Raw genomic sequence first — 55,806 nt, forward strand, 5'->3', positions numbered from 1 at the left:
CAAAGGCAAGGCCTCAGCCCCTTACGAGTTCGGCGTGAAGGCCTCCATCGTCACCAACAATCGCCGAGCTCCCGGTGGCCTGTTCGTACTGCATGCCAGGTCGCTGCCCGATAATCCCTACGACGGTCATACCCTGCGGGACGTCATCGACCGCACCGAGGCGCTCACCGGCTGTCCGATCGAGCGGGCCTATGTCGACAAGGGATATCGCGGCCACGACACGCAAAATCCCCGTCGCGTCTTCATTTCGGGCCAGAAGCGCGGCGTGTTCGGCGCCATCAAGCGCGAGCTCCGGCGCCGCTCCGCCATCGAGCCCATCATCGGACATCTGAAGGCCGAAGGTCACCTTGGCCGCTGCTATCTCAAAGGCCGCGCCGGCGACGCCGCCAACGTCGTGCTCTCAGCAGTCGGCCACAACTTCCGCCGTATCCTCGCCTGGCTCAGAGAACTCTTGTGCCTCTTCCTGATCCAGCTATCGCATACGCTTGCCTGTCCGCTCCCGCTCAATTCGGCTTCTTAACGGACGACGAACTAGAGGATCTACTGCCAAACCACTTTTTTGATCTCTTAGTTCAGGACCATCCGAGCGCAGTGATCCGAGCAGACAAAGTGGCCGACAAGGTTCATTGGGAGCTCACGCGAGATGGAAAAGCCCTACTCCGAAAAATGATACGGCAGTTTGGAACACACGCTGACCTCAGCGCGACAATTGCAGTCTTGAAGGCTTTCCATTTCTACTGCTCTATCGCTAAGCGGCAGTAGGCCCGAACAAACTATATTGTGTTTAGACCAATCCAACTCACCGATCTCATTTCTCCAAAATGAAGTTCCTTCATATTCGTCCAGACAGCCACGCGACGGAACCGACGGCCCGGCTCCGCCATACTTCTAGCCCACGCCGTTCCCCTACCCCCGAAAATCAATGCTCCGCAGCACGATCCCCGGCGGCGTGCCTTCGAACTCCGTCGCCTGATATTTGCGTCCGGTGCAGGCTTCGATGCGTTCGCGCAGGCGCGTGAACTGCTCTTCGCGCTCGCTGGGCCGGGCGCGCGGGCCGCGCTCGAGGTCGTCCATGGCGGAGGTCGAGATCGCGCAGGCGATCTCCTTCGCGCCGTCCTGCATCGAGAACTGGACGATGCCGCGGTCCTGGTCGTGGGCGATGAAGCGGCTGCTGGTGAGCGTCATGGGGTACTCCTTTTGCGTCCGCGTCGTGCCGGACTTGCGCAATTGCGCACTGGGGGCGGCGCCGGTCAGCGTTATCGAAGCAGGCTGTGGCACGAGGGTGCACAAAAACTGACTTCGGTGGTTATGGGTCCCGGCTCCGTGCGCAATTGCGCACTCGGCCAGGACGACGCCGGTGTTTGCGCGCGTTGCCTCGCCTTCAGCCGTCGCCGTTGAGCCTTGCGAAATCGTCGAACAGGGCGGCCACCAGCGCGCGGTGGCGGGTGTCCTCGGTGGGCAGGCTCGCGGCATAGAGGTTGAGCAGATGGCGGGCCTTCACGGCGGCCTCCGGCCAGGACGTGGCAGGCACCGACATCATGCGGTTTTCAAGCTCGGCCTCGCGCTCGCGCAGCTCCCTGACCTGGGCCTCGACATCGGCCAGCGCGCGGCGCAGATCGGTTGCCTTCTGGGCGGCCATGCCGCGGTGGCTGTCGAGATCGACCGGGATGTCAGTCATGTCAGGCACTCGCGTCGATACGTTGGGCATCCGCCAGGTCGACCGAGCCGATCGACAGCATCTCCGTCGCACCGCGCACGCCTTCGGAGGGCACCGTGATCATGGTGGCGACGCGGCGATAGGATGCGAAGGACAGGCCCTCGATCATCTCCTCGTCGGTGACGACCTCATAGGCGCCGGCCGGCAACTGGCGCTCGAGGCCGCGGATGTGGAATGGATGCTTGAAGGTGATGGTTTCTCGCCGCGAGCGGATGGTCATGCGCGCCTGCCTTTCGCAAAGAAGGGGCCCCAACCGACACCAGCTGGTCACGACCATGCGCTTGTTACCCGGCAATAGCCAGCATTATGTCAGCGTGGGCCGGGACTTACGGCGCAAGCGCGGTGCTCGTGCGCGGCGTTTTAGTCCTCGCAATCGGCAGGACGCGGGCGTACGCTCGACCACGTCAGCGCAGCTCACGCAATTGCCGCGCGTCGATGTTGCGCTGCATCTTTCGCGCCTCGTGTGCGCAGCGGCGATCTTCATTGGTTCGGGCGGGTGCATCTCACAGCCCCGCCCAGCGACCATTGCAGCGCCGATCTCGCACGCGGACGAACTCGAAACCCAGGAGGAGACGACGTCATGGCCAAGGGACAGCAACGCAGCAACCGCGAGACCAAGAAGCCGAAAAAGGACAAGATCAAGACCAGCGCCGCAGCGCCAAGCCGCAAGGACGCGGCCTGGCAGCCGGAGATCGGCCAGAAGAAGAAGTAGCCGGCGGGCGCCTTCCCTTCTCCCCTTGCGGGAGAAGGTGGCATAGGCGGCCTTCGGCCGCCGTTCTTGAAAACGCCGATGCTTCGCATCGGCTATGGCGCCGGATGAGGGGTCTGTCTCCGGGAGTTCTGACGCGAGAGATTCGCACGCGGAGAGAGACCCCTCACCCGTCTCGCCGCTTCGCGGCGATCCACCCTCTCCCGCAAGGGGAGAGGAGAAGAAGCGTCATCTCCCTCTCCCCGCCCTTTTCCGCTATACTCGCCCGGGTAGCATCAGCGGGAGGGGCATCCTGTGGATCACGAGCGCAACGCCGAGCACACATCCGAGCCGAAGAACCTTGTCATCTGCTGTGACGGCACCGGCAACGAGATTTCCGAAAACATCTCCAACGTCCTGAAGCTCTATCGCTGCCTGCGCAAGACCGACAAGACGCGGCCGCGGCAGATGGTGTTCTACGATCCCGGGGTCGGCACGGTGACGGAGCCGTCGACGTGGCACCGCTGGAAAGCCAACGTCAATCTGGTGCTGGGGCTCGCCACTGGCTACGGGCTCGATGACAACACGCTGTCGGCCTATTGCTTCCTGGTCGAGCATTACGCGCCGGGCGACAGGATCTACCTGTTCGGTTTTTCGCGCGGTGCCTACACGGTTCGCGTGCTGGCGGGGCTGATCCACAAGATCGGCCTGATCTCGCCGGAGCAGGCCAACCTCGCAGGCAGTGGCCTCGTCGCCTACAAGCAATATTCCGGCACCGGGCGCGGCAACGATGTCAGCGACCTCATCGATGAGGGTTTTGACGACAGCGGGCCGCTGCCGAAAAACAAGTTCGATCTCGCCGCGCAGTTCGCACGCATCACCTCGTCGCGCTGGCCGACCATCCACTTCATCGGCGTCTGGGACACGGTGGCGAGCGTGATCGTGCCGCGCGCCGACCGGGGCTATTTGCCGAGCTTCGAGGAGCTCGCCTTCACGCTGCGCAATCCCAGCGTCAACATCTTCCGCCAGGCGATCGCCATCGACGAGCGGCGCTGCATGTTCCGCCTCAAGCAGTATGAGGAGCCGCAGGAGTACTGGCGCAACCGCTTCGTGCCCGACGACAAGAAGGAGCCGCAGGACATTTTGCAGGTGTGGTTCGCCGGCGTGCATTGCGACGTCGGTGGCGGCTATCCGGAAGTCGAGAGCGGCGAGTCCAAATATCCGCTGCTCTGGATGATCGAGGAGGCGACCAAGGCGGGGCTGAACTTCAACCCGCGCACGGTGAACCAGCTCGCCTGGGGCATCCAGCGCAAGAACTCGCCGTTCCAATACGTGCCGCCGGCTTACACCGGCAAGACCGGCGAGCTGCATGATTCGATGACGGCGCCCTGGCGCGTGCTGGAATATCTGCCGAAGAGCGCCAAGTACCGGGAATGGCCGGCGCGGAAGGTGTTTCTCGGGTTCTACATCCCCGATTGCGAACCGCGCCTGATCCCCGAAGGCGCGCATGTGCATGAGAGCGTGTTGAAGCGGATGGCGGTGGAGCCGGACTATCGGCCGGTGAATTTGCCGAAGGAGTATGTGACGGTGCCGATGCCGCTGCCGCCGGGTGTGGGCATGGTGGCGGAGTCGGGGGAGATCGTGGTGGGGTGAGGGCCTTCCCTTCTCCCCCTGTGGGAGAAGGTGGCATAGGCGGTCTTCGGCCGCCGTTCTTGAAAACGCCGATGCTTCGCATCGGCTATGGCGCCGGATGAGGGGTTGTCGCCGCGAACGCGAAAGCTTCGTATGCCGTGCGAGACCCCTCACCCGTCTCGCCACTTCGTGGCGATCCACCCTCTCCCACAAGGGGAGAGGGGGAAGCCTTCCCACCCCGCTACCGCCGCTTTCTCCATTCGCCGATACTTTTCATTAAAATTCTCCGCCCCGCCTTAGCCGGATCGAATCAACTCCTGGGCATCATCTCCTGACCACCCGCGCCATCCGCGGAAATTGGAGGAGAGTGCCAATGCATCCGCGACGACATGCCCGCGTCAAACCCGCGGGCCTGGTGTCCCGCCAGGCCAAGATCATCACCGACCCGCGCGCGCCGGTGATCCCCTGCACGCTGATCGACTATTCGCCCGGAGGTGCCTGCGTCGATCTCGGCGGCCAGGTGAAGATTCCCGATCGCTTCGAGCTGCTGCATGTGAACACGAAAAAACGCTGCCGCGTGGCGTGGAAGCGCGGCACGAAGGTGGGAGTGGTGTTTTGACTCCTTCCAGCTGCTGAACAAGGCCGCGCTCCACACTCCGCTCGGCTCCCTCCCCCCTTGTGGGGGAGGGTTGGGGAGAGGGGTGGCCCAGCAAAAGGTGTTAGTTACGTGCGAAGCGATGGCAACAGAGTGTCGCTTCATTCGACAGAGCACGCCGTGTGGCTACCCCTCTCCCTAGCCCTCCCCCACAAGGGGGAGGGAACGCAGTGTACTTGCGGCGCGATCTCTCCCAACACAACAAATTCACGGTTTCCGCATCCGCGCCTTTGCGCCCGCGACGATCTGCATCGCGACGCCGGCGATCCAGCCGAACAAGGCGAACCAGCTCCAGGCGATGTGCGGATCGAGGCGGAGCACGATGATGGCGACGGAGGCGAGCGCGGTGAGCGTGGCGCAGAGCGTGCCGGCGGCGCTCAACAGTTCCGCGGCGTCGATGTCGCCGTGGGCCTCGTCGAACGGCAATTGCGGCGTGTCGATGCCGAGATAGAAGCCGACGAAGCCCAGCACCATCATCAGCAGCAGGAACCCCTCGGTGGTGAGCGCGGGGATCGCCGATCCCACATAAGCGCCGACAAACAGCCCGCACGCCGCGCCCGCCATCGCAAGGCCCACGCGCTCGATGACGTGGGCAGCTTTTCGAACACGAAATCGCATGGCGGGCCTCCGCGAGGCGTTGGACGCACGCGAGGTTAGGCCAGATTTGGGTGGGGTGGAAGCTGAGAGGGTTTACGGATGCGTGAGGCGGAACGGCACGGGACCAAAAGGTACGCGGAGCAACGACCTTGGCGTGTGTCGCATGGCTGCCTCCCCATCCTCATGGCGAGCGCAGCGAAGCAATCCAGGATCTTTCCGCGGACACAGCCTGGATTGCTTCGTCGCAAGGGCTCCTCGCAATGACGAGTTTGCGGCGCGGTCCTCGCGCCAGACTCGCCTCTCTCACCGCGCCCCGAACGTGGTCTTGCCGAACAGCGCCTTCTGGGTCGAGGGCTGCGAGCGCCAGTATTGCGGCGGGGCTTCGACCTCGCCGCCGAGTTCGGCTGCGGCGTGCCAGGCCCAGCGCGGGTCGTAGAGCAAGCCGCGGGCGAGCGCGACCATGTCGGCCTTGCCGGATGCGACGATCTCTTCGGCCTGCTTCGGCTCGGTGATCAGGCCGACGGCGATGGTGGGCAAACCGGTCTCGCGCTTGATGGCCTCTGCAAACTGCACCTGATAGCCGGGGCCGAGTGCGATCTTCTGCAGCGGCGAGACGCCGCCGGAGGAGGCATCGATCCAGTCGACGCCGCGCGCCTTCAGCGCGTTTGCGAATGCGATGGTCTGCGCCAGGTCCCAGCCGCCCTCGACCCAGTCGGTCGACGACACCCGCATGCCGACCGGCTTGTCGTGCGGGAATACGGCGCGGACCGCGTCGTAGACCTCCAGCGGGAAGCGCATGCGGTTCTCGAGCGAGCCGCCATATTCGTCGGTGCGCCTGTTCGAGATCGGCGACAGGAATTGATGCAGGAGATAGCCGTGCGCGCCGTGCAGCTCGACCGCGTCAATGCCGATGCGATCGGCGCGCTTGGCGGCATCGACGAAGGCCTCGCGGATGCGCTTGAGGCCGGCGGCATCGAGCGCCAGCGGCGCGGCCTCGCCCTCCTTGTGCGGCAGCGCCGACGGCGCCACGGTCTGCCAGCCGCCCGCGTCCTGCGGAATCAGCTGGCCGCCGTCCCAGGGCCGCGCGCTGCTGGCTTTGCGGCCGGCATGCGCGAGCTGCATTGCGACGGCGGTCGAGGAATGTTTCCGCACCGAGGTGAGGATCTGCTTCAGCGCGGCCTCGGCGGCATCGCTGTAGAGCCCGAGGCAGCCCGGCGTGATGCGGCCGATCGCCTCGACATGGGTCGCCTCGATGCAGAACATCGCGGCGCCGGACAGGCTGAGATTGTTGATGTGGGTGAAGTGCCAGTCGGTGGGGACGCCGTCCTCGGCCGATTATTGGCACATCGGCGACACCACGATGCGGTTCTTCAAAGTCAGGCCGCGCAGCTTGATCGGGGAAAACAGGGCGCTCATGCGGGGGAGTTCCGGGATGGGGGGCAGGGAGATGGAGAGAGTGTAGTGGGCGATGCGCCGATTGCCAGCCGCGCGGGGGGCATGGCGGCTCGCGGGGGATGCATTGCGGCCGCGCCGCCCTACTCCACCAGCGCGAACTGCAGCAGCAGGGTGCGCTGGAGCATCGAGAAATTGTCGTCCGACACCAATGTCAGCACGGTCTCGCCGTCAGCCGTGACGTGGGCGTCGATGCCTTCCATGTTGTCGATCTCGTGGCCGAGATCGGCCTTGAACAGCACGGGGCCGTCGACCAATGCGCCCGGCGCGATCGATTTCAGGGGGATCGCGCGGATGCGGATATCGACGCCGGTGAACCAGGAGAATTTGCGTTCGAGGATCAGGAGATCGCCCGAGGGCAGCAGCACCGCGTCGCTGATGAGCTGCTGGTCGGTGCGGCGAATGCTGAACTGGCCGGGTGTGGGGCCGCCGAGCAAAAATCCGATCAGATTGCCGTCGGCATCGAAGCCGCCCTCCGACAGCGCGATCAAGGTGCCCGCGAGCGGCTGCCCCTTTGGAACGAACACCAGCGCCTCGAGCCCCTTGTTGTAGGGCAGTTTGCGCACCGCCGGCGGGGTCGGCAGCACCTCGCCGCGCGCGCGTGTGCCGCCCTTCGCAAAATCGAACCGCATGATCTGGTTGACGCGCTCGAGCCCGACATAGACGAGGTCGCCGTCACGCGCGAGCGACTCGGTGTCGTACCACAGCCGCTTCTCCGTGATCGGCCGCCCCTCCGCATTGAGCACCGGCGCGGCCTCGACGTCGCCGAGGCCGGTCATGATCCGCCCGGAATAACGGATGCGACCGGTGAACCAGGTGCCCTGGTCGGAGATCGCGAGGAAGCGCTCGCCTTTGCTGTCGAGAAAGCGGAAGCCGGACAGGCCGCCGAAGCCGCGATGCGGCGAGGTCAGCACCAGGCCGCCGCGATAGTCCAGCGAACCGAACCGCGTGCGCGCGCGGTCGCGCGGCTCGAAATTCGGGATCGGCCGCGCGTTGACCTCGATGCCAACGGGCGCGGCGACGGCGTGCTCGATCAGCGCCGGCTTCGGCGCCGGCTGTGCCTGCGCCAGGCGAGACAGTGCGAGAGTGGAAAATCCCGCCGCCGCGTGGCCGATAAAGCTGCGGCGGGACCGATGGTTGCTCACGAATGCAGTTTGCGTCGCGGGCGGTTGGCCGGCTGCGTGGGCGCGGTGTTGGTCTCGCTGAACAGTTCGGCGAGTTTTTCGGTGATGGCGCCGCCGAGCTCTTCGGCGTCCACGATCGTCACCGCGCGGCGATAATAGCGCGTCACGTCATGGCCGATGCCGATCGCGATCAGCTCGACCGGCGAGCGGGTCTCGATCTCCTCGATGATGTGGCGCAGGTGCCGCTCGAGATAGTTGCCGGGATTGACCGACAGCGTGGAATCGTCGACCGGCGCGCCGTCCGAGATCATCATCAGGATCTTGCGCTGTTCGGGCCGGCCGAGCAGGCGCTTGTGCGCCCAGTCGAGCGCCTCGCCGTCGATGTTCTCCTTCAACAGCCCTTCGCGCATCATCAGGCCGAGGTTTTTCCGCGCACGACGCCAGGGGGCGTCCGCCGACTTGTAGATGATGTGGCGGAGATCGTTGAGGCGGCCGGGGCTGGCCGGCTTGCCGGCGGCAAGCCACGCCTCGCGCGATTGCCCGCCCTTCCAGGCGCGCGTGGTGAAGCCGAGAATCTCGACCTTGACGCCGCAACGCTCCAGCGTGCGGGCGAGGATGTCGGCGCAAGTCGCCGCGACCGTGATCGGCCGCCCGCGCATCGAGCCGGAATTGTCGAGCAGCAGCGTCACCACGGTATCGCGGAACGTCGCCTCCTTCTCGTGCATGAAGGACAGCGGGTGATAGGGATCGGTCACCACGCGCGACAGCCGCGCGGGGTCGAGAATGCCCTCTTCGAGATCGAATTCCCAGGCGCGGTTCTGCTGCGCCATCAAGCGCCTCTGCAGCCGGTTGGCGAGACGGGCGACGATGCCCTGCAGATGCGCGAGCTGCTTGTCGAGATAGGCGCGCAGCCGCTCCAGCTCGTCATGGTCGCAGAGGTCTTCGGCGGCGATGACCTCGTCGAACTTCGGCGCGAAGGCGTGATATTCCGGCCCGCGCGGCTCGTTCTTGCCGTGCGAATTCGGCCGCGTCGCCTCGCCCGGCGTCTCGTCGTCGCCGAGCTCGCCGTCGTCGAAGGTGTCGGAGGTCGAGGCCTGCGCGCTTTCCATCGCGCTCTCGCTCATCTCCTCGCTCGACGCCTGGGCCTGATCGGCGCTCATCTCCTGCGCGGCGTCGGAATCGGGCGAACCCTCGGCGCCGGACTGATCGTTGTCGCCGTCCTGGTTCTCGTCGTTCTCGTCATTGTCTTCGCTGTCGGCGCTGCGCTCGTCGCCGATCTCGAGCGCCGTCAGCAGATCATGCACGGCATCGCCGAACCTGGTCTGGTCCTCGACCACGGTATCGAGCCGGTCGAGCCGCCTGCCGATCTTGTCTTCGAGAATAGGGCGCCAGAGATCGACCATCTTCTTGGCGGCCGTCGGCGGCGCCATGCCGGTCAGGCGCTCGCGCACCAGCATTGCCAGCGCGTCGGCGAGCGGCGCGTCGGCGCGATCGGTGATCTCGTCGAACTTGCCGCGATGGAAATGGTCGTCGAGCATCGCGGTGAGGTTTTTCGCAACGCCCGCCATGCGCCGCGCGCCGATCGCCTCGACACGGGCCTGCTCCACCGCCTCGAACACGCCGCGCGCCTGCGGATTGCCCGGCATCAGCTTGCGATGCACCTTCGGATCGTGACAGGCGAGCTTGAGCGCGATGGAATCGGCGTGGCCGCGCACGATGGCGGCATCACGCCTGGTCATCTTTCGCGCGGGCTCGGGCAGCCGCGCCTTGCCCGGCGCGAGCCCGGGACGCTCGGCGGCGAAGCTGACGTCGAGCTCGGGCGCCTTGGCGATCGCCTTCAGGCAGGAGGCCACCGAGCGCTTGAACGGCTCGGTCGGGGCTTCCTTGGTGTTGCGGAATTTGGAGTTGGAGGTGGTGCTCATCTCGCCCTTACCCGTCGTCCCCGCGAAGGCCGGGACCCATAACCGCCGGCAATCATTGCGTCAGGAGAAATTAGCAGCGTCGCTTCACAGAGAGACCTCGCGGTATGGGTCCCGGCCCCCGTGCGCAATTGCGCACTCGGCCGGGACGACACACCGAGAGCGATCAGCTGAGCGCCACGTTCACCGACGATTCCGGCAGCTCCGCGTTGAAGCAGCGCTGGTAGAACTCGGCGACGAGGGGACGTTCGAGCTCGTCGCATTTGTTGAGGAAGGTGACCCGGAACGCAAAGCCGATGTCGCTGAAGATGTCGGCGTTCTCCGCCCAGGTGATCACCGTGCGCGGGCTCATCACCGTCGACAGATCGCCATTGGCGAAGGCGTTGCGGGTGAGGTCGGCGAGGCGAACCATCTTGTTGACGATGTCGCGGCCCTCCGTGGTGCGATAGTGCTTGGCCTTGGCCAGCACGATCTCCACTTCCTCGTCATGGCTGAGATAGTTCAACGTGGTGACGATCGACCAGCGGTCCATCTGACCCTGGTTGATCTGCTGGGTGCCGTGATAGAGGCCCGAGGTGTCGCCGAGGCCGACGGTGTTGGCGGTCGAGAACATGCGGAATGCCGGATGCGGCTTGATCACCTTGTTCTGGTCGAGCAGCGTCAGCCGGCCGGAGACTTCCAGCACGCGCTGGATCACGAACATCACGTCCGGGCGGCCGGCGTCGTATTCGTCGAACACCAGCGCGACGTTATGCTGGAGCGCCCAGGGCAGGATGCCGTCGCGGAATTCGGTGACCTGCTTGCCGTCGCGGACCACGATCGAGTCCTTGCCGACGAGGTCGATACGGCTGATGTGGCTGTCGAGGTTGACGCGCACGCAGGGCCAGTTCAGTCGCGCAGCGACCTGCTCGATATGGGTGGATTTGCCGGTGCCGTGATAGCCCGTGACCATGACGCGGCGGTTGTGGGCGAAGCCGGCGAGAATGGCGAGCGTGGTGGCGCGGTCGAAGCGGTAATCGGAATCGACTTCGGGGACGTGAGGATCGACTTCGGAATAGGCGGGGACTTCGAGATCGCTGTCGATCCCGAACACCTGGCGCACCGACACCTTCATGTCGGGCAAACCGGAAACTTCCTCAACTTTGGACATCGCGGCGGTCGTCATCAATCCTCCGAGGTCCCGGGCGATCCCGAGACCAGTTATTGCACGTTGGCTGCGGCTGGGTGCTGTTGCGAACCTATCAGAGACAACGGGCGGGCAGAAGCCCGCCCCCCGATCAAAGTTCCGTTGTCTTTTCATTTAGATAGGCAAGGAACGCGATTTTTGGAAGGCTGCCCTGCGAATCACGCCTGAATTTCGTGCCGAAGGCACCGTCCTGCCGACGCGGGTGGCACTTTTACCGCCGCTCATTACTTATGTAGGGTCTGAATATAGGGTCCGAACCCCAAGGCCCAATCCCACCGCAGAGACGATGTGACGTCCTTTCTCGATCCCCTCATTTCATTCGTCTCGGCCCATGCGTGGCTGGCCTATCTGACCCTGTTTCTGGCGGCCCTGCTCGAGGCGGTTCCGGTGGTGGGGTCGGTCATCCCCGGCTCGACGATCATCCTGGCGCTGAGCGCCCTGGTCCCGGGCGGCGAGCTCAAGCTGCAATGGGTGTTGCTGGCGGCGGCGCTCGGCGCAGTGCTCGGCGATGGTTCGGCCTACTGGATCGGACACCGGCAACAACGGGAGATCCTCAACACCTGGCCGCTGACCAATTATCCGCGTGTGGTCGAACAGAGCGAGAATTTCTTCCACCGCTTCGGCACCTGGGCGGTGTTCTTCGCCCGCTTCGTGCCGCCGATCCGTGCCTTCGTCCCGGTCACGGCGGGCGCGCTCGGCATGCCCCCGGCCCGCTTCTACGCCATCAACATCCCGGCGATCCTGGTCTGGGCGCCGGCGCATGTGCTGCCGGGCGTTTTGGCGGTGTCGGCCCTGCACGAATATGCCGGGCTGCCGCACCATGGGCATCCGTATAAGCATATGTGGATTTTGACCGTGGTCGGCGTGGCAATCGTCGTAGGCCTGGCGGTTTGGATCTATCGCCGCCGGAACGGCGGCGGCGTGGCGGTGGCGAAGCCGCGAGGGTGATAGCGTCGAGCGGCGCACTGCGGTTTGGGGACTTCGCAACGTGGCGGCCCTTGCCTCCAAGCCGTAACGCGTTACATTGTAACGCGTTACATGGGATCGTTTCCAATGACTGCACCCGCTGAAAGAATGAAAATGATGCGCCAGCGGAGGCGGCTGCGGGGCTTGCGCGAACTGCGCCTCGTCGTAGCTGATGCTCGCTCGCGGTCAGTTCGACGACGGGTGGCGAAGCAAGTTGCCAGCCTCGACCCCGATCGCGAGCGCAACGCGCTGCAGTGGATCGAGTCGGTCTCCGAGTTTGATGCAGATGCAACGCGGTGACGTCGTGACCGTCGCTGCAACGGGCGACTATGGCAAACCCCGCCCGGCGGTCATCGTGCAGAGCGACGCTTTCCCTGAAACTCATGCCTCCGTCGTGATCTGCCAGTTGACTTCCGAACTGGCGCACGCCCCGGATTTTCGGGTGACTATCGAGCCAACCCGCGAAAATGGATTACGACTGAGATCGCAGGCGATGGCCGACAAGCCGATCACCGTGAGACGCGAACGGATCGGACAGAAGATCGGGCGCCTCGGCAGCCAGGATATGGCGCGGATTGGGATTGCTTTGGCGTTCGTGTTAGGGCTTGCGGATTGATCAGGTACCCGAGCACGGGCTTCCGCCAGGACGACCGCAGCAGCGATCCTAGCTAGCAGCGCCTCCCCTCCGCCCCGGTGCCGGCCCGACATACCTCGCCCGGGGCCTGATCAGCTTGCCGAACTGCAACTGCTCGCTCGCATGTGCGATCCAGCCGACGCTGCGGGCCATCGCGAACAGGGCGAGCTCGCTGCCGCCAGGCAGGCGCAGCGCGTGCACGAGCACCGCGAGCGCGTAGTCGATATTGACGAGTTCGCCGGTCGCCTCCGCGATCCGCTCGGGCACCTCCTTGGTGAATTTGCGCGGTGCGCCTGCGCGAGAGAGCGCGTTGAGCAGCGATTGCGCGCGCCGATCGCCCCGCTTGTAGACGCCGTGACCGAAGCCGGCAAAGCGTTCGCCGAGCGCGACACGCTCCCGGACCATTGGCTCGACGTCACGATCGACCAGTGCCTTGACGAGCTGCGAGGCGAGCACGCCGGCACCGCCGTGCTTCGGTCCCTTCAGCGCGGCGAGGCCGGCGATGACGGAATCATAAAGATTAAGACCGGTCGAGGCTGCGCAACGCGCGGTGAAGGTGGACGCGTTCAACTCATGCTCGGCGAGCAGAACCAGCGCGCGGCGTATGAGATCGGCCGCGTGCTTGTTGTCGGGAGCCCAGGCACTGGCGATCTGCTGGTGCAGCGGCTCGGCGGACGGCTCCGTATTGAGCATGGTCGCGACCAGGAGCCGGACGATGCGCGCACCGACCATCGCACGTCCATCATGCGCGCGGGTGAAGGCGCGGGGATCGGCGCTCGATGCGAGCGCCAGCACGGCAATGGCGCGATCGATCGGCGCGGCGCGCCGCGCGGCCTGCGCGATCAGGCGCATCTCATCGGACACCGCGGGAAAATTGTCCGGCGCAAAGGGATCGACGCCGGAGACGTCCCACAGAAGCGTCGCCGTGTGCTCCAGCGTGTCGTTCTCCGCGAGATCGACGCAATTGACGCCGCGATAGATCGCGCCCTCCTCGGTGATGGTGGAGATCTCCGTGTCCATGACCGGCAGATCGGCATCGAAGCTGCGCAGGCCGCGCGGCTCCGGCGACGGCACCCGACGCTCCTTCAGCGCCCGGACGTCCTCGGCGCGATAGCGGTTCTTGCGCGAGTCGGGCGTCGGCTCGGAGCGGACCAGGCCGCGGCTGACATAGGCGTAGAGCGTGGCCGGCGAGATCGCGAGCTCGGCGGCGGCTTCCCGGGCGGAGAGGTAGAGACCTTCCGAATTTTTCATATTGATTAATGTAATCAAGATTGATCAATCTGTCGAGAGGCCTGATCTTTGGCTGGTGCAAAGGAGATTTGGGCCATGAACATCCACCTCACCAAGAGCCAGATCGGGCTGGACGGCGTTCCCGCGGCCGAAACCGTGCTGAGCCATGTCGACGGCGAGCGCGGCGAGTTGATCATCGCCGGCGAGCATGTTGGCCGACTGGCGAGCCAGTCGAGCTTTGAGGGCGTCACCGCCCGGCTCTGGAACGGCGCCAGCACGACCACGCTGAGCGAAGCCGATGTGCGCGCGAGCCTGGGCGCCGCACGCGAGCGCGCCTTCGCGCGGCTGGATGAGCTGCTGCCGGCAACGCGCGGCATGGGCATCATCGACGGATTTCGCGCGGCGGTCGCGGGAGTTCGCGCCGAGCACGGGCTCGCCCATGAGGCGACGATCGTCGGCGCATTCCCGGTGATTGCGGGCGCGCTCGTCCGCCGGGCTAGGGGTCTCGATCCCGTGGCGCCCGATCCGAACGTGAGCCAGGCTGCCGATACGCTTCGCATGCTGCACGGGCGCGCGCCCGAACCACGCGAGGTCAGGGCGCTGGACGCCTATCTCGTGACCGCCAGCGACCACGGCATGAACGCCTCGACCTTCACCGCGCGCGTGGTGGCCTCAACGCACGCAGATCTGTTTGCCGCCGTCACCGCCGGCTATTGCGCGCTGACGGGTCCGCTGCATGGCGGCGCGCCGGAGCCGGTGCTGGAAATGCTCGACGCGATCGGCTCGCGCGAGCGCATCCAGCCCTGGGTGGACGCGGCACTCGCCCGCGGCGAGCGAATGATGGGCTTCGGCCACCGCGTCTATCGCGTGCGCGATCCCCGCGCCGACGTGCTCAAGACCGCGATCGAGGCGCTGGCCTCGGACGGCGCCGACCTGCCGTTTGCCGGCGAGGTCGAGGCCTATATCCGCGCAGCCTTGCGCAAGAAGAATCCGGACCGGCCGCTGGAGACCAATGTGGAGTTCTTCACCGCGATCCTGCTCGATGCGCTGGCGATTCCGAGGCAGGCCTTCACGCCGATCTTCGCCGTGGCGCGCGCAGCCGGCTGGACGGCGCATGCGCGGGAGCAGCAGCGGACCGGGCGGCTGATCCGGCCGAGCTCGTCATATGTGGGCGCGATGCCGAAGGCGTAGGGAATGCGTAGCCCGGAGCGCGTGCTTCCCCTCTCCCCTTGCGGGAGAGGGTGGCTCGCCGCAAAGCGGCGAGACGGGTGAGGGGTTGTCTCGACACCCTCATATCTTGCAGTTGAATTCGCCGAGAGAAACCCCTCATCCGGCGCTTCGCGCCACCTTCTCCCGCAAGGGGAGAAGGGAAGAAAGCGCGCGCGAAGCCTACGCCTCGCGCACCACGGTCTTCAGATAATTATACGCCTTGATGATTTCGATCAGGCGATCCTCGGTGGAGCGGTCGCCACCGTTGGCATCGGGGTGGTGCTGCTTCACCAGCGCCTTGTACTTGGACTTGACGTCGGCGAGCGTGGACTCGGGGGCGAGGCCCATCACCTGAAGCGCCTTGCGCTCGGCGTTCATGATCTTGCGCGTCTCGGCCTTGGGCGCGGCCTGCGGGCCGGCGCGCCAGCCGGTGCGGCCGTTCAGCTCCTGGAACATGCTGAACGGATCGAAGGCGCCGTCGATCTCGGCCTCGGCGCCCTTCTTGACGCCGCCATTGGCGCCCATCTTCCAGGTCGGACGATGACCGGTCAGCGCATCTTTCTGATAGCGCGCGACAGCGTCGGCATTCATGCCGGAGAAAAAATTGTAGTTCTGGTTGTACTCGCGCACGTGGTTCAGGCAGAAGTGCCAGTACTCACGCTGATTGTCGCGACCCTTGGGCGCACGATGCGCGCCCTTGTTCTGACACCCGGTCCATTCGCAATTGACCACGGCGTCGCGCGGCTTCACCTCCGGCTGCTTGCCTTTCGGCTTGATCCGGATGGAGTCGAAGAACTTTGATGAATCGATCGGCATGGCTGACTTTGACTACGCAATGCAAAAACCTTCAAGTCTTGACATTGCAATTAGCTGAAAAGCATAGCCGAAACTATGCTGAGGCGTCCTTGAACGGCCGCTAGAGGCGGCCTATCCAATACGGAGAGCGATCTCGCACCGTAATGACCCAGATGGCCATCAGAGACACTATCAGCAACAAGTTGCAGGAAGCTTTCACGCCGGAAAGCCTGCAAGTCGTCGACGAGTCACATTTGCATGAGGGCCACGCCGGCCATCGGCCGAGCGGCGAGACGCACTTTCGGGTTTATATTGTGTCTTCCGCCTTCAAAGGGAAGAGCCGGGTCGATCGCCACCGCATGATAAATTCGGCGCTGGCCGCGGAACTCTCCGGCAGCGTGCACGCGCTGGCGATCCACGCGCAAGCGCCGGGAGAAGGCGGCAGCTAGCTCGCCGATGCGGCTGTCATGCCCGCAAAGGCGGGCATCCAGTACTCCGAGGCGGCGCGGCTAGAATCGAGCCGCTGCGGCTTACTGGATCGTCCGCCCCAGTGCGCAAGCGCGCACAAGGCGGACGATGACAGCTACCGCTTCAAAACGACGTCCCCGCCCGCCGCCGCTTGGCTTCCTCCATTTCCGTCTCGCGCGGCACCGGTGAAATACGGAGCGCGGTGATGCGGTTGCGTTCGCGGCGGAGGACGCGGAAGCGGAAGCCGTGAAAGGTGAAACTCTGGCCGCGGTCGGGGATCGAGCGCGCCTCGTGAATGACGAGGCCGGCGACCGTCGTTGCCTCTTCGTCGGGCAGGTGCCAGTCCATGGCGCGGTTGAGATCGCGGATCGGGACCGAGCCGTCGACGACGACCGAGCCGTCCGGCTGGGCGCGCACGCCCGCGACCACGACGTCATGCTCGTCGGAGATGTCGCCGACGATCTCTTCCAGAATGTCTTCCAGCGTCACGAGGCCTTCAACTTCGCCGTACTCGTCGACGACCAGGGCGAAATGAGTCTTGCGGCGGCGGAACGCCTTGAGCTGCTCGGAGACGGGCCGCATTTCCGGCACGAACCAGGGCGGCAGCGCGATGGTCGAGACGTCGATGCGCGAGGTGTCGCCGTCGGACGCGCGGATCGCGCGCAGCAGATCCTTGGCGTGGAGCACGCCGATGATGTTTTCCGGTTTCTCGCGCCACAGCGGGATGCGGGTGTATTCGGCCGCCAGCACCTCGCGCACCAGATCCTCCGGCGGCAGGTCGGCGTTGATCATCGTCATCTCGGTGCGATGGATCATGACGTCGGAGACCTGGAGCTCGCGCAGATCGAGCAGCCCGCCGAGCATGTCGCGGTCGTGCTTCTCAAACTTGCCTTCATGATGCAGCAGGTCGACCGCGCCGCGGAGGCGCTCGGTCGGCGACAGGATCGCCTGGTGCTCGCCGGCAAGGCCAAACAGGCGCATCAACAGCCGCACGATGACTTCCACGATCCGCAGCAGCGGCCCCAGCACGTACATCGTCAGCCGCATCGGGCGCGCGACCGCGAGCGCCATACGGTCGGGCGCGTTGATCGCGATGGTCTTGGGCAGCACCTCGGCGAAGATCACGACCAGTGCGGTCATCAAGCCGGTGGCATAGAGCACGCCGACGTCGCCGAACCAGGCCGTGAAAATGCTGGTGGCCAGGGCGGATGCACTGATATTGGCGATGTTGTTGCCGAGCAGCAGGGCGCCGATCAGGCGCTCGCGCATGTCGAGCAGCTGCGAAACCACGTCGGCGTCGCGATTACCCTGCTTGGAGAGCCGCAGCATGCTGGCGCGCGAGGCGCCCGTCAGTGCGGTCTCGCTCGCGGCGAAGAAGCCGGAGACCAGCAGGCAGAGAATGACGATGGTGAATCCGAGCCAATCCATGAACCACTCTGGTTTCTTGTTTTGACGCGTTACTTACGCGAACCGGTACCCACTTCGCGCGAAAACGCTGTAGCGCCGTTCAGCCTCGCGTCATGCCTTTTGCGCGAGCTTGTCCTTCAGGAAGTCGCGCACCGGAGCCGGCTCGACGTTCTTCACGGCGACGGCCCGCCCCACGGCCTCCAGCAGGATGAAGGTGAGCCTGCCGCGCTCGACCTTCTTGTCCTGCGCCATCAGCGTCATCAGCGCGTCGGCATCGGCAAGCCCCTCCTGCGCGAAGCCCGCGATGTCCTGCAAGCGCGTCGGCAAGCCGGCGTCAATGAGGTGACGCTCGACTCGCATCGCATCGGCTTCGCCGATCATGCCGAGCTTCGCCGAAAACTGCGCCGCCAGCGTCATGCCGATCGAAACGCCCTCGCCGTGAAACAGGCGGTCGGAGAAGCCGGTCGCGGCTTCTAGTGCATGGCCGAACGTGTGGCCGAGATTGAGCAGCGCACGCTCGCCGGTCTCGCGCTCGTCGCGCGAGACGACGCCGGCCTTGGCGCGGCAGGAGGTCGCGATCGCATGCTCGCGCGCCGAACCGCCTTTGGAGATGTCGGAATGGTTGTTCTCGAGCCAGGCGAAGAAGGCCTCGTCGCCGAGCACGCCGTATTTGGCGACCTCGGCATAGCCGGCGCGAAACTGCCGCGGCGACAACGTGTCGAGCACGGCGGTGTCGGCGATCACAAGCACCGGCTGGTGGAAGGCGCCGAGCAGATTCTTGCCCTGCGGCGAGTTGATGCCGGTCTTGCCGCCGACGGAGGAATCGACCTGCGCCAGCAGCGAGGTCGGCACCTGCACGAAGTCGACGCCGCGACGCAGGATCGCCGCCGCAAAGCCGGCGAGATCGCCGACCACGCCGCCGCCGAGCGCGATGACGAGATCGTTGCGCTCGATCTTGGCGGCGATCAGGGCTTCGCTGACCTTTTCGAGCCCGGCATAGGTCTTGGAGATCTCGCCTTCCTCGACGACGATGCGCGATGTCGGAACGCCGCTGGCTGCGAGGGACGCCTCGGCGGGTTCGAGCCAGTATTTCGCGACGGTGCGATCCGTCACGATCGCGGTGCGCACGCCGGGGCGCAGGCGCGCGACGCGTTCGCCGAGCGAGGCCAGCACGCCGCGGCCGATGACGATGTCATAGGCGCGATTCCCCAGCGCGACCTCGACATTGACGGGATCTGAATGTTTCAAAGGCGCGGTCATCGTGCGGCACTCGCGACGTCGGCTGGTGGCGGGGACGCCCGTTCGCCGCAAAGATGCGCGCGCAGCGTCTCGATGGTCTCCTCAACGATCTTGTCGTGCGGCACGTCGCGCGAGGCGATGGTGAGGTCGGCATGGCCGTAGACCGGCTCGCGCTCGGTGAGCAGGCGCGTCACGGTTCCTTCGGGATCGGCGGTCTGGAGCAGCGGACGGTCGGCGCGCCGGCGCACACGGCGCATGATGACGTCATGATCGGCCTTGAGCCAGATCGAGATCGCCTTCGCGGCGATGCGGGCCCGCGTCTCCTCGCGCATGAAGGCGCCGCCGCCGGTCGCCAGCACGATGGGACCGCCGTCAAGCAGACGCGCGATCACGCGGGCCTCGCCGTCGCGGAAATGCGGCTCGCCATGACGCTCGAAGATTTCCGGTATGGTCATGCCGGCCGCCGCCTCGATCTCGGTGTCGGCATCGACGAAGGGCAGCTTGAGCCGGAGAGCCATGCGGCGGCCGATGGTGGATTTGCCCACCCCCATCATGCCGACGAGCACGATCGAGCGCGTCCCCAGCGCCGACAGGATGTCGGCCTCGGGCGAGGCTTGGATCGGCAACGCGGCGTCGGGCATTTGTCTCGCTCGAATGGGTCTCGCTCGATCTGCCGCCAATGGCGGCATCCTTTGGCCACCTATACGACCCCGCAGGGGCCCTCGCCAGAGGACTCTTGCCACGAAACGGCGAACGTGTTGGATGATTTCATTGGTTAATTTGCCCGCCAAGCCCCTGACCGAGACCCTCTCCGAGATCCTGCCGATGCCCAGCCTGTTCCGCTTCCTGACGGTCGTCGCCGTGATCGCCGGCATCGTCTATGGCGTGGTCTTCGCGCTGGCGAACTTCGTCAATCCCAAGCCGCGGGAAATGACGGTGACGATCCCGCCGGATAAGTTTCTCAAGAAATAGCAGCTAGGCTGCGGGCATGCGTGCCAGATCTTCCGATAACAAGTCCTCAGACACAAAACTCACCGGCCTGTTCCTCGACATGCTCGCGGCGGAACAGGGCGCCGGCCCCAATACGCTCGACGCCTATCGCCGCGACCTCACCGACTTCTCCGAGTTTCTCGGCCGCGTCGGCCATGCATTCGCGGACGCGGAAACACAGACGCTGCGCGACTATCTCGCCGATCTCGACACGCGCGGCTTCAAGTCCACCAGCGTCGCGCGACGGCTATCGGCGATGCGGCATCTCTATCGCTTCCTCCTGAACGAACGCATCAGAACCGACGATCCCGCGGCGATCCTGTCCGGGCCGAAGCGTGGCCGCGGCCTGCCGAAGGTGCTGTCGATTGCCGATGTCGACCGCATGCTCCGCCGCGCCAAGGAATTGAGCGAGGCGGAGGATGCTTCGCTCTCGAAACGGCTGCGCGCCCTGAGACTCTATTGTCTGCTCGAGGTGCTCTACGCCACCGGCCTGCGCGTCTCCGAACTGGTGGCGCTGCCACGTACGGCCGCGAAGCGCGACGCCCGCATGATCGTGGTGCGCGGCAAGGGCAACAAGGAACGGCTGGTGCCGCTCAACGAGGCCTCGCGCCAGGCGATGGCCGATTATCTCGCGGCGACGGAGGCGGCCAAGGACAACAACAAGACCGACAAGAAGAACCGCGTGGCGGCCTCCAAATGGTTGTTCCCCTCGTTCGGCGAGAGCGGGCATCTGACGCGGCAGCATTTTGCCCGCGACTTGAAGGAGCTCGCGGTCGCTTCGGGCCTGCAGGCCCGGCTGGTCTCCCCCCACGTGCTGCGCCACGCCTTCGCCAGCCACCTGCTGCACAACGGGGCCGATTTGCGCATCGTGCAGACGCTGCTCGGCCACACCGACATCTCGACGACCCAGATCTACACCCACGTGGTCGAGGAGCGGCTGAAGAGCCTGGTCCGCGACCTGCACCCGCTGGCGGAGAAATAGTTGCTGCCGTAGCTGCAGTAGCCCGGATGAGCGAAGCGACATCCGGGATTGACGATCGGGCGACCTGCCCCGGATATCGCTTCGCTCATCCGGGCTACGGTACTGGAACGATGAAACCGCCTTGACTTCGGCCACATCTCCGCAGAAAGAGCCGGGGCCTCACGATGATTTGGCCTGCGCTCGTTGCGAGCACACAAGCCAACTCATTGACGAACCTACACTTCTTTCCGCGACATCGAATCCGCTTCGCCGCCTCGCCCCGTCCTCCCTATATTGAGTTGATGCCAGACCAGATGCGCAGCTATCTCGATTTCGAAAAGCCCGTCGCCGAGCTCGATTCCAAGCTCGATGAATTGCGGACGCTTGCGGCCTCCGGCAGCGACATCGCCGAGGAGATCGGGCGGATCGAGGACAAGGCGGCGCAGGCGATGGCCGACCTCTATCTGAACCTGACGCCGTGGCAGAAAACGCTGGTCGCGCGGCATCCGCAGCGGCCGCATTTCAACGACTTCATCAAGGGCCTGATCACCGAGTTCACCCCGCTCGCCGGCGATCGCAAGTTCGGCGAGGACGAGGCGCTGGTGGCCGGCTTCGGCCGCTTCCGCGGCGAGGCCATCTGCGTGATGGGCCAGGAAAAGGGCGATTCCACCGAGAGCCGCATCAAGCATAATTTCGGCATGGCGCGGCCCGAGGGCTATCGCAAATGCGTGCGGCTGATGGAGATGGCGGAGCGGTTCGGCCTGCCGGTGCTGTCGCTCGCCGATTCCGCCGGCGCCTATCCCGGCATCGGCGCGGAAGAGCGCGGCCAGGCCGAGGCGATCGCGCGTTCGACTGATGCCTGCATGGCGCTGACCGTGCCGAACGTCGCCATCATCACCGGCGAGGGCATGTCGGGCGGCGCCATCGCCATCACCACCGCCAACAAGGTCCTGATGCTGGAGCACGCGATCTACAGCGTGATCTCGCCCGAGGCGGCGTCCTCGATCCTCTGGCGCGACGGCTCCAAGGCGCAGGAAGCCGCCAACAACATGAAGATCACGGCCCAGGACATGCTCCGCTTCGGCGTGATCGACAGCATCCTGAAGGAGCCGGTCGGCGGCGCCCATCGCGACCCCGCCGCCATGATCGCCACCACGGGCGACGCCATTGCCAAGGCCTTTGACGAACTCCGGGGTCTGGACGGGGACGCCATCCGCAAGCATCGGCGGCAGAAATTCCTCGATATTGGCCGGAAACTGGGCTGATTCGGGCGGGCTTTGGGGCCCGTTGGACGCGTCCCCCTCCGCCGTCGTCCTGGCTTTCGCCGAGACGACGCTGAATTTGAGGCCGGCCAAACCGTCCCGGAGGCCCCCGATAACCCCGCGTTAACCCTTTTTTTGCCCAAATCAGCGATCTCAGTGCTGGTTTGGCCGAAAGGCCCAAGTTTCAGCCCAGTTTAAGTCTTCGTTGACCACGCCTTTGGGCCAACGGGCTCGTGATCCCCGTGCGGGTTGCGACCACATGACCCAGAGGTTAGAATTTTAATCAATGGCTTCAGGGCATAAGCGCTGGAGCGTGATTGCGAAAAAGCCCGTCGCGACGGGTCCCGGTCTCCGGTCGGATCATGCTTCAAGATTGGGGTTTGCGCGCGATGCCTTGGACGGTGTGGGGTCCATCTTGATTTCTCGTTCGCTTGCTCGCGCGTTTCTGGTTTCGGTGGCGCTTGCCGCCAGCTTCGTGCTGGCCGGCTGCGACACCGACCAGGTTTCGCTTGCGACCAATGCCAAGGCCAACCAGCCGGTGCCGCCAAAGCTTCTCGCCGCGATGGTCGAGAAGAACATGGATCTGCAATCACCGATCCTGGTGCGCCTGTTCAAGCAGGAGGCCGAGCTCGAGGTCTGGAAGCAGACCCGCAACGGCCAGTTCGCGCTGCTCAAGACCTATCCGATCTGTCGCTGGTCGGGCGATCTCGGCCCGAAGGTGCGCGAAGGCGATCGTCAGGCGCCGGAAGGATTCTACTCGATCAATCCGGGCCAGATGAATCCGCAATCGGCGTACTATTTGTCGTTCAACACGGGCTATCCGAACGCGTTCGACAAGGCTTTGGGCCGCAGCGGGTCGCAGCTGATGGTGCATGGCGATTGTTCGTCGCGCGGCTGCTACGCGATGACGGACGAGCAGATCGCCGAGATCTATTCGCTCGGGCGCGAGTCCTTCTTCGGCGGCCAGAAGGCGTTCCAGTTGCAGGCCTATCCGTTCAAGATGACGCCGGTGAACATGGCCAAGCACCGGAACAATCCGAACATGCCGTTCTGGAAGATGATCAAGGAAGGCTATGATCATTTCGAGGTGACGCGGCAGGAGCCGAAGGTCGATTTCTGCGAGAAGAAGTACGTGTTCGACGCGGCGAAGCCGCCCGACGCCAAGCGCGATCCGGTGTTCGACGCGTCCGCTAAGTGCCCGGCCTATGTGATCCCCGAGGAGATCGCCAGCGCCGTGCGCGAGAAGGATGCGCGCGACCAGGCGGAGTACAACAAGCTGGTTTCGCGCGGCACGCCCGTTGCGCGCATGAACACCGGCATCGACGGCGGCATGAACAAGATCTTTGCCGCGAAGATTCCGGAAGGCTCGACCGGCCTGTCGGAGGGCGCCGAAGGCACCACGCTCCAGATGTTGGCGATGGCGAAGGCGCCGGGCACCATCCCTGGACACGTCAATCCGCCGAAGCCGAATCTCGATGCAGCCGCGCCCTCGCCGCAGGAAGAGCCGGTCGTCGCCGTCAGCGCGCCCGCCGCCAGCGCCCGCGTCGCCACCGCAGCTCCGCCCGAGAAATCCGGCTTCTTCTCCAATCTCGGCCGCAAGATGGGTGTGGGCAATGCCGACGCCACGGCGACCACGCCGCCGCCGCAGGCCACGGCATCCGTCGCTCCGGCTGCAACGACGACCACGACGCCGCCCACCGCAGCGTCCCGGCTGAAGGCCGCGGTGACCCGGTTCGTACCGGGCCGCGACACGTCCAAGGACGCAGCGAAGGATGCACCGAAGCCGGCTGTTGCCGCTGCCAAACCCGCCGAAGCTGCGAAGCCCGACACCCGCCTCGCCGCAACCCGCCCGACGCTGAAGCCGTCGGTGTCGGATGGCGCGGGTGAAGCGACCCAGATCATGGGCGCCGCGCCGGTGGTGCAATCGAACTCGTTCGACAGCCGGTTTGGGGCGGTGAAGTAAAGCGGGCGCTCCGCTTAATCTCTTCGATCCATCCCAGCCTGACGCCGTCATTCCCCGCGAAGGCGGGGAATCCAGTATTCCAGAGGCACCCCTTATCGATCGAGAAGCTGCGGCGTACTGGATGCCCCGCCTTCGCGGGGCATGACAGCCGAGTTCGGTGTGAGAGCGACGCGCTTCACGCGCGCCCTACGGCGCCAGATACCGCAGCAGCTCCGGATTGCCCCTCACCTCGCCCGCTTCGCCTTGCAGCGCGACGCGGCCGCGGTCCAGCACGTAGGCGTAATCGGCGACGCGGAGCGCGAGGTCGAGGTGCTGCTCGACGATGATGACGGCGATGGTTTTCGCAAGCTCGATCAGGCGCTCGGTGATCTCCTCGATTACGCCGATCCAGACGCCTTCGGTCGGCTCGTCGAGCAGAAGAAGTTTTGGATCGCCCAGCATGGCGCGGCCGATGGCGAGCATCTTGCGCTCGCCGCCGGAAAGCGTGCCGGCGGGCTGGTCGAGGCGCTGGCCGAGCTTTGGGAAGATGGTCAGCACGTGCTCGACCGCGTCGGCTTTCCTGCTCGCGAGCGACCCGACCGCGAGATTGTCGCGCACCGACAGGCGCGCGAACACCGAATGCTCCTGCGGCACGTAGCCGATGCCGGCGCGCACCCGCTCCTGGGTCGCGCGGCGGCTGATGTCGCGGCCATCGAAGGCGACCTCGCCCTTCCACGCCGGCAGTTCGCCGACGATGGTCTTCATCAGCGTGGTCTTGCCGGCGCCGTTGCGGCCCAGCACGGCGACACCGCCGCGCCAGCGAATGCCGAGGTTGACGTCGAACAGGACCTGGCTGCGACCATAGCCGGCGTCGAGATGCTTGATGTCCAAAAATTCAGGCACGGCGCAAATAAATCTCCTGGACGGCCTTGTTGGCCTGGATCTCCGACACCGTGCCGGACGCCAGCACCTTGCCCTGGTCGAGCACGGTGAGACGATCGCAGATGTCGCGGATGAAATCGAGATCGTGCTCGACGATGACCAGCGAGCAATGCTTTTTGATCGGCTGCAGCAATTCACCGGTGACGCGGCGCTCCTCCAGGCTCATGCCGCCGGTCGGCTCGTCCAGCAGCAGAAGCTTCGGCTTGCAGGCCAGCGCCATCGCGATCTCCAGCCATTGCTGCTGGCCGTGCGACAGCGCCGCCGCCGCGTCGAAAGCGCGGTTGGCGAGGCGAAATTGCGTCAGCATGGTCATGACCTGATCGTGCAAGAGCCCGCGCGTGCGCGAGAACACGAGATCGAACAGCGAGGATTGCGCCTGCAGCGCGAGCAGAATGTTGTCGTAGAGCGTCAGCGTCGGCAGCACGGATGTGATCTGAAATTTCAAGCTCATACCGGCGCGGGCACGCTCGGTCGGCGTGAACGCGGTGATATCGGCGTTGACGAAGGAGACCTTGCCCTGTGTCGGCACCTCGGCGCCGGCGATGCACTTCATCAGCGTGCTCTTGCCGGAGCCGTTCGGGCCGATCAGGCCGTGAAACTCGTTCTCGCCGACGGTCAGCGCGGCGCCGTCGAGCGCGGTGAGCTTCCCGAAGATCTTCTTGACGCCGCTGGCTTCAAGGAGCGGCATCGCGCTTCTCCTTCCCGGTCTTCCTGGATTTGCCACCAAAGCTGCCGACCCGCTCGCGCTCGCCGAGCACGAAGCTGATCAGGCCGAGCGGCCGGAACAGAATCACCAGCAGGAGCAGCACGCCAAGGATGATCGGCCAGACCTCGCGGTAATTGTCCGAGAGCCAGAAGCTGACGCCCTCAACGATGACGGCACCGATGACGGCGCCGATCAGCGTGCCGGAGCCGCCGAACAGCACATAGAGCACCACTTGCGTCGAGACCACGACGCCGACCATGTTGGGCCAGACGAAACCTTCGTGGAAGGCATAGAGGCTGCCGGCGAGGCCGGCCACTGCGCCTCCGATCGCAAAAATGATCGCCTTCAGATGCTGCGCCTTGTAGCCGAAAAAGGCGATGCGCTGCTCGTTCTCGCGCAATCCCGCGAGCGCCAACCCGAACTGCGAGCGCACCAGAAAGCGGCAGAGGAGATAGACCACGACGAGCAGGCCAAGCACGAGATAATAGAACGGCGGCCCTTCCGAGAACTCGTAACTGCCGAGCGTCATCGAGGAGATCGAGGGGATGCCGTTCTGGCCACCGAGATAGTACCAGCCGCGCGCAAGCCGATCGGCGGCGTAGGATCCGGTCAGCGTGCCCAGCGAGACGAAGATCACGCTGGAGGGATGCCGTCCAAGCAGCAGGAAGCCGCCCAGCAGTAGCGCAAAGGTGAGCCCGATCATGGTGCCCGCGGGCAGCACCAGGAAGATGTTGGTAATGTTGAGATCGCGCGCGAGCAGCGCCACGCCATAGCCGGCCGAGCCGAAAAACAGCGCCTGGCCGAAGCTCATGATGCCGGCATAGCCCCACACCAGGTCGAATGACAGTGCGAACAGCGCGAGGATGATCACGCGCGTCGCGAACACCGTGAGGTAGTCCTGCAGCACCAGCGGGGCGAGCAGCGCCACGACGAGCACGACGCCCTCCACGATCGGCAGGATTTTCCGCACCGAACCGGCTTGCCCTGCTGATCCGTGTTCAACCATGGCAACGTTCTGCTCCCCGCCGATCTCGGCGGGGACTGCCTGCTTCGCTGCGCCCATCGCTTTCGGCATTCGACTCTAGCATTCCTTGGGATCGACGAGTCCGTCGCTGCGTCCGACGATCTCGTAGTTCCCGCCTTTGGCGACAGCGGTGTACATCTTCATCTTGCAGTGGCGCTTGCCCGGCACCATCTCGGCAGGTCCGCCGGGACCTTCGGCGATCTTGGCATGATCGAGCGCAGCGGCGACCGAGTCGCGATCGACCTTGCCGGCTTCCTTGACGGCGGCTTCCCACAGTTTCAGGCCGCGATAGGTGCCGGTGGCGGCGCTGCCGGCAGCGAACAGGAAGTTGCCCGGGAAATCCTTCTCGTAGGCCGCCTGGATTTTTGCGTCGAACGGGTTCTCCTTGGTGAGCACCTTGAAATAATCGAGACAGCTGGCGAGACCCTCGATCTCGGCCGCCTGATTGATGTTGAGCGTGTTCTCGTCATAGTAGACGCAGGCCAGCCGTCCGCCATTCTTGAGAAAGCCGGCCTCGTAGAGCTGCTTGAAGAACGGACCGACGCCGGGCGGGATGACGGTGTTGAAGACGACGTCGACTTTGTTGGAGATGATGCGGTTGACGGTCGAGGAGAAGTCGACCTGGTCAAGCGGATAGTATTCCTCGAACACGACCTCGCCGCCGTTGGCCTCGATCACCTTGCGGGCGTAGACGTTGAGTGTGTGCGGCCAGACATAGTTGGCGCTCGGCAGCGCGAACTTCTTGCCGCCGTTCTTGATCAGCCAGGGAATGAACTCGTCACACTGCTGCGCCGGCGTCGGCCCGGTACAGAACAGATAAGGCGTGCACTCCTTGCCTTCGTAGAGCTGCGGATAGATGTAGAGCGTCTTGCCGCGCGCGACGATCGGGTCCTTGATGGCGTTGCGCATCGACGAGGTGATGCCGCCCAATACCATGTCGACCTTGTCGCGCTGGATCAGCTTGCGGACGTTGCCGACCGCGACGGATTCGTTCGAGGCGGTGTCCTCGACAAAGAGCTCGAGCGGGCGGCCGAGCAGACCGCCGCCGGCGTTGATCTCCTTGATCACCATCTTGGCGACGTTGGCGTCGGCATTGCCGGCGTAGGCAATCGGCCCGGTGAGGTCGGTGGCGATGCCGACCTTGATCGGGGCTTCGGCCGCATTGGCCCAGGGCGCCGGGATCACCCAACTGCCGACGCCGGTTGCGACTGCACCGGAGGCAAAGGCGAGATTCGAAAGGAACCGGCGACGGGAGAGCTGAGAACGATCGGACATGTGACTAAACCCCTTTTCCAGCAATGAGGCCCTGCGGCCGGAATTTGATGAAGACGATGGCGAGAACGAAGACGAGGACATCGGCCACGACGGGCGCCATCACCCAGGGCAGCGCGGCGCTGAGCGTGCCGATGACGCCGGCGCCCGCGACCGGCCCGATGAAGGAGCCGACGCCGCCGACCATGACCGCGACAAAGCCCTGGATCAGGAAGCGCAGGCCGAGATCGGCGAACAGGCTGAACACCGGCACGATCAGTGCGCCGGCAAGGCCAGCAAGCGCCGCGCCGAACGCAAAGGTGGCGCCGTAGATCAGCGGCGTGGAGATTCCGGAGGCGCGGGCCAGCGAAGGATTTTCCAGGGTAGCGCGCACGCGCAGGCCGAAGCTGGTGCGCGCCAGCAGCAGATAGCAGCCGCCCATCACCAGCGCCGTGATGATGATGATGGTGAAGCGCCAGGCCGAGATGTGCATGGCACCGATATCGATCGAGCCGCCGATCGGCTCCGGCACGGTGAGATAGAAGCCGCCGATCAAGCCGCGCACGGATTCGCGGATGATCAGGCCGAGCGCATAGGTGCCGAGCATGGCGACGATGGGGGCTGCGTAGAAGCGTCGGATGATCAGCGCCTCCAGCACGAAGCCGAGCGCGCCGACAATGAATGGTGCGGCGACCATGCCGGCCCAGATCGGCAGGCCATTGGCGTAGGCAAGATAGGTGATGTAGGCCCCGAGCAGGACGAACTCGCCCTGCGCGAAGTTGAAGATGCCCATCATGCTGGCGATGATCCCGAGCCCCAGCACGATCAGGACGATGATCGCACCAAAGCTCAGGATCTCGAACGCCGCGACGAACGCGTTAGCCATGCGCCGGAGCCTTTCCCGTTCCGAAGGAATCGGAACGGGGCTCCGGCTTGATGTCTTGACGCGTCCGAAAACGCTTCCCTGTTACGTCCGTCTGCATGAGTCCCTCGCTCACATCTTCTTCCAGTCGCCGATCTGCTCGAAGGCGTGGGCGGCGCGGTAGATGGTGGATTCCTCGAACATGCGGCCGACCAGCATCAGGCCGACGGGCAGGCCGTCGACCATGCCGCAGGGCAGCGACATCGCCGGATGATGGGTGATGTCGAACGGCGCGGTGTTGGAGATCATCTCCAGCGCACGCGCGACATAGTCTTCGCGGCTGGCCGTGGGCTCCGGCAGCTTCGTCGCCTTCATCGGCGTCGTCGGCAGCAGCAGCAAATCGTAGTCTTTGAAGGCCTTGTCGTAAGCCGCGGTCAGGCGTCGGGAGATGTTGAGAGCCTTGCCGTAATAGCGCGGACCGAAGGTGTTGTTGATGTAGGTGCCGAGCAGCAGGAACAGCTTTGTGGTCTCGGACAGAGAATCCGCCTGCCGCCGCCAGCCGCGATGGAAGTCCATCAGCGTGGTCGAGTAGAGATCGGAGCGGGACAGACCATAGCCGTCGCCATACATCATGGTCTGGGTCATGCCCTCGGTGCCGATCGGCGTCCAGATCGCGGGACCCATGAGATGCATCGGGATCGAAACGGTCTCGACCGTGGCGCCCAAATCCTTGAATCGCTTTGCGGCCTCGCGCACGCTCTCGTTCACGGCGGCTTCGGCCGTCGCCTGCTCAAAGCCTTCCTTGAGGATGCCGATCCTCATGCCCTTGACGCCCTGGCCGAGCGCCTTGGTGTACTCCTCGACCTTGGGCGCCTTGATGCGGGGGTCGTAGCCGTCGTCGCCGGCCAGCACCTCCAGCAGCAGCGCGTTGTCGGCGACGGTCGCCGTCATCGGGCCGGTGTGGTCGACGAACACCTCGATCGGCATGATGCCGGTGTAGGGCACGAGGCCCCAGGTCGGCTTCATGCCATAGGTGCCGCAGAACGAGGACGGCATGCGGATCGAACCGCCCTGGTCGCCGCCGATCGCCATGTCGACTTCGCCGAGCGCGACGACGACGCCGCTGCCTGACGACGAGCCGCCGGCCGAATAGCCCATCTTGTGCGGATTGTGGACGGCGCCGACCGCATTGGTGTGGCTGCCGCCGGACATGCAGAAGGATTCGCAATGGACTTTTCCGGCGATCTCGGCGCCCGCATCGAGCATGCGGGTGACGATGGTGGCGTCGAAATCGGGCACGTAGCCTTCGAGCGTCGCCGAGCCGTTCATCATGGGAACACCGGCGAGCATGATGTTGTCTTTCAGGGCGACCGTCTTGCCCTTGAGCTTGCCACTCGCCGCCCCCTTCACGGTCGACTTGCGATACCAGGCGTTGCGCGGGTTCTCTTCCGGCGAGGGCCGATAGCCCGGCGTGCGCGGATATTTGACCTCCGGCACCTCGTCCGGCATGGCTCCGACGAGATTGTAGGCCTCGATCGAGCCCTGCATCAGACCGCGGAACGAGGCGACATCGTCGTCGGTCAGCGAAAGGCCGCACTGGTCGGCGACACTGCGCAATTGGGCTGGCGTGGGAAGGACAACTGTCACGGCGCTCTCCTCAAAGGCTTCTTGATCCCTGGAATTGGAATCCCTGGCATTGGAGCCTCATTGGCGCGCGTGTGCGGGCGCGCCCATCGGCTCTACCTTGATATTACAGACGGAAATATTTTCCTTTTCAAGTATTATTTTGGATTCGGGCGTTTGCAGATGGGGCGCCGGCGTCAGATCGGTTTGATCAGCTTGAAATCGAGGCCATCCGCGCCGGCGAGATACATTTGCATCCGGGTATGACCGTTCCTGACGGTGACGGGGCCGCGCGCGCCGCCATAGACGATGTTGCGGCCGGCCGCGAGCATGGGCCCCATCGCCAACGTGCCCGCCTTGTTTGCCACGGCCTCAAGGAAGCGCAGTCCCTCATAGCTGGATTGACCGAGCGAGCCGATCGGGGGGCCGTTCGGTCCGAACATCGCGCGATAGCGGCTCTGGAAGTCGTCGTTGGCCCGCGATCCGATGCCCGGGAAATAGCCGGAGGCACAGAACAGATTTTCGCTGTTGTCGGCGCCGATTCCGAGCAGCACGGTCTCGTCCATCGCCCCGGCCAGCCGCAGCGTCGTGGCGCCGAGGCCGCATTCGCCGAACGCGCGATTGAACGTGATGCTGTCGGTGCCGATCAACGAGATCAGGACGACGTCAGGCCTCGCGGCACGGATGCGCTCCAGATGCGGCTCGTGGTTGTCTTCGCCGAGGGGAACGAACTCTTCGCCGACGACATGGCCGCCGGCCTCCTTGATGTAGCGCTTCACCGCGCGGTGCGACTGCCAGGGCCAGACATAATCGCTGCCGATCAGGTACCAGCGCGCCGCCTTCTTGACGTCGGCAAGCCAGTGGATGGAGGGGCGGCTCTGCCAGCGCGGCGTCTCGCCGATCGCCATGACACCCGGCGTCTGCTCGCCGCCCTCGTAGACGGGCGTATAGATGTAGGGGATACGGTGGCGGGTCGTGACCTTGCGCAGCGCCACACGCACCGCGCTGGTATGCAGTCCCACGATGAGGTCGATCTCATCGGAAGCGATCGCCTGCTCGGCGCGGCTCAGAATCCCGTCGAGCGGCCCGCCGGCATCGTAGATCGAAAGCTCGATCTCGCGCCCGAGAATGCCGCCGCGCTTGTTGATCTCGGCGACCGCGAGCTGCGCGCTGCTTGTCGCGCACGGGCCCCAGACACCGGGCGAGCCGGTGCAGCAAATGAAGCCCCCGATGCGGAGCTTGTTGTGTGCGCCGCGGCGCTTCATGAAATGCGCATCAGCCGGCGACAGGTCGAAATCCGCTGCCGCGGGCGACAGATTCCTGAACAGCAAGGACGGCGGTAACGCCGGACCGCCGTGAGCCGGGAAGTTTACCGTCGCGCGCACGCCAACTCCTGTCTGATACCAGACTTGAAAGCTCATTCAGCAGGCGGCCGCGGCACCCGCCCTATTGTTGGGCAATATCCTATTTTGAAAATATTGAATATTCAAGAATTGAAGTGCATATAGATGCAGCATCGATTGCAAGACATTCACTCATTTGGGTCAAGACAAAGTCTTAGCCGTGGCAAAACCGAACACCCCGATCACCGAACACCTCGCGTACCTGCTCGCGCAAGCCAACCGGGAGATCAACCGGCAGCTCGAACTGCGGTTGAGCAAGGAAGGCGTGCCCGTCGAGCAGTGGCGCATTCTGAAAGTCCTGTCGGATGGCAACGGCCATTCGATGGGAGAGCTCGCGGATGCCGTGCTGCTCAACCATCCGACGCTGACCAAGATGATCGATCGCATGGTCTCGGACACGCTGGTCTACCGCGTGCAGGACCCGAACGACCGCCGCAAGGTCCTGATGTTCATCTCCGATCGCGGCAAGGTGCTGAGCAAGAAGCTCAACTCGCTCGCGGTCGACCAGGAAGAGCACATCCTCGAGAGCTACGGCGACAAATCGACGAGCGAATTGAAGCGGCTGCTGGAGAGCTTGATCGACAGCTCGAATTGAGCTGGCGTGTTTAGCAAGCTCTCTCCACACGGTCGTCCCGGCGAAGGAGATGGAGCCGCGCGCCCCATACTCGATGTCATCGCCCGATTTAATCGGGCGATCCAGTATTCCAGAGACTGACGTGATTGAACCGAGAAGCCGTGGCGTACTGGGTCGCCCGGCTAAACCGGGCGACGACAGTGGAATGTGAGGCGCCGACGTCGCACCTCACACCTGATCGCTAAGCGTACCGCCCGTGGCAGTGCTTGTACTTCTTGCCTGAGCCGCAGGGGCAATCCTCGTTGCGGCCGATCTTGCCCCAGCTTGCCGGGTTCTTGGGATCGCGCAACGCCGCGTCGGTGGCCTGCGCTCCGAGCGTGACGCTCGCGAGCGCCATTTCGTCCTCGCCGGTGTTCGGGTCGAACTTGTGCGCTTCCATCGGCGGCAGCACCGGGGCTTCCTGCTCCGGCGGCACGATCTCGACCCGCATCAGCTGCGCCGTGACGGCCTCGCGCAGATGCGCGCTCATCTCCTGGAAGAGGTTGAACGCCTCGGTCTTGTACTCCTGCAGCGGATCGCGCTGGCCGTAGCCGCGCAGGCCGATGACCTGGCGCAGATGGTCGAGCATGATCAGATGCTCGCGCCAGAGATGGTCGAGCGTCTGCAGCAGGATGGTCTTCTCGACGTAACGCATCACGTCGGGACCCCATTGCGCGACCTTTGCGGCCATGTGCTCGTCGGCGCGGGTCTCGATGCGCGTGAGCAGCTCCTCGTCGGCGATGCCCTCTTCCTTGGCCCAGTCCTCGACCGGCAGGTCGAGATCGAGCACGCGCTTGAGCTCTTCCTTCAGGCCCGCGACGTCCCACTGCTCGGCATAGGCATGCTCGGGCACGTGCTTGGCGACGAGGTCGTCGATGAAGGCGTGGCGCATGTCGGCGACGGTCTCGGCGACGCTGTCGTCCTTCATCAGGTCGACGCGCTGGTCGAAGATCACCTTGCGCTGGTCGTTCTGGACGTTGTCGAACTTGAGCAAATTCTTGCGGATATCGAAGTTGCGCGCCTCGACCTTCTGCTGCGCCTTTTCGAGCGCCTTGTTGATCCAGGGATGGATGATGGCCTCGCCCTCCTGCAGGCCGAGACGCTGCAACATGCTGTCGAGGCGATCCGAGCCGAAGATGCGCATCAGATCGTCTTCCAGCGACAGGAAGAATTTCGAGCGGCCGGGATCGCCCTGACGGCCGGAGCGGCCGCGGAGCTGGTTGTCGATGCGGCGGGATTCGTGGCGCTCGGAGCCCATGATGTAGAGGCCGCCGGGCTTCTTCACGGTCTTGGCGGGCTTCGAACCCTTCGCGGGCTCGATCTCGACCTCTTCCTCGGCCTTCAGCACGATGTCGCGGAAGTGCTCGATGTCGGCCTTGATCTGCTCGATCTTCAAGGCCTTCTCGGCTTCGTCCTCGATCGAAGCGGCCTCCTGCTGGATGCGCATTTCCAGCGAGCCGCCGAGCTTGATGTCGGTGCCGCGGCCGGCCATGTTGGTCGCGATCGTGATCGCGCCGGGGACGCCGGCTTCCGCGACGATGTAGGCTTCCTGCTCGTGGAAGCGCGCGTTGAGCACCGCGAACAGCTTTGCCGGTTTGCCGGCGCGGGCCGCCGCGTACAGCTTCTGCATCGAATTTTCGTTACCGAAATCGATCTGCCGATAGCCGTGCTTCTTGAGATATTCGGCGATCACTTCCGATTTTTCGATCGAGGCGGTGCCGACCAGCACCGGCTGCAGCCGCGCATTGGCGCGCTCGATCTCGGCCAGAATCGCGGCGTATTTCTCGTTCTGGGTGCGATAGACCTCGTCGTCTTCGTCGAGACGGGCGACCGGCAAATTGGTCGGGATCTCCACGACCTCGAGCTTGTAGATGTCGAACAATTCGTCGGCTTCGGTCAGCGCCGTGCCGGTCATGCCCGCGAGCTTTTCGTACATCCGGAAATAGTTCTGGAAGGTGATCGAGGCCAGCGTCTGGTTTTCCGGCTGGACCTGCACGTGCTCCTTGGCTTCCAGGGCCTGATGCAGGCCTTCCGAATAGCGGCGGCCCTGCATCATGCGACCGGTGAACTCGTCGATGATGACGACCTCGTCGTCGCGGACGATGTAGTCCTTGTCGCGCGTGAACAGCGTGTGGGCGCGCAGCGCCTGATTGATGTGGTGCACGACGGAAACGTTCTCGACGTCGTAGAGCGATTCACCCTTGAGCTGGCCGGCATCGCGCAGCAGCGTCTCGATCTTCTCCATGCCGGCTTCGGTCAGCGTCACCGTGCGCTGCTTCTCGTCGACGTCGTAGTCGGACTTGTCGAGCTTGGGCAGGAAGCCGTCGATGGTGTTGTAGAAGTCGGAGCGGTCGTCGAGCGGGCCGGAGATGATCAGCGGCGTGCGCGCTTCGTCGATCAGGATGGAGTCGACTTCGTCGACGATCGCGTAGAAGTGCGGCCGCTGGACCATGTCCTCGAGCCGGTACTTCATGTTGTCGCGCAGATAGTCGAAGCCGTATTCGTTGTTGGTGCCGTAGGTGATGTCGCAGGCATAGGCCGTCTTGCGCTCGGAATCGTCGAGGCCGTGCACGATCACGCCGGTGGTCAGGCCGAGGAAGCCGTAGATCTGGCCCATCCAGGCGGAGTCGCGGCGGGCGAGGTAGTCGTTGACCGTGACGACGTGGACGCCCTTGCCGGCGAGCGCGTTGAGGTAGACCGCGAGCGTTGCGACCAGGGTCTTGCCTTCGCCGGTCTTCATCTCGGCGATGTCGCCCTCGTGCAGCACCATGCCGCCGATCAGCTGGACATCGAAATGGCGCTGGCCGAGCGTCCGCTTGGCGGCTTCACGGACCGTGGCGAAAGCGGGGACCAGCAGGTCGTCAAGGGTCTTGCCCTCGGCGAGCTGCTTCCTGAACTCGACGGTGCGGGCCTTGAGGGCCTCGTCGGAGAGTTTCGAGACCTCGGGCTCCAGCGCGTTGATCGCGTTGACGCGGGACTGATATCCCTTCACCCGCCGGTCGTTGGCGGAGCCGAAAAACTTGCGGGCGAGCGCGCCGATCATGCTTAGTTCCTGTGTTCGCGATTCAACCGCGTTCGCGTTGCAGCAAAGAGGTTGTCACCCGCCTGCCTATCAACTCACCGTGACGCCTGCTGGGCGCCAGAGCCCCGTCTGCGGGGGGTCCATCCGCCATATGGGTGGGAGTTGGGCAAGTCTGGGTTCAACGGCCAAAAACGCAGCAAAATAAACGCCATCGCATGGACGCGACCGGGCAGAGATATGGCCCGGTCAGGGCCTTGTCAACGGCGGGTGCATTGCGGCTAATTCATCATTTTGACAGACTTTTCGCGTTGCCAAGGCCCCCTGAATTGGGCGAGTGTCCGCCCCGCTCGAGCAGCCCCCTGCTTCAACAAAAGGATTTTCCATGACCACCTCGTTCCCGGTAACCAGAACCGGCCTGCGCTTCGGCCTCGCCACCGCCCTCGTGGGCTGCCTTGCGCTGGCGCTGATCGCGGGTCCCGGCCGGGCTGCCGACGATCCGGTGCTGGCGAAGGTCAATGGCGCGGAAATCAAGAAGAGCGACGTCGCCATGGCCGAAGAGGAACTCGGGCCGAGCCTCGCCCAGATGGACCCGGCGACCAAGGACGAGAACGTCCTGTCCTTCCTGATCGACATGAAGATCGTCGGCAAGGCCGCCGAGGACAAGAAGCTCGCCGAGGGCGAGGAGTTCAAGAAGCGGCTCGCGTTCGCCCGCAACCGCCTGCTGATGGACAGCCTGCTCGCCGGCGAGGGCAAGGCCGCCACCACCCCGGATGCCATGAAGAAGGTCTATGAGGAGGCCTCCAAGCAGATCACCGGCGAGCAGGAAGTGCACGCCCGCCACATCCTGGTCGAGACCGAGGACGAGGCCAAGGCGGTGAAGGCCGAACTCGACAAGGGCGCCGATTTCGCCGAACTCGCCAAGAAGAAGTCCAAGGATCCGGGCTCGGCCGACGGCGGCGACCTCGGCTTCTTCACCAAGGAGCAGATGGTGCCGGAATTCTCGGCGGTCGCCTTCGCGCTCGAGCCGGGCAAGATCTCCGACCCCGTGAAGTCGCAGTTCGGCTGGCACGTCATCAAGGTCGAGGAAAAGCGCAGCCGCAAGGCGCCGGACTTCGAGCAGGTCAAGGCGCAGATCGAGCAGTATGTCACCCGCAAGGCCCAGGCCGATTACGTCGCCAAGCTGCGCGCGGAAGCCAAGGTCGAGCGGCTGGACCAGCCGGCGGATGCGGCAAAGGACGCCAAGCCGGCCGATGCGGCCAAGCCGGCTGACGCCAAGCCGTCCGACAGCAAGATGGCGCCCCCGGCGAAGAAGTAAGAATTCGCTGTCACTTCGGTGACGTGAAGAGTATCTAAGCCTTTGTGATGCCCGGCCCCCGCGCCGGGCATCTGCATGTCCAGATCCCACCAAGGCGCCCCGATGTCCTCCTCCGTTTCCCCCCTCGCCCCGAAACACGTTCCCGACATGCCCGTGATCGCGGGGGTCCGTCTCGCGACGGCCGAAGCCGGCATTCGCTACAAGAACCGCACCGACGTGCTGCTGGCGGTGATGGACAAGGGCACCGCGGTCGCAGGCGTCTTCACCAAGTCGAAATGTCCCTCCGCGCCGGTGGAATGGTGCCGCGCCAAGCTGAAAGGCGGCAAGGCCCGCGCGTTGGTGGTCAATTCCGGCAACGCCAATGCCTTCACCGGCAAGACCGGCCGCAGCTCCACGGCACTGACCGCGAAGATCGCGGCCAAGGCCGTCGGATGCACCGAGGGTGAGATCTTCCTGGCCTCGACCGGCGTGATCGGCGAGCCGCTGGATGCGACCAAGTTCGACGGCGTGCTCGGGAGGCTCGCGGAAACCGCCGAGGCCGGCGATTATCTCGCCGCCGCCAAGGCGATCATGACCACCGACACCTTCCCGAAGGTCGCGACCGCGACCGTGAAGCTCGGCAAAGCCAAGGTCACCATCAACGGCATGGCCAAGGGTGCCGGCATGATCGCGCCCGATATGGCGACGATGCTGTCCTTCATCTTCACCGACGCACCGATCGCGCCTGCCGCGCTGCAGGCGCTGCTCAAAAGCGGCGTCGAGGACACCTTCAACGCGGTCACGATCGACGGCGACACCTCGACCTCGGACACGCTGCTGGCCTTTGCCACCGGTGCTGCTGCGGAACACGGCGCGCCGAAGATCAGTCGCGCCACCGACCCGCGCCTGAAAGCCTTCGTCAAGGCCTTCAACCAGGTGCTCGCCAATCTTTCCGAGCAAGTGGCCCGCGACGGCGAAGGCGCGCGCAAGCTGGTCGAGATCACCGTCGAGGGCGCCAAGACCAAGGCCTCGGCGCGCAAGATCGCGATGTCGATCGCGAACTCGCCGCTGGTGAAGACCGCAATCGCCGGCGAGGACGCCAATTGGGGCCGCGTGGTGATGGCGGTCGGCAAGGCCGGCGAGCCGGCTGACCGCGACAAGCTCTCGATCTCCTTCAACGGCATCCGCGTCGCCAGGAGCGGCGCGCGAGATCCGTCCTATGACGAGGCGCAGGTGTCGGAAGCGATGAAGGCGCCGGAGATCGCGATCAAGGTCTCGCTCGGCCTCGGCAAGGGCCGCGACCGCGTACTGACCTGCGACCTCACCAAGGAGTATGTCGCGATCAACGGGGATTACAGGTCGTGAATCTGATGTCCCTCTCTTGGTTCTCCACCGGAGAACGAGGTCCAGCATGCAGCCGGGCGAGGAGCTCGCTTCAATTTCCTGGCTGCCTTTAGCTTTCGTTAATGATGCCGCTCGATCCGGCAGCGTCGGATTTTCGGCCACCCATGTTCGCGACATCGGCGTAAGCTTTACTTAACAGCCCATCTTCAAAGTTCCGCTCTGCCGAGAGGTCGTCAGAGGCCGCCCGGTTGCGCTCCCGGTCCTCGATCCCCGATCGGCCAGAGAAATTGCCTCTGCCGGGACCCACGGCGATTAGGATGAAGATCATGCTTCGGGCTTGGTTGTATCGTTTTGCCAGAAATCGCAAGGCCAACGTCGCCGTGATGTTTGCAATTGTGATGGTTCCGACAATCTTTCTGCTCGGGATGGCGCTGGACTATACGCATACGCAGCACATGAAGGTTGATCTCGACTCTGCCGTCGATGCTGCCGCCGTCGCCGCCGTCACCTCGACGATGATGCAGAAGAGCCCGCAGGTCGCCCAAACCACAGCGAAGAACGTTTTCAACATCACCGCGAATGGCCTGGTCAGCAACAACAACCTGGCCGCACCGCCAACTCTCACGGTCACCGTCAATTGCAGCAAACCCGACTCCACAACGGGCTACTGTACCTACGCTCCCTGCCCCGGCCTGGACTCTGTCTTTGCTGACCCTGTCAACTCAAACAACCAAGTCGTTCGCAACGTCCAGGTTTGCTACACTGCGGCCGCAAACAACGCCTTCCCGAGCGTGCTCAAGCAGGTGAGTTGGCCGTTCGCAGGCCAGGCAGCGACACGCAACCAGGGCGCGCCCAACATCGATTTCTATCTCTTGCTGGACGCCTCGCCTTCCATGGCGATCGGCGCGACCTCGAGCGACATCAAAACGCTGATCGCGAACACGCAAAAGCAGGTCGATTCATCGACCGGGACGAAAGGATGCGGATTCGCATGCCACCAGACTAATCCTGCCGCGGACAATCTGGGCAATCCAGGCGGGATTGATAACTACCAACTTGCTCGCAATCTTGGCCTCACGTTACGGATCGATCGGGTGACGCAAGCGGTCAAATCGCTGATGAATACGGCCTATCAGATATCGAGCATCAACAGAAATACGTATGGGGTTGCGATCTATACCTTCGATACTGCTCTAAACAATTCTCCGACAAGCGGCAGCAGTTCGGCGGTCTTCGCACCTTCCGGAAAACCTGGGGTGGTGCGAACTCCCACGACGCCTGCCACAACGACCAGCTACACGGTAGCGACCATCCAGAGCAAGGCCGACAACATTCAGGTCCTGCCGGTCTACAAGAACAACTGGCTGACATCGTCGAACAATAATAGCGACGCCGACACCAGCATTGCGGGCGGATTAAGCGCTCTCAACAAGATCATGCCGACTCCGGGGAACGGCACCAATGTCGCCAACGATACGCCACAGGAAGTCGTCTTCCTCGTTACCGACGGCCTTGAGGACGTGAACATCACGACCGACCCGTACACGAACTCCTGCAATAAGAAACTCACTGGTAAGCGCTGCCAGCAACCGCTCGACCCCGCGATCTGCACCACCATCAAGAACAGGAAGATCCGTATCGCGGTGATCTACACCGAATACGACGACTCGGCGCTACATACATCCAACGGCTGGTACGATTCATGGATCTACCCCTTCAACAGCACGTCCACCGGCTCGACCAGCCAGATCGAGACAAATCTGCAAGCCTGCGCCTCGTCGCCCGATTTGTACAAAAAGGTGGCGACCGACGACGACATTACGTCCGCGCTCCAGAGCCTGTTCCTGAAGGTCGCGTCCGATCCGCGCCTGACCCAGTAGAGAAAGCAGTCATGACCGCCGCGCACGCCGTGCCCACAACCAAACGCCGCCGCTGGCGCGCGTTCCTTGCCGACCGGAACGGCGCAACCGCGGTCGAGTTCGCGCTGATCGGTCCGGCATTCATCGCTTTGTTGCTCGGAATCATCCAGACCTTCCTTGTTTTCTTTGCCCAGCAGCTCCTGGAGCAAGTGGTGAACCAATCGAGCCGGGCGATCCTGACGGGGCAGGCGCAGGCCGCGAGCATGACCCAAGCCCAGTTTGCCACTGCAGTCTGCTCCAACGTTGTGATCTTGTTCGACTGCAGCAAGATGATGATCGACGTCCAAGTAGCCGGATCATGGTCTTCGGCGAACACTGGCGCGCCAGCCCTGACGTTTGACGGCAGCGGCAACGTGACGAACGTCTGGAAATTCAACCCCGGCAATCAGGGCGACATCGTTGTCGTGCGGGTGATGTATCAATGGCCGGTTTTCCTAGGTCCGCTCGGCTTCAATCTGGCGAACCAGTCGAATGGCAAACGCCTGATCATGTCATCCACGGCTTTCATGAACGAGGCCTTTGTCAACTCATGAGCCGGATGCTTCATTACGTGCGAAACTTGTGGGCCGACACGCGCGCGGTGGCCGCGGTGGAATTCGCGATTGTGGTGCCGTTCATGCTGCTGCTCTATGTGGGCGGCGTCGAACTCGGGAACGGGCTCGCCATCAGCGTCAAGGTCAGCGAAACCGCCCACACGGTCGCGGACCTGGTGTCACGAAACGCGTGCGTCACCGATGCATCGCTAAGCACCATGCTTGGAGCATCGGCGGTGACGATCGCTCCCTATGCCTCAGCGAATACGACGGTAGTCGTGTCGGAAGTATCCACGGACGCCAGCGGCAAAGCGACGGTGACCTGGAGCAAAGCACTCAACGGCACCGCGCGGCCAGTAGCTCAGCAGGTGATTTTGCCAGCGGCCCTCGGCACGCCCTCACCTTCCAACACATCGTTGATACTCGGCGAGGTGACGTATCAATACACGCCCAACCTTGGCTATGCGATCACCGGGACTATCCCGATCGGCGAGAACTATTACCTGTTTCCACGCGTTTCCTCCGCCGTACAGTATCCATGCAGCTGAAATATCGCCGGCCGAGCCGGTAGAACCGCACGGCGATTGCGGCTAATGAAAGCGGCATGGCTGATCTCAAACTGACGCTCGTGGTGGCTTGCGCGCTGGTCGACGCCGACAAGCGCGTCCTGATCGCGCAGCGCCCCGAGGGCAAGACGCTGGCCGGCCTTTGGGAATTTCCCGGCGGCAAGTGCGAGCCCAGCGAGCGGCCGGAACAGAGCCTGATCCGCGAACTCCACGAGGAGCTCGGCATCACCGTCGCCGAACCCTGTCTGGCGCCGCTGACGTTCGCGAGCTACGGCTACGAGACCTTCCACCTCCTGATGCCGCTCTTCATTTGCCGGCGCTGGGAGGGACAGGTCACGCCGCGCGAAGGCCAGGCCCTGGCCTGGGTTCGCGCCAACAAGCTGCGCGACTATCCCATGCCGCCCGCGGACATTCCGCTGATCCCGCATTTGATTGATTTGTTGATGTGAATTCGAAGCGGGCACCACACTCTCGGCGTCATGCCCGGGCTTGTCCCGGGCATCCACGATCTTCGTGCTGAACCGAGAGGCGTGGATGGCCGGGACATAGGCGAGCGGAAGCGACGCCGTCCCTCGGACGGCATGCCGGCCATGACGGCGGAAAGAGCTTACGTCCCTCCGGCCTTCTTCACCGCTTCCGCCAGGCTCGCCTTCGCTGATCCAGGCTTGAGCGGCTGCTGCTGGCTCGCATGCGGCGCCCAGCCGGAAAGCCAGATGATGTCGAATGTCGCACGGATGCGGCCGTCGGCGTCGGCAAAGCGTTCCGCGTAGATTTCAGCCATCCGCAGCAGCGTCGATCGCCGGCTGGGCGTGCGTCGCCGCTCGATCAGCACATTGGCGGCGCCCATGCGCCTGATATCCTGCATCAGCGCGAACGCGTTGGCGTAGCGCACCACGACGCGGTCGACATCGGTGACCGGCAGCGCAAACCCCGCCCGCTGCAACAGCGCGCCAACGTCGCGCAGATCGGCGAACGGTGCGACTCGCGGCGATACGCCGCCCTCGCATTCGGCCTCGGCGGCGGCAAAGGCCTGGCGCAGCTCGGTCAGGCTGTCGCCGCCGATCATCGCCGCCAGCAGCAGCCCGTCCGGCCTCAGCGCGCGACGGATCTGCGCGAGCACACCCGGCAGATCGTTGGCGAATTGCAGCGCCAGCGCCGAGACCACGAGATCGAGGCTCTCCGGTGCAAAGGGTAGCTTCTCCGCACCCGACGCATCGAGCTCAATGCGCTCGATCGAGGGCAGTCGCGCGCGCAGCACCGCGAGACCCTCGCCGGGCGTCCAGAGATCGGCCGCCGTGTGAAACTCCCGCATTACCGCGGCAAGCCGGTCGGAGATGTCCTCGGCGACCCGATCCAGCAGGAAGCTCGCGGCACCTTGCGCCTGCGCGCGGCGCTGTCGCGCGCGCAGCAAAGCACGATCGAACAAAGCGGGCGGGGTTTGTGGGTCTTGAGCCATGCCGCTGGTTACGCCGATCATGCTGGTTCTGGCAATCCACTGCGCGCGGCGCTAGCCTTGCCTCATGGAGCCGACACCGGCCCCCGTGTTCCAAACTAGCAATCCGCACCAGGCCCGCGGCGCCGGAGCGTCAAACGATGATCACCTGTTATCTGCGATACGAGATCCCCCCGGACAAGCTCGCCGAATTCGAAGCCTATGGCAGGATGTGGCTGGAACTAGTGCCAAGATTCGGCGGCATCCACCACGGGTACTTCCTGCCATCGGAAGGCGCCAGCGACGTCGCCCTCGCGATGTTCAGCTTCCCGAGCTTCGCGGCGTACGAACAATATCGGAAGGACAGCGCCGAAGATCCGGACGTCCAGAAAGCGATCGAGTTCGCAAGGCAAACGCGCTGCTTTCGCCGTTATGAGCGATCGTTCTTCCGGCCCGTGCTGCCGAAAGAGCCGTAGGCCGGGCGCGGACGAGAACAGCCCATTGACTTGAGCGTGGCGCAGGACGGCGCTAGCCTTGCCCAATGGACGCCGAGGCATCACCACCACGCTCCATTTCCAGCCATTTGCGCGGCGCGCTTCAGGCCTGCCGAGGTGTGATGGCGCATCTGCCAAGGCTTGCACTCGACATCGCGCTGCCGACGCTGTGCGTGTCCTGCCGCGAGCCGGTCGACGGCGAGGGCGTGTGCGCGGCGTGCTGGGCGCGGCTGTCGTTCATCGAACGGCCCTACTGCCCGCGGCTCGGCATTCCTTTTGTGTACGATCCCGGGCCCGACATGCTGTCGATGGAGGCGATCGCGAGCCCGCCGGCCTACCAGCGGGCGCGCGCCGCGGTGCGTTATGACGACGTCGCGCGCACCCTGGTGCATGCGCTGAAATACCAGGATCGCACGGATTTGGCGCCCGCCATGGGCCGCTGGATGGCGCGCGCGGGCGGCGAACTGCTCGCCGAGGCTGACATGCTGGTGCCCGTTCCCCTGCATTGGCGAAGGGCCTGGCGCCGCCGTTACAACCAGTCCGGGGCGCTGGCGCGGATCATCGAGCGGCAGAGCGGAGTGAAAGTGAAGGCTGAGGTGCTGCGCCGGGTACGCGCGACCGAGCAGCAGATCGGCCTGTCGCGGGCCCAGCGCGCCACCAATGTGCAGGGCGCATTCCAGGTATCCCCCGACCGCCAGGCGGACGTCCAGGGTCGGCGCATTGTCCTCATCGACGACGTCCTGACGTCGGGCGCGACGCTGGATGCGTGTGCGCGGGCCCTGCTCCGGGCCAAAGCGGCGCAAGTGGACGTGCTGGTGTTTGCCCGGGTTGTCGAGAGCCGGTGAAGTCCCATATAATTCAATGAATTCATGACATGAGAGCGCCAGACAAGATGACCGCTGCTGTCGAGATCTACACGAGGCCGGGCTGCGGCTATTGTTCCGCCGCCAAGTCGCTGCTGACCCGCAAGAAGGCGACGTTCACGGAGTTCGATATCGCCAAGAACCCGTCCTGGCGCCAGGAGATGTACGATCGCGCCGGCGAGGGCTCGACCTTCCCTCAGATCTGGATCGGCGGAGCCCATGTCGGGGGCTGCGACGAGCTCTACGCGCTCGATCGCGAAGGCAAGCTCGACGGCATGCTCGAAAGCGTCAAGGCGGAGTCATGAGCGACAACAGGACCTTCACGGCGGCTATGGTGCAGATGCGCACCGGCCTGATGCCCGAGCCCAGCCTCGCGCAGGCCACCAGGCTGATCCGCCAGGCTGTAGCCAATGGCGCCGACTACGTGCAGACGCCCGAAGTCAGCAACATGATGCAGCTCAACCGCAAGGCCCTGTTCGAGCACCTCCAGAGCCAAGACGACGACAGCTCGCTGAGGGCGTACCGGGCGCTCGCGGCGGAACTGAAGATCCACATCCATGTCGGCTCGCTGGCGCTGCGCTTTTCGGACGAGAAAGCGGTCAACCGCTCGTTCCTGATCGGGCCCGAGGGCAATGTGCTCGCGAGCTACGACAAGATCCACATGTTCGATATCGAGCTGCCTGACGGCGAGAGCTATCGCGAATCCGCCAATTACCAGCCGGGCGAGACGGCCGTGATCTCCGACCTGCCCTGGGGCCGCGTCGGCCTGACGATCTGTTATGACGTGCGCTTCCCCGCGCTCTACCGCGCGCTGGCCGAAAGCGGCGCGTACTTCATCACGGTGCCCTCGGCCTTTACCCGCAAGACCGGCGAGGCGCATTGGCACGTGCTGTTGCGTGCGCGCGCGATCGAGACCGGTTGCTTCATCTTCGCCGCGGCACAGGCAGGCCTGCACGAGAACAAGCGCGAGACTTATGGCCATTCGCTGATCATCGATCCCTGGGGCGAGATCCTCGCCGAAGGCGATGTCGAGCCCGGCATCATCATGGCAAAAATCGATCCGGCCAAGGTCGAGACCGCGCGCCGCGCGATACCCTCACTCCAGCACGGCCGCCGCTTCGGCGTCGCCGACCCCAAGGCGGGGCCGGATCATCTGCACCTGGTGCGGGGATCGGCATGATCCGCTACGCGCTCCGCTGCGACCGGAGCCACGACTTCGAGAGTTGGTTCCAGAGCTCGGCCGCGTACGACCAGCAGGTGAAGCGCAAGCTCGTGACCTGTCCGATTTGCGGCTCGGCCAAGGTCGACAAGGCGATCATGGCGCCGCGCATCGTCGGCAAGAAGGGCCGCGGACGCGCCACGCCCCCGCCTGAGCCCACCGCCACGATGACCGCGCCCGAAGCTGCGCAATCCGCACCGACCTCGCTGCTGATGGCGCAGGAGCGCGAGCTGCGCGCCAAGCTCAAAGAGCTGCGCGATCACATCGTGAAGAACGCCGACAATGTCGGCGAGCGATTCGCCACCGAAGCCCGCGCGATGCATTACGGCGACAAGGAGCACCGTCCGATCTATGGCGAGGCCTCGCCCGACGAGGCCAAGTCGCTGATCGACGAAGGCATCGAGGTGTCGCCGCTGCCGACGCTGCCGGAAGATCGGAATTAGACTCCCACCAACACCGCCACGCCGACCACGATCAGCACGATGCCAATAATCTCGCGCGGCGCGATCGGCTGCTTGAACGAATAGTACGCCACGCCTTGCGCGAACAGCACCTCGATCAAAGCGAGGGTGCGGACATTGGCGGCGGCCGTCAGCGCGAACGCCAGGAACCAGAACTGCGAGGCGAAGGCGCCCATGAAGCCGGCGAGCAGCGATGGCTTCCAAAGCCTCAGGATCGACTGAAGCACTTTTGGCGCCCGCCAGAGCAGATAGACCGTCAGGATCAGCGTCTGCACGAACAGGCCGAGCACCAGCGTGAACGATGCCGCAGTCACGAACGAGACATCAGGCACGTTGATGATGGCGCCGCGGAAGCCGACCGCAGAGAGCGCGAAGGCCGCGGCCGCGACGAGGCCGGTGATGGTCGGCTTCAATTCGGCAAAGCTCTTCTCGCCGCCGGGCCGCAGCGCGGTGATGACGACGCCGATTGTCGCGATCACGATCGCAAGCACCTTCAGCCATGTCAGATGATCGCCGAGGAAGACGAAGCCGAAGATGGCGGTCTGGATCGCCTCGGTTTTCAAATAGGCCGTCGTCACCACGAAGGAGCGGTCGTTCATGGCGAGCAGCATCAGGCCGGTCGCGACGATCTGGCTGAGCGCGCCGAGCAGGAGCCACGGCCAGAACACACCGGGCGGCATATCGAGATGATCGCCGGTGGCGACCAGCACCACCGCCAGGAAAAGCAGCGAGAACGGAAAGCCGAACAGGAAGCGGATATTGGTTGCGCCCCAGGTCCCCAGCGGCTTCGTCAGCGACCGCTGCATCGCATTGCGCGCGACCTGGCCGAGCGCGGCAATGACGGTGAAGGGAATCCAGAGGCTGGCGATGGTCAACATGGGTGGGACTGCGCTGGGAGCGAGAGGACGTTGAGTCAACGTGCCGCTCGCGCTCAAGCAGGTCAATCACGCGGATGTCATGGGTGCGATGCTTGCCTGACGAATTCGGTGTCGTCCTGGACAAGCGAAGCGCAGATCCAGGACCCATTACCCCAGGGAGTGGTTTGGCGAAGACTCGTAATTATCAGTTTTCGCCTAACTAAACCCTGGCTTTCGCCAGGACGACGCCGAATGTTTGGAAGCGGCAACGCCTCACACCATGCCTTCCGCCACCACCATGTAGTTCACGTCCATGTCTGACGAGAGGGTCCATTTGTCGGCGAAGGGGCTGTAGACGACGCCGGTCTGCTCGGTGATGACCAGGCGGTTGTCGAGCAGGTATTTCGTCAGCTCGTCGGGGGTGACGAACTTGTTCCACTCGTGGGTGCCGCGCGGCAGCCAGCGCAGGACATATTCAGCGCCGACGATGGCAAGCGCAAAGCTCTTCCAGTTCCTGTTCAGCGTCGAGACCACCATCAGGCCGTTCGGCTTCAGCATCGCGGCGCAGCGCTTCAGGAAAACGCCGACGTCGACGACGTGCTCGACCACCTCCATCGCCAGAACGATGTCGAAGCGCTCGCGCGGGTCGATCTCCTCAACCGTGGTGCAGCGATAGTCGATCGCGAGGTGCGCCTTGTCGGCATGCAGCTTGGCGGCCGCGATGTTGCTGACCGACGGATCGACGCCGATGACCTGCGCACCCAGGCGCGACAACGGCTCGCAGAGCAGGCCGGCGCCACAGCCGATGTCGAGCACGCGCAGACCGCCGAGGCAGTTGAGGCTGCGCGCGTTGCGCTCGAACTTGCGGCAGGCGGCATCGCGGATATACCCGAGCCGCAGCGGGTTGATCCGGTGCAGCGGTGCCATCTTGCCGTTGGGATCCCACCACTCGACCGAGAGCTTTGAGAATTTCGCGATCTCGGCGGCATCGACGGTCGAGCCCGGCGAGGTGCTTGCGGTTACGGAAGTATCTTGCTGCATGCTCATGGTTACGCGCGGTCCTACCGCGTGGTGATCGAACTACGGAAGGCGAGCGGCGAGGCGATGGTCTTGATCGTCTCGATCCCCTCGCCGACGCCGCGAATCGTCACGTCGCCGTAGTTGAGAATTCGTCCAAGAATGGTCTGATCGACATCGACGCTCTCGACCTTGTCCAGCGCCATCTCGAAGGTGCGGCGCTTGATGAAGCCGGTCTTGTGCACGACCCGCAAATTGGTCACGTCGGTCTCGGTGGTAAAGCGATGGAACCAGCCCTTCACAGTCCAGTACAGCGCCGCCAGAGCGACCAGGCCGGCCGCAACCAGACAGAGCATGACGAGCCCCTCGACGGTGGTTTGCCGGGACAGGACGAACAGGACCAGCGCCACGATCCAGGCCAGGATCGCCGGAAAATAGAAGATCCAGTGCGCATTGGTCGAATACAGCACCTTCTCGCCAGGCTGCAGGATCTCGTCGATATAGCGCGCCATGATCTCGGTTAACCCACTACCCCGCACCCTGCCCCGCAGGAACCCGCTTGCCCCCGGCCCCGCCGCTATGTATACGCGCGGTCGGTGTCCGCGAGGCCCGTCCAGTGCGGGCCACCATACTGATCCTTATGAAGGAATGCACGCGTCGTCATGAGCCGCCTCGTGATGAAATTCGGCGGCACGTCCGTCGCCAACATCGAACGTATCCGCAACGTCGCACGCCATGTGAAGCGTGAGGTCGACGCCGGCCATGAAGTGGCCGTGGTCGTCTCGGCGATGTCCGGTAAAACCAACGAGCTGGTGGCCTGGTGCACCGAGGCCTCGCCGATGCACGACGCGCGCGAATACGACGCCGTGGTCGCCTCGGGCGAACAGGTGACGTCCGGCCTGCTTGCCATCGTGCTTCAGGGCATGGGTATCCAGGCCCGCTCCTGGCAGGGCTGGCAGATCCCGATCACGACCAGCGACGCCCATGCTTCGGCCCGGATCGAGGGCATCGACGGCAGCGAGATCATCAAGCGCTTCAGGGAGCGCAAGGAAGTCGCCGTGATCGCCGGCTTCCAGGGCATCAACCCCGAGACCAACCGCATCACCACGCTCGGCCGCGGCGGCTCCGATACCTCGGCCGTGGCGATCGCCGCCGCCGTGAAGGCGGACCGCTGCGACATCTACACCGACGTCGACGGTGTCTACACCACCGATCCGCGAATCGTGCCGAAGGCGCGCCGGCTCGACAAGATCGCATTTGAAGACATGCTGGAGCTGGCCTCCCAGGGCGCCAAGGTGCTCCAGGTCCGCTCGGTGGAACTCGGCATGGTCCACAACATGCCAATTTTCGTCCGCTCGAGCTTCGACAAGCCCGAGGATATCGACCCGCATGCCAACCAGCCGCCCGGCACGCTGATCTGCAGCGAGGAGGAGATCATGGAAAGCCACATCGTCACCGGCATCGCCTTTTCGAAGGACGAGGCCCAGATCTCGGTACGCCAGATCGAGGACAAGCCCGGCGTGGCGGCGTCGATCTTCGGCCCGCTCGCCAATGCCAACATCAACGTCGACATGATCGTGCAGAACGTCTCCGAGGACGGGAAGACCACCGACCTCACCTTCACGGTCCCGGCCGCCGACTACACCAGGGCCAAGGAGACGATTACCGCGGCCAAGAGCCAGATCAATTATGCCCGGCTCGACACGGCTACCGATGTCGCCAAGATCTCGGTGATCGGCAGCGGCATGCGCAGCCATGCCGGCGTTGCCGCCCAGGCGTTCTCGGCCCTCGCAGGACGGAATATCAACATCCGGGCCATTACAACCTCCGAGATCAAATTCTCGGTTCTAATCGACACCGCCTATACCGAGCTTGCGGTGCGCACCCTGCACACGCTCTACGGTCTCGATCAGGCTTAGGCTAATTTTCTCTTAGCGGTCGCAGCAAACGCGAAGGTGTCCACACTTTCGCGTTTGGCAGGCGTTTTGCTTGGCAAAACAAGCCCCAATTCGCTATACGGCGAACTGGGTGGGCTGCCAGAAACTGTGCCCCAGTTGAGGCGGTGCTGATTCGGCCCAGGCAACCGCCGGGGCTGGCGCCGGACGAGCAAATTTGTTGTTTTTCTGGATTTCTGGGCGAGCCGCCGCGGGTCCTTTCGGCCCCGGCAGACGGAGGAGATTGACGGTTCATGCGGAGCGCGTCGGGAGGTCCCCGCGTCTTGTTGAGACGGCTCCGCGAAACCATGGCGGAGCAGGTCTCGGCCCAGGAGCGGCTGGACAAGATCGTGGTGCTGATCGCCGCCAACATGGTGGCCGAGGTGTGCTCGGTCTATGTGCTGCGCGTCGACAACACGCTCGAGCTCTATGCCACCGAAGGCCTCAACCGCGAGGCGGTGCACCACACCGTGCTCAGCGCCCATGAGGGCCTGGTCGGCCTGGTCGCGAGCGAGGCAACGCCTCTCAACCTAAGCGATGCGCAAAGCCATCCGGCCTTCTCGTTCCGCCCGGAGACCGGCGAAGAGATTTACCACTCCTTCCTCGGCGTGCCGATCCTGCGCGCCGGCAACACGCTCGGCGTGCTGGTGGTGCAGAATCGCGCCAAGCGCAACTATGTCGAGGAGGAGCTCGAGGCGCTTCAGACCACCGCGATGGTGCTGGCGGAGCTGATCGCCTCCGGCGAGCTGTCTGCGCTGGCCCAGCCAGGCCATGAGCCCGCGGCGCGCCATTCGGCGCAGAAGGTCGGCGCCATCCTGTCGGAAGGCATCGCACTCGGCCATGTCGTGCTGCACGAGCCGCGCGTGGTTATCAAGGACTACATCGCCGAGGACCTGCCAAAGGAGATCAAGCGGCTCGACACCGCGCTCGCCAAGCTGCGCGCCGATCTCGACCGCATGCTGGAGCGCGGCGACGTCGCCGAGGGCGGCGAGCATCGCGAGGTGCTGGAAGCCTACCGCATGTTCGCCAACGACCAGGGCTGGTCGCACAAGCTGCACGAGGCGGTCGCCACCGGCCTCACGGCGGAAGCCGCCGTCGAGCGTGTGCAATCCGACACCCGCGCGCGCATGCTGCGCTCGACAGATCCCTATTTGCGCGACCGGCTGCATGATCTCGAGGATCTCGGCTATCGCCTGATGCGACAGCTGGTCGGCCAGGATCACGCGCCGTCACGCGAACAATTGCCCGACAACGCCATCGTCATCGCGCGCGCGATGGGCCCGGCGGCGCTGCTCGACTATGACCGCAAGCGCCTGCGCGGCATCATATTGGAGGAAGGCACCGCCAATTCCCACGTCTCGATCGTGGCGCGCGCGCTCGGCATTCCCGCGGTCGGCGAAGTCCCGAACGCGCCTGGTATCGCCGATCCCGGCGACGCCGTCATCGTCGACGGCACCTCCGGCATGATCTATGTGCGCCCATCGCAGGAGGTCGAAGCGGCCTTCGCCGAGCGCGTGCGCTTCCGGGCCCGCCGCCAGGCGCAGTATCTGGCGCTGCGCGACCGGCCCTGCGTCACCAAGGACGGCCAGAAGGTCGAGCTGATGATCAATGCGGGTCTCGCGATCGACTTGCCGCACATCGAAGACACCGGCAGCGCCGGCATCGGCCTGTTCCGCACCGAGCTGCAATTCATGGTCGGCCAGAGCCTGCCGCGCACCAGCGACCAGCTCGCGCTCTATCGCACCGTGCTGGATGCCGCCGGCACCAAGCCCGTCACCTTCCGCACCCTCGACATCGGCGGCGACAAGGCGCTGCCTTATATGGAGGCGGTAATCGAGGAGAACCCCGCGCTCGGATGGCGCGCGATCCGGCTCGGGCTCGATCGTCCCGGCCTGTTGCGCGGCCAGATCCGCGCACTGCTGCGCGCCGGCGGCGGCCGCGCGCTGCGCATCATGTTCCCGATGATCTCGGAGGTGGGTGAATTCGATTCTGCGAAGGCGCTGGTCGAACGCGAACTGACCTATCTGCGCCAGCACGGCCACACGCTGCCGGAGCGGATCGACATCGGCACCATGGTCGAGGTGCCGGCGCTGCTTTATCAGCTCGACGAGCTCCTGAAGAAGGTCGACTTCATCTCGGTCGGCTCCAACGATCTGTTCCAGTTCCTGTTCGCGGTCGACCGCGGCAACGCGAAAGTCTCGGAGCGCTTCGACACCATGTCGGCGCCGATCCTGCGCGCGCTTCGCGACATCGCACGCAAGACGCAAGCCGCGAACAAATCGCTGTCGCTCTGCGGCGAGATGGCGTCGAAACCGATCGGCGCGCTGGCGCTGATCGGGATGGGCTATCGCTCGCTGTCGCTCTCGGCCACCGCGCTCGGCCCGGTCAAGGCCATGGTGCTCGATCTCGACGCCAAGAAGGCCGAGGCGATTCTCGGGCCGTTGCTGGACGCGCCCGCCGGCAGCGTCTCGATCCGGCAGAAGCTGACGGAATTTGCCGAGGCCGAAGGCCTGGCCTTGTAGCGGGCCTGTCGCCCCCTCCTGCCGCCTCGCCCTTTTCCGCATTTGAGACCGAACCGATGTCGTCACTCCCCGAAGCCAAACTGGACGTCCTGCTCGCGCATCACGCCTCACTCGAGGCCGAATCGCTCGGTCAGCTCGCCTCCGAACGCTATGTGCAGATCACGCGTGAGCTCGCCGAGCTCACGCCATTGATCGAAGCGGTCAAGACCTATCGTTCGGCCCTCAAGGAGCTCGCCGACACCGAGGCGCTGATCGCCGATCCCGCGACCGATGCCGAGATGCGCGCCATGGCGGAAGCCGAGCGCGGCGAGCTGACGCCGAAGATCGAGGAGTTGGTCCAGAAGATCCGCGTCGCGCTGCTGCCGAAGGACGCCATGGACGATCGCAACGTGGTGCTGGAAATCCGCGCCGGCACCGGCGGCGACGAGGCTTCGCTGTTTGCCGGCGACCTGTTCCGGATGTACGAGCGCTTCGCGGCCCTGCAGGGCTGGAAGGTCGAGGTGATCTCGGCCAGCGAAGGCAGCGTCGGCGGCTACAAGGAAATCATCGCCGAGGTGCAGGGCCGCGGCGCGTTCTCGAAGCTGAAGTTCGAGTCCGGCGTGCACCGGGTGCAGCGCGTGCCGGACACCGAGACGCAGGGGCGCATCCACACATCTGCCGCCACCGTCGCCGTGATGCCCGAGGTGGAGGAGGTCGACGTCGAGATCCGGAACGATGATTTGCGTATCGAGACGATGCGCGCCGGAGGCGCCGGCGGCCAGCACGTCAACAAGACCGAATCAGCGATCCGCATCACCCACATCCCGACCGGCATCGTGGTGATGATGCAGGATAGCCGCTCGCAGCACAAGAATCGCGCTTCCGCCATGAACATCCTGCGCTCGCGCATCTACGACGCCGAGCAGCAACGCCTCGACGCGGCGCGCTCGGCCGAGCGCAAGGAGAAGGTCGGCTCCGGCGACCGCAGCGAGCGCATCCGCACTTATAATTTCCCGCAAGGACGCGTCACCGATCACCGCATCAATTTGACGCTCTATAAGCTGCCGCAGGTGATGGCGGGCGAAGCGCTGGGCGAACTGACCGACGCACTGACCACCGAGCACCAGGCCGCGCAGCTCGCCGCTCAGGGCGCGGCGGCGTAGAGCTCGCGGCTTCGCGCTTTCTTCAGCGTGTCCTCAGCGTCTCTTGGCTCGAAACGCTCGCAGGATCTTGCCCAAACCGGGCGCGGCGGCGCTGAGCTCGTCCAGATGGATGCGCGAGAGGGATCGCAGCTTCCGCTCGCCCTTCGCTGTCAGCTTGACCAGGACGCGCCGCGCATCATCCGGGTCGGCTTCCCGGCCAATCAGCTTCAGTTTCGCCATGCGATCCACCAGCTCCACCGCGGTGTGGTGCCGGATCAGCAGGAAGCGCGCGATGTCGCCGACGCTGGCGCCGTCAGGGGCGGCCAATCCTTTGATCGCCAGCAGCGCCTGGTGCTGCTGCGGCGTCAAGCCGGCGCTCTGGGCCGCGGCTTCGCTGAAGGCCAGGAAGGTTCGGAGCTGATAGCGAAACTGCGCAAGCGCCCCGTAGTCGGCCTCGCGCATCGCGCCACCCTTTGTGGGCACAGCACGCGCCGGGCGTGTCGTCTTCCGCTTCGATGGGGCCATTCCCTGCCTGCGACGTCGAGCCAGCCGGTGCAACGGGCGGCCTCACCGAGACTAGCAAGGAAGGCCAAGCCGAACCAACCGACCGGCGCCCCGGACACACAAATATCGCCACCTATTCGAAGCTGGACAGCAGGATCTTCACCAGGATGACCTGGAACGCGATCGGGATACGGACGCTCTTTCGCCGGATCGAGCGCTGCAGCGCGCCGGCAATCTCGGCGCTGGTCAAGGCACCCGCGGATGCATTGCTAATCAACTCGGCCCACATCTGCGACAGCGAGCCGCCGGGCGGGATCACCGGCTTGATCGTCACGCCACAGCCCTGCGCCCAGTCGATGATTTCCCTCATCGTGTGAGGACCGCAATTGCGCGCGGTCGCGAGGCGTTCGGCCGTCAGCGCAAGCAGCAATTCGCGCGAGGGCGACCAATTCCCCTTCGGCGGTTGCTCGGCAGTGAGCTCGACCGCGAGTTCCTTGAGGACGTTCTGGGCGCGCACGCTCAGCTTCTGCATCGGACCGGGCGCGCGCTTCGCCTGAACGGGGCCGACGGCGGGCCCGCGCCGGCCGGCCGGCCAGTTGCGCGGATCGGGCATGCGCGAGGCATCGCCGGACTGCGGTGTCGCCCGCTGCCCGCTCACCTCTTCCGGCCACGCCGCCTCCTGCCGCTCCGCACCTTGCGGCCACGACCGTCGCTTTCGGGTACCCGCCACTGTCGTCTGCCGCGCCATTTCTCTCGCCGAACCCGCCAGCCTCGTACTCACAAAGGCTAATATATATCGTGATGCGATATGTTTTCACGAGATAATTTTCGGCGTTCGACCAAAGACGAAATTGACAGAAGGCGTTCACAAGCAATGCTTGCGCCCAAGAGCTACACGCGGATGTGACGTGCCCGGCGCGGACAGGCCTTCGAGGCCGGCTGCCGTCGGACAGGTCGTGCTTTGCCTGCAAACAAGAACGACGTTAGGAGGAAACGATCATGACTGACAATCTCATCCGCCGCGGCCTTTCGCGCCGTGGCCTGCTTCAGACCACCGCGGGCCTCATCGGTGGCGCGGTTCTGCCGGGGATGCCGGCGTTTGCCGAGGACAAGCCGGCGATCGGCTCCTACCCCGCAGGGGTCTCGGGCTCCACCGCCTTCATCGGCATCTCGGTGCCGCGCACCGGCACCTATGCCGTGCAGGGTGAAGACGAGCTCAAGGGCTACCAGCTCGCGATCGAGCACATCAATGAAGGCCACGAGCTGATCAAGAAGATCTCGCCCAAGACCAGCAAGGGCGTGCTCGGCAAGGAGCTGAAGTTCGGCGTCGCCGATTCCGCGGCCAAGCCGAACGAGGCAGTGCAGGCGCAGCAGCGCTTCATCAGCGAGAACAAGGCGATCATGATCACCGGCGGCACGTCGAGCGCCGTTGCGGTGGCGCTGAACAAGCTCGCCCAGCGCGAACATGTGATTTTCGTATGCGGCATTTCCGGCTCGAACGACACCACCGGCAAGGATTGCGTCCGCTACGGCTTTCGCCAGAACTTCTACGGCCAGACTGCGGCCGCAGCGATCGGCCCGGTGATGGTACGTGAGTTCGGCAAGGGCAAGAAGGCGGCGTATCTGACGCCCGACTACACCTACGGCCACACCGTTACCAAATCGATGCAGGACTTCCTGGCGACCGCCGGCTGGACCACCGTGACCAACCAGGTCGCCCCGCTCGGCGCCCCCGACTATTCCTCATACCTGCTGAACGTCGCCAACTCCGGCGCCGACGTGCTGATCAACGTCAATTGGGGCCACGACGCGGTACTGTCGACACAACAGGCCAAGCAGTTTGGCGTGCTCGACAAGATGAAGCTGGTCGTGCCGTACCAGGTGCCTTTCATCGCGCGCGAGACCGGGGGCCTGATGCAGGGCGTCTACGCCGCCACCGACTATTGGTGGACCATCGAGGACAAGTTCCCGCTGGCGAAAATGTTCAACGAAGCGTTCGAGAAGAAGTACGGCTACAAGCCCGAATGGGGCGCCGAGAACGCCTATGTCAGCTTCGCGCATTGGGCGCACATGTGCGAGCAGGCCGGCAGCTTCAGTCCGCCTGACGTGATCAAGACCTACGAGAAGGGCGAGACGATCCCCTCCCTGGTCGGCGACGTCCATTACCGCCCGGAGGATCACCAATGCGTCCGCCCGGTGATCATCGT

General features: G+C 64.6%; 54 protein-coding genes and 2 pseudogenes (1 of these 56 only partly in view). 29 read left to right on the forward strand and 27 right to left on the reverse strand.

Going from position 1 to position 55,806, the window contains the following annotated elements; translation table 11 throughout:
* Positions 1–520, forward strand: a pseudogene (locus IVB36_RS05460) (IS5/IS1182 family transposase); the annotation flags it as partial.
* A gap of 386 nt (positions 521–906) precedes the next feature.
* Here IVB36_RS05460 and IVB36_RS05465 read toward each other — a convergent pair.
* The 3 genes from IVB36_RS05465 to IVB36_RS05475 form a co-directional block, all read right to left on the reverse strand.
* Positions 907–1,185, reverse strand: coding sequence for a DUF1488 family protein (locus IVB36_RS05465; RefSeq protein ID WP_018452941.1), 279 nt, complete (start codon positions 1,183–1,185; stop codon positions 907–909).
* Between the two features lie 196 nt (positions 1,186–1,381).
* A complete protein-coding gene (locus IVB36_RS05470) occupies positions 1,382–1,678 on the reverse strand; it encodes a hypothetical protein (RefSeq protein ID WP_018452940.1) in 297 nt (98 codons plus the stop codon).
* A 1-nt stretch (position 1,679) separates the two neighbouring features.
* Positions 1,680–1,937, reverse strand: coding sequence for a hypothetical protein (locus tag IVB36_RS05475; RefSeq protein ID WP_018452939.1), 258 nt, complete (start codon positions 1,935–1,937; stop codon positions 1,680–1,682).
* A 360-nt stretch (positions 1,938–2,297) separates the two neighbouring features.
* On the opposite strand from IVB36_RS05475, the gene IVB36_RS40100 reads away from it, so the two are divergent.
* The 3 genes from IVB36_RS40100 to IVB36_RS05485 all read left to right on the forward strand — a co-directional run bounded on the left by IVB36_RS40100 (position 2,298) and on the right by IVB36_RS05485 (position 4,656).
* Positions 2,298–2,429, forward strand: coding sequence for a hypothetical protein (locus IVB36_RS40100; protein WP_007599247.1), 132 nt, complete (start codon positions 2,298–2,300; stop codon positions 2,427–2,429).
* A 291-nt stretch (positions 2,430–2,720) separates the two neighbouring features.
* A complete protein-coding gene (locus tag IVB36_RS05480; protein ID WP_018452938.1) occupies positions 2,721–4,058 on the forward strand; it encodes a DUF2235 domain-containing protein in 1,338 nt (445 codons plus the stop codon).
* Between the two features lie 352 nt (positions 4,059–4,410).
* Positions 4,411–4,656 (forward strand): PilZ domain-containing protein, encoded by a 246-nt coding sequence (locus IVB36_RS05485; protein ID WP_007599245.1) that lies wholly within the window; start codon positions 4,411–4,413, stop codon positions 4,654–4,656.
* Positions 4,657–4,899: 243 nt separating this feature from the next.
* Here IVB36_RS05485 and IVB36_RS05490 read toward each other — a convergent pair whose 3' ends face one another.
* From IVB36_RS05490 to cobS, 5 genes and pseudogenes are all read right to left on the reverse strand, one after another.
* A complete protein-coding gene (locus IVB36_RS05490) occupies positions 4,900–5,310 on the reverse strand; it encodes a hypothetical protein (protein ID WP_026232425.1) in 411 nt (136 codons plus the stop codon).
* 282 nt (positions 5,311–5,592) lie between these two features.
* A pseudogene (locus IVB36_RS05495) lies at positions 5,593–6,705 on the reverse strand (NADH:flavin oxidoreductase/NADH oxidase).
* 119 nt (positions 6,706–6,824) lie between these two features.
* Positions 6,825–7,886: an esterase-like activity of phytase family protein gene (locus tag IVB36_RS05500; RefSeq protein ID WP_018452935.1), complete on the reverse strand. Its 1,062-nt coding sequence runs from the start codon at positions 7,884–7,886 to the stop codon at positions 6,825–6,827.
* Positions 7,883–9,787, reverse strand: coding sequence for a cobaltochelatase subunit CobT (cobT, locus tag IVB36_RS05505; RefSeq protein ID WP_018452934.1), 1,905 nt, complete (start codon positions 9,785–9,787; stop codon positions 7,883–7,885). The genes IVB36_RS05500 and cobT overlap by 4 nt, the downstream gene beginning before the upstream one ends.
* Positions 9,788–9,950: 163 nt before the next feature.
* On the reverse strand, positions 9,951–10,949 hold the full coding sequence (gene cobS / locus IVB36_RS05510) for a cobaltochelatase subunit CobS (RefSeq protein ID WP_018452933.1): 999 nt from the start codon (positions 10,947–10,949) through the stop codon (positions 9,951–9,953).
* Between the two features lie 309 nt (positions 10,950–11,258).
* Here cobS and IVB36_RS05515 point away from each other — a divergent pair, with 309 nt between their 5' ends.
* The 3 genes from IVB36_RS05515 to IVB36_RS05525 all read left to right on the forward strand — a co-directional run bounded on the left by IVB36_RS05515 (position 11,259) and on the right by IVB36_RS05525 (position 12,552).
* A complete protein-coding gene (locus tag IVB36_RS05515; RefSeq protein ID WP_018452932.1) occupies positions 11,259–11,918 on the forward strand; it encodes a DedA family protein in 660 nt (219 codons plus the stop codon).
* A 105-nt stretch (positions 11,919–12,023) separates the two neighbouring features.
* Positions 12,024–12,236 (forward strand): antitoxin MazE-like protein, encoded by a 213-nt coding sequence (locus IVB36_RS05520; protein WP_143273843.1) that lies wholly within the window; start codon positions 12,024–12,026, stop codon positions 12,234–12,236.
* A complete protein-coding gene (locus tag IVB36_RS05525; protein ID WP_018452930.1) occupies positions 12,217–12,552 on the forward strand; it encodes a type II toxin-antitoxin system PemK/MazF family toxin in 336 nt (111 codons plus the stop codon). Before IVB36_RS05520 ends, IVB36_RS05525 begins: the two co-directional genes overlap by 20 nt.
* A gap of 48 nt (positions 12,553–12,600) precedes the next feature.
* On the opposite strand, the gene IVB36_RS05530 is transcribed toward IVB36_RS05525, so the two are convergent.
* Entirely contained in the window at positions 12,601–13,821 is a 1,221-nt protein-coding gene (locus tag IVB36_RS05530) for a citrate synthase family protein (protein WP_085358851.1), read from the reverse strand.
* A 75-nt stretch (positions 13,822–13,896) separates the two neighbouring features.
* Between IVB36_RS05530 and IVB36_RS05535 the strand changes: the two genes are divergently transcribed.
* On the forward strand, positions 13,897–14,991 hold the full coding sequence (locus tag IVB36_RS05535; RefSeq protein ID WP_018452928.1) for a citrate synthase/methylcitrate synthase: 1,095 nt from the start codon (positions 13,897–13,899) through the stop codon (positions 14,989–14,991).
* 198 nt (positions 14,992–15,189) lie between these two features.
* On the opposite strand, the gene IVB36_RS05540 is transcribed toward IVB36_RS05535, so the two are convergent.
* On the reverse strand, positions 15,190–15,825 hold the full coding sequence (locus IVB36_RS05540; protein ID WP_018452927.1) for a DnaJ domain-containing protein: 636 nt from the start codon (positions 15,823–15,825) through the stop codon (positions 15,190–15,192).
* Between the two features lie 152 nt (positions 15,826–15,977).
* Between IVB36_RS05540 and IVB36_RS05545 the strand changes: the two genes are divergently transcribed.
* On the forward strand, positions 15,978–16,253 hold the full coding sequence (locus IVB36_RS05545; RefSeq protein WP_026232423.1) for a BolA family protein: 276 nt from the start codon (positions 15,978–15,980) through the stop codon (positions 16,251–16,253).
* A gap of 142 nt (positions 16,254–16,395) precedes the next feature.
* Here the strand turns inward: IVB36_RS05545 and IVB36_RS05550 are convergent, their stop codons facing one another.
* From IVB36_RS05550 to IVB36_RS05560, 3 genes are all read right to left on the reverse strand, one after another.
* Positions 16,396–17,700, reverse strand: coding sequence for an HlyC/CorC family transporter (locus tag IVB36_RS05550; RefSeq protein ID WP_018452925.1), 1,305 nt, complete (start codon positions 17,698–17,700; stop codon positions 16,396–16,398).
* A gap of 90 nt (positions 17,701–17,790) precedes the next feature.
* Positions 17,791–18,939: a 3-dehydroquinate synthase gene (gene aroB, locus IVB36_RS05555; protein WP_247299191.1), complete on the reverse strand. Its 1,149-nt coding sequence runs from the start codon at positions 18,937–18,939 to the stop codon at positions 17,791–17,793.
* Positions 18,936–19,559 (reverse strand): shikimate kinase, encoded by a 624-nt coding sequence (locus tag IVB36_RS05560; protein WP_018452923.1) that lies wholly within the window; start codon positions 19,557–19,559, stop codon positions 18,936–18,938. The genes aroB and IVB36_RS05560 overlap by 4 nt, the downstream gene beginning before the upstream one ends.
* A 184-nt stretch (positions 19,560–19,743) precedes the next feature.
* Between IVB36_RS05560 and IVB36_RS05565 the strand changes: the two genes are divergently transcribed.
* The 4 genes from IVB36_RS05565 to IVB36_RS05580 all read left to right on the forward strand — a co-directional run bounded on the left by IVB36_RS05565 (position 19,744) and on the right by IVB36_RS05580 (position 24,094).
* Positions 19,744–19,890, forward strand: coding sequence for a hypothetical protein (locus IVB36_RS05565; RefSeq protein WP_035669499.1), 147 nt, complete (start codon positions 19,744–19,746; stop codon positions 19,888–19,890).
* 16 nt (positions 19,891–19,906) lie between these two features.
* Positions 19,907–20,890 carry a site-specific tyrosine recombinase XerD gene (gene xerD, locus IVB36_RS05570; protein ID WP_018452921.1) on the forward strand — a complete coding sequence of 328 codons (984 nt, stop codon included), beginning with the start codon at positions 19,907–19,909 and terminating at the stop codon, positions 20,888–20,890.
* Positions 20,891–21,171: 281 nt separating this feature from the next.
* Positions 21,172–22,134, forward strand: coding sequence for an acetyl-CoA carboxylase carboxyltransferase subunit alpha (locus IVB36_RS05575; RefSeq protein ID WP_007599220.1), 963 nt, complete (start codon positions 21,172–21,174; stop codon positions 22,132–22,134).
* 412 nt (positions 22,135–22,546) lie between these two features.
* Entirely contained in the window at positions 22,547–24,094 is a 1,548-nt protein-coding gene (locus tag IVB36_RS05580) for a murein L,D-transpeptidase family protein (protein WP_231189755.1), read from the forward strand.
* A gap of 186 nt (positions 24,095–24,280) precedes the next feature.
* On the opposite strand, the gene IVB36_RS05585 is transcribed toward IVB36_RS05580, so the two are convergent.
* From IVB36_RS05585 to IVB36_RS05615, 7 genes are all read right to left on the reverse strand, one after another.
* A complete protein-coding gene (locus IVB36_RS05585; RefSeq protein ID WP_247390852.1) occupies positions 24,281–24,976 on the reverse strand; it encodes an ABC transporter ATP-binding protein in 696 nt (231 codons plus the stop codon).
* Positions 24,969–25,703 carry an ABC transporter ATP-binding protein gene (locus tag IVB36_RS05590; protein ID WP_018452918.1) on the reverse strand — a complete coding sequence of 245 codons (735 nt, stop codon included), beginning with the start codon at positions 25,701–25,703 and terminating at the stop codon, positions 24,969–24,971. Before IVB36_RS05590 ends, IVB36_RS05585 begins: the two co-directional genes overlap by 8 nt.
* On the reverse strand, positions 25,690–26,796 hold the full coding sequence (locus tag IVB36_RS05595) for a branched-chain amino acid ABC transporter permease (RefSeq protein ID WP_018452917.1): 1,107 nt from the start codon (positions 26,794–26,796) through the stop codon (positions 25,690–25,692). The genes IVB36_RS05590 and IVB36_RS05595 overlap by 14 nt, the downstream gene beginning before the upstream one ends.
* 6 nt (positions 26,797–26,802) lie before the next feature.
* Positions 26,803–28,020, reverse strand: coding sequence for a substrate-binding protein (locus tag IVB36_RS05600; RefSeq protein ID WP_018452916.1), 1,218 nt, complete (start codon positions 28,018–28,020; stop codon positions 26,803–26,805).
* A 4-nt stretch (positions 28,021–28,024) separates the two neighbouring features.
* Positions 28,025–28,882, reverse strand: coding sequence for a branched-chain amino acid ABC transporter permease (locus IVB36_RS05605; protein WP_018452915.1), 858 nt, complete (start codon positions 28,880–28,882; stop codon positions 28,025–28,027).
* 108 nt (positions 28,883–28,990) lie between these two features.
* Complete coding sequence (locus IVB36_RS05610) at positions 28,991–30,505, reverse strand: amidase (RefSeq protein WP_026232420.1); 1,515 nt, start codon at positions 30,503–30,505, stop codon at positions 28,991–28,993.
* 173 nt (positions 30,506–30,678) lie between these two features.
* Complete coding sequence (locus IVB36_RS05615) at positions 30,679–31,866, reverse strand: substrate-binding domain-containing protein (RefSeq protein WP_085384113.1); 1,188 nt, start codon at positions 31,864–31,866, stop codon at positions 30,679–30,681.
* Between the two features lie 178 nt (positions 31,867–32,044).
* Between IVB36_RS05615 and IVB36_RS05620 the strand changes: the two genes are divergently transcribed.
* The gene (locus IVB36_RS05620) at positions 32,045–32,479 is read left to right on the forward strand and encodes a MarR family transcriptional regulator (RefSeq protein ID WP_007599198.1); all 435 of its coding nucleotides are present in this window, start codon (positions 32,045–32,047) and stop codon (positions 32,477–32,479) included.
* A 220-nt stretch (positions 32,480–32,699) separates the two neighbouring features.
* On the opposite strand, the gene secA is transcribed toward IVB36_RS05620, so the two are convergent.
* The gene (secA, locus tag IVB36_RS05625) at positions 32,700–35,540 is read right to left on the reverse strand and encodes a preprotein translocase subunit SecA (RefSeq protein ID WP_204512793.1); all 2,841 of its coding nucleotides are present in this window, start codon (positions 35,538–35,540) and stop codon (positions 32,700–32,702) included.
* Positions 35,541–35,901: 361 nt separating this feature from the next.
* On the opposite strand from secA, the gene IVB36_RS05630 reads away from it, so the two are divergent.
* The 6 genes from IVB36_RS05630 to IVB36_RS05655 all read left to right on the forward strand — a co-directional run bounded on the left by IVB36_RS05630 (position 35,902) and on the right by IVB36_RS05655 (position 41,624).
* Positions 35,902–36,834 carry a peptidylprolyl isomerase gene (locus tag IVB36_RS05630; protein WP_018452911.1) on the forward strand — a complete coding sequence of 311 codons (933 nt, stop codon included), beginning with the start codon at positions 35,902–35,904 and terminating at the stop codon, positions 36,832–36,834.
* A gap of 102 nt (positions 36,835–36,936) precedes the next feature.
* Positions 36,937–38,178: a bifunctional glutamate N-acetyltransferase/amino-acid acetyltransferase ArgJ gene (argJ, locus tag IVB36_RS05635; protein WP_026232418.1), complete on the forward strand. Its 1,242-nt coding sequence runs from the start codon at positions 36,937–36,939 to the stop codon at positions 38,176–38,178.
* A gap of 296 nt (positions 38,179–38,474) precedes the next feature.
* Positions 38,475–40,037: a pilus assembly protein TadG-related protein gene (locus IVB36_RS05640; RefSeq protein WP_245288362.1), complete on the forward strand. Its 1,563-nt coding sequence runs from the start codon at positions 38,475–38,477 to the stop codon at positions 40,035–40,037.
* An 11-nt stretch (positions 40,038–40,048) separates the two neighbouring features.
* A complete protein-coding gene (locus tag IVB36_RS05645; protein WP_018452907.1) occupies positions 40,049–40,609 on the forward strand; it encodes a TadE/TadG family type IV pilus assembly protein in 561 nt (186 codons plus the stop codon).
* Positions 40,606–41,157, forward strand: a complete 552-nt coding sequence (locus IVB36_RS05650; RefSeq protein ID WP_018452906.1) for a TadE/TadG family type IV pilus assembly protein — start codon at positions 40,606–40,608, stop codon at positions 41,155–41,157. The genes IVB36_RS05645 and IVB36_RS05650 overlap by 4 nt, the downstream gene beginning before the upstream one ends.
* 56 nt (positions 41,158–41,213) lie before the next feature.
* A complete protein-coding gene (locus IVB36_RS05655) occupies positions 41,214–41,624 on the forward strand; it encodes a (deoxy)nucleoside triphosphate pyrophosphohydrolase (RefSeq protein ID WP_018452905.1) in 411 nt (136 codons plus the stop codon).
* Positions 41,625–41,782: 158 nt separating this feature from the next.
* Here IVB36_RS05655 and IVB36_RS05660 read toward each other — a convergent pair whose 3' ends face one another.
* Positions 41,783–42,652, reverse strand: coding sequence for a methyltransferase domain-containing protein (locus IVB36_RS05660; RefSeq protein ID WP_026232416.1), 870 nt, complete (start codon positions 42,650–42,652; stop codon positions 41,783–41,785).
* 116 nt (positions 42,653–42,768) lie between these two features.
* On the opposite strand from IVB36_RS05660, the gene IVB36_RS05665 reads away from it, so the two are divergent.
* From IVB36_RS05665 to IVB36_RS05685, 5 genes are all read left to right on the forward strand, one after another.
* A complete protein-coding gene (locus IVB36_RS05665; protein WP_007599187.1) occupies positions 42,769–43,083 on the forward strand; it encodes an NIPSNAP family protein in 315 nt (104 codons plus the stop codon).
* 65 nt (positions 43,084–43,148) lie between these two features.
* Entirely contained in the window at positions 43,149–43,946 is a 798-nt protein-coding gene (locus IVB36_RS05670; protein WP_026232415.1) for a ComF family protein, read from the forward strand.
* Between the two features lie 47 nt (positions 43,947–43,993).
* Complete coding sequence (grxC, locus tag IVB36_RS05675; RefSeq protein WP_018452902.1) at positions 43,994–44,269, forward strand: glutaredoxin 3; 276 nt, start codon at positions 43,994–43,996, stop codon at positions 44,267–44,269.
* Entirely contained in the window at positions 44,266–45,144 is an 879-nt protein-coding gene (locus tag IVB36_RS05680) for a carbon-nitrogen hydrolase family protein (RefSeq protein WP_018452901.1), read from the forward strand. The genes grxC and IVB36_RS05680 overlap by 4 nt, the downstream gene beginning before the upstream one ends.
* A complete protein-coding gene (locus tag IVB36_RS05685; protein ID WP_018452900.1) occupies positions 45,141–45,626 on the forward strand; it encodes a DUF1178 family protein in 486 nt (161 codons plus the stop codon). Before IVB36_RS05680 ends, IVB36_RS05685 begins: the two co-directional genes overlap by 4 nt.
* Here the strand turns inward: IVB36_RS05685 and IVB36_RS05690 are convergent.
* From IVB36_RS05690 to IVB36_RS05700, 3 genes are all read right to left on the reverse strand, one after another.
* Positions 45,623–46,522 (reverse strand): EamA family transporter, encoded by a 900-nt coding sequence (locus IVB36_RS05690; RefSeq protein ID WP_018452899.1) that lies wholly within the window; start codon positions 46,520–46,522, stop codon positions 45,623–45,625. The genes IVB36_RS05685 and IVB36_RS05690 overlap by 4 nt on opposite strands.
* A 252-nt stretch (positions 46,523–46,774) precedes the next feature.
* Entirely contained in the window at positions 46,775–47,548 is a 774-nt protein-coding gene (gene ubiG / locus IVB36_RS05695; RefSeq protein ID WP_018452898.1) for a bifunctional 2-polyprenyl-6-hydroxyphenol methylase/3-demethylubiquinol 3-O-methyltransferase UbiG, read from the reverse strand.
* A 14-nt stretch (positions 47,549–47,562) separates the two neighbouring features.
* Positions 47,563–48,030, reverse strand: a complete 468-nt coding sequence (locus IVB36_RS05700; RefSeq protein ID WP_018452897.1) for a PH domain-containing protein — start codon at positions 48,028–48,030, stop codon at positions 47,563–47,565.
* A 150-nt stretch (positions 48,031–48,180) separates the two neighbouring features.
* Here IVB36_RS05700 and IVB36_RS05705 point away from each other — a divergent pair, with 150 nt between their 5' ends.
* The 3 genes from IVB36_RS05705 to prfA all read left to right on the forward strand — a co-directional run bounded on the left by IVB36_RS05705 (position 48,181) and on the right by prfA (position 53,116).
* The gene (locus IVB36_RS05705) at positions 48,181–49,437 is read left to right on the forward strand and encodes an aspartate kinase (protein ID WP_085348397.1); all 1,257 of its coding nucleotides are present in this window, start codon (positions 48,181–48,183) and stop codon (positions 49,435–49,437) included.
* 269 nt (positions 49,438–49,706) lie between these two features.
* Positions 49,707–51,974: a phosphoenolpyruvate--protein phosphotransferase gene (gene ptsP, locus IVB36_RS05710; protein ID WP_247390853.1), complete on the forward strand. Its 2,268-nt coding sequence runs from the start codon at positions 49,707–49,709 to the stop codon at positions 51,972–51,974.
* A gap of 56 nt (positions 51,975–52,030) precedes the next feature.
* The gene (gene prfA / locus IVB36_RS05715) at positions 52,031–53,116 is read left to right on the forward strand and encodes a peptide chain release factor 1 (RefSeq protein ID WP_085348398.1); all 1,086 of its coding nucleotides are present in this window, start codon (positions 52,031–52,033) and stop codon (positions 53,114–53,116) included.
* A gap of 33 nt (positions 53,117–53,149) precedes the next feature.
* On the opposite strand, the gene IVB36_RS05720 is transcribed toward prfA, so the two are convergent.
* Together IVB36_RS05720 and IVB36_RS05725 are read right to left on the reverse strand one after the other, a co-directional pair.
* Positions 53,150–53,557 carry a helix-turn-helix domain-containing protein gene (locus IVB36_RS05720; protein WP_345946345.1) on the reverse strand — a complete coding sequence of 136 codons (408 nt, stop codon included), beginning with the start codon at positions 53,555–53,557 and terminating at the stop codon, positions 53,150–53,152.
* Positions 53,558–53,732: 175 nt separating this feature from the next.
* Complete coding sequence (locus IVB36_RS05725) at positions 53,733–54,347, reverse strand: hypothetical protein (RefSeq protein ID WP_018452892.1); 615 nt, start codon at positions 54,345–54,347, stop codon at positions 53,733–53,735.
* A 251-nt stretch (positions 54,348–54,598) separates the two neighbouring features.
* Here IVB36_RS05725 and IVB36_RS05730 point away from each other — a divergent pair, with 251 nt between their 5' ends.
* Positions 54,599–55,806, forward strand: partial view of a substrate-binding protein gene (locus IVB36_RS05730; protein WP_018452891.1) — the 5' portion only. The gene runs 127 nt beyond the window's last position; only the first 1,208 of its 1,335 coding nucleotides appear in the window; it begins with the start codon at positions 54,599–54,601; the stop codon falls past the right edge of the window.

It is taken from the genome of Bradyrhizobium sp. 35, from assembly GCF_023073215.1.
In the GTDB taxonomy this organism is placed as follows: Bacteria; Pseudomonadota; Alphaproteobacteria; order Rhizobiales; family Xanthobacteraceae; genus Bradyrhizobium; species Bradyrhizobium canariense_D.

Excerpts from the sequence above, each read along its gene's own strand:
- IVB36_RS05465 (WP_018452941.1), bottom strand. The coding sequence starts at position 1,185 with ATGACGCTCACCAGCAGCCGCTTCATCGCCCACGACCAGGACCGCGGC.
- IVB36_RS05470 (WP_018452940.1), bottom strand. The coding sequence starts at position 1,678 with ATGACTGACATCCCGGTCGATCTCGACAGCCACCGCGGCATGGCCGCC.
- IVB36_RS05475 (WP_018452939.1), bottom strand. The coding sequence starts at position 1,937 with ATGACCATCCGCTCGCGGCGAGAAACCATCACCTTCAAGCATCCATTC.
- IVB36_RS40100 (WP_007599247.1), top strand. The coding sequence starts at position 2,298 with ATGGCCAAGGGACAGCAACGCAGCAACCGCGAGACCAAGAAGCCGAAA.
- IVB36_RS05485 (WP_007599245.1), top strand. The coding sequence starts at position 4,411 with ATGCATCCGCGACGACATGCCCGCGTCAAACCCGCGGGCCTGGTGTCC.
- IVB36_RS05490 (WP_026232425.1), bottom strand. The coding sequence starts at position 5,310 with ATGCGATTTCGTGTTCGAAAAGCTGCCCACGTCATCGAGCGCGTGGGC.
- cobT (WP_018452934.1), bottom strand. The coding sequence starts at position 9,787 with ATGAGCACCACCTCCAACTCCAAATTCCGCAACACCAAGGAAGCCCCG.
- cobS (WP_018452933.1), bottom strand. The coding sequence starts at position 10,949 with ATGACGACCGCCGCGATGTCCAAAGTTGAGGAAGTTTCCGGTTTGCCC.
- IVB36_RS05520 (WP_143273843.1), top strand. The coding sequence starts at position 12,024 with ATGACTGCACCCGCTGAAAGAATGAAAATGATGCGCCAGCGGAGGCGG.
- IVB36_RS05525 (WP_018452930.1), top strand. The coding sequence starts at position 12,217 with ATGCAGATGCAACGCGGTGACGTCGTGACCGTCGCTGCAACGGGCGAC.
- IVB36_RS05530 (WP_085358851.1), bottom strand. The coding sequence starts at position 13,821 with ATGAAAAATTCGGAAGGTCTCTACCTCTCCGCCCGGGAAGCCGCCGCC.
- IVB36_RS05535 (WP_018452928.1), top strand. The coding sequence starts at position 13,897 with ATGAACATCCACCTCACCAAGAGCCAGATCGGGCTGGACGGCGTTCCC.
- IVB36_RS05540 (WP_018452927.1), bottom strand. The coding sequence starts at position 15,825 with ATGCCGATCGATTCATCAAAGTTCTTCGACTCCATCCGGATCAAGCCG.
- IVB36_RS05545 (WP_026232423.1), top strand. The coding sequence starts at position 15,978 with ATGGCCATCAGAGACACTATCAGCAACAAGTTGCAGGAAGCTTTCACG.
- IVB36_RS05550 (WP_018452925.1), bottom strand. The coding sequence starts at position 17,700 with ATGGATTGGCTCGGATTCACCATCGTCATTCTCTGCCTGCTGGTCTCC.
- aroB (WP_247299191.1), bottom strand. The coding sequence starts at position 18,939 with ATGACCGCGCCTTTGAAACATTCAGATCCCGTCAATGTCGAGGTCGCG.
- IVB36_RS05560 (WP_018452923.1), bottom strand. The coding sequence starts at position 19,559 with ATGCCCGACGCCGCGTTGCCGATCCAAGCCTCGCCCGAGGCCGACATC.
- IVB36_RS05565 (WP_035669499.1), top strand. The coding sequence starts at position 19,744 with ATGCCCAGCCTGTTCCGCTTCCTGACGGTCGTCGCCGTGATCGCCGGC.
- xerD (WP_018452921.1), top strand. The coding sequence starts at position 19,907 with ATGCGTGCCAGATCTTCCGATAACAAGTCCTCAGACACAAAACTCACC.
- IVB36_RS05575 (WP_007599220.1), top strand. The coding sequence starts at position 21,172 with ATGCCAGACCAGATGCGCAGCTATCTCGATTTCGAAAAGCCCGTCGCC.
- IVB36_RS05590 (WP_018452918.1), bottom strand. The coding sequence starts at position 25,703 with ATGCCGCTCCTTGAAGCCAGCGGCGTCAAGAAGATCTTCGGGAAGCTC.
- IVB36_RS05595 (WP_018452917.1), bottom strand. The coding sequence starts at position 26,796 with ATGCCGAAAGCGATGGGCGCAGCGAAGCAGGCAGTCCCCGCCGAGATC.
- IVB36_RS05600 (WP_018452916.1), bottom strand. The coding sequence starts at position 28,020 with ATGTCCGATCGTTCTCAGCTCTCCCGTCGCCGGTTCCTTTCGAATCTC.
- IVB36_RS05605 (WP_018452915.1), bottom strand. The coding sequence starts at position 28,882 with ATGGCTAACGCGTTCGTCGCGGCGTTCGAGATCCTGAGCTTTGGTGCG.
- secA (WP_204512793.1), bottom strand. The coding sequence starts at position 35,540 with ATGATCGGCGCGCTCGCCCGCAAGTTTTTCGGCTCCGCCAACGACCGG.
- IVB36_RS05630 (WP_018452911.1), top strand. The coding sequence starts at position 35,902 with ATGACCACCTCGTTCCCGGTAACCAGAACCGGCCTGCGCTTCGGCCTC.
- argJ (WP_026232418.1), top strand. The coding sequence starts at position 36,937 with ATGTCCTCCTCCGTTTCCCCCCTCGCCCCGAAACACGTTCCCGACATG.
- IVB36_RS05640 (WP_245288362.1), top strand. The coding sequence starts at position 38,475 with ATGAAGATCATGCTTCGGGCTTGGTTGTATCGTTTTGCCAGAAATCGC.
- IVB36_RS05645 (WP_018452907.1), top strand. The coding sequence starts at position 40,049 with ATGACCGCCGCGCACGCCGTGCCCACAACCAAACGCCGCCGCTGGCGC.
- IVB36_RS05650 (WP_018452906.1), top strand. The coding sequence starts at position 40,606 with ATGAGCCGGATGCTTCATTACGTGCGAAACTTGTGGGCCGACACGCGC.
- IVB36_RS05655 (WP_018452905.1), top strand. The coding sequence starts at position 41,214 with ATGGCTGATCTCAAACTGACGCTCGTGGTGGCTTGCGCGCTGGTCGAC.
- IVB36_RS05660 (WP_026232416.1), bottom strand. The coding sequence starts at position 42,652 with ATGATCGGCGTAACCAGCGGCATGGCTCAAGACCCACAAACCCCGCCC.
- IVB36_RS05665 (WP_007599187.1), top strand. The coding sequence starts at position 42,769 with ATGATCACCTGTTATCTGCGATACGAGATCCCCCCGGACAAGCTCGCC.
- IVB36_RS05670 (WP_026232415.1), top strand. The coding sequence starts at position 43,149 with ATGGACGCCGAGGCATCACCACCACGCTCCATTTCCAGCCATTTGCGC.
- grxC (WP_018452902.1), top strand. The coding sequence starts at position 43,994 with ATGACCGCTGCTGTCGAGATCTACACGAGGCCGGGCTGCGGCTATTGT.
- IVB36_RS05680 (WP_018452901.1), top strand. The coding sequence starts at position 44,266 with ATGAGCGACAACAGGACCTTCACGGCGGCTATGGTGCAGATGCGCACC.
- IVB36_RS05685 (WP_018452900.1), top strand. The coding sequence starts at position 45,141 with ATGATCCGCTACGCGCTCCGCTGCGACCGGAGCCACGACTTCGAGAGT.
- IVB36_RS05690 (WP_018452899.1), bottom strand. The coding sequence starts at position 46,522 with ATGTTGACCATCGCCAGCCTCTGGATTCCCTTCACCGTCATTGCCGCG.
- ubiG (WP_018452898.1), bottom strand. The coding sequence starts at position 47,548 with ATGAGCATGCAGCAAGATACTTCCGTAACCGCAAGCACCTCGCCGGGC.
- IVB36_RS05700 (WP_018452897.1), bottom strand. The coding sequence starts at position 48,030 with ATGGCGCGCTATATCGACGAGATCCTGCAGCCTGGCGAGAAGGTGCTG.
- IVB36_RS05705 (WP_085348397.1), top strand. The coding sequence starts at position 48,181 with ATGAGCCGCCTCGTGATGAAATTCGGCGGCACGTCCGTCGCCAACATC.
- ptsP (WP_247390853.1), top strand. The coding sequence starts at position 49,707 with ATGCGGAGCGCGTCGGGAGGTCCCCGCGTCTTGTTGAGACGGCTCCGC.
- prfA (WP_085348398.1), top strand. The coding sequence starts at position 52,031 with ATGTCGTCACTCCCCGAAGCCAAACTGGACGTCCTGCTCGCGCATCAC.
- IVB36_RS05720 (WP_345946345.1), bottom strand. The coding sequence starts at position 53,557 with ATGCGCGAGGCCGACTACGGGGCGCTTGCGCAGTTTCGCTATCAGCTC.
- IVB36_RS05725 (WP_018452892.1), bottom strand. The coding sequence starts at position 54,347 with ATGGCGCGGCAGACGACAGTGGCGGGTACCCGAAAGCGACGGTCGTGG.